This is a genomic window from Pseudomonas sp. Ga0074129 (assembly GCA_001465025.1).
In the GTDB taxonomy this organism is placed as follows: domain Bacteria; phylum Pseudomonadota; class Gammaproteobacteria; order Pseudomonadales; family Pseudomonadaceae; genus Aquipseudomonas.
The window spans coordinates 113,566-168,207 of record LNDO01000057.1; the positions used below are offsets into that span (position 1 = coordinate 113,566).

Genomic DNA, 54,642 nt, shown 5'->3' on the forward strand with positions numbered 1-54,642 from the left:
GCTTTTGGCCAATGGCAGCGTGGCCGTCGGCTATCAGGGTTTGTTTCTGTTGTGCGCCAATGTGATTGGCAGCGTGGGGGCATATCTGCAGGAGCATGGGCAGCGCGGCGCATGGCTTAACCTGCGTTTGCTTGACCTGGCTCGCCAGCGTGCTGAGGCTGATGATGCGCGCAAGTTGCGCCTGCTGGCTGCGGCCAGTCATGACTTGCGTCAGCCACTCAATGCCATGGGGCTTTACGCCCAGCATCTTCTTGAACAAAACCAAGACCCGGGCGTGCACCGCATCAGCAGTCGCCTGGCCATTGCCGTTGAGCAGCTCAGCCGGTTATTGCAGTCACTGTTTGACTACACGCGCCTGACATTGCCGGGCGGCGTACAGGCCAAGCCGGAGGTGTTTGCGCTGCGTCCTTTGTTGCTGCGTTTGAGCAGCGAAGCACGGGCTGAGTCGGTTGCCGAAGGCGTGGAGTTGCAACTGCATTGTCCTGAGCTTTGGGTGCGCAGTGATCCTGTCTTGTTGGAGCGCATGCTGCGCAACCTGCTGAGTAATGCCCTGCGTCACGCCCAGGCGCGCCATGTCTGGCTGCTGGCGCGTCTTGAAGAAGGCGCGGTGTACCTGGAAGTGGGCGACGATGGCAAAGGGTTGGACGAGCACGAGCAGGCACAGGTGTTCGAAGAGTTTCGCCAACTCGACAACCCTGGTCGCAATGCCGAGCGGGGTTTGGGCTTGGGGCTGGCCATCGTTCAGCAATTGGCTGAGTTGCTCACGCATGACTTGCGTCTTTACTCCAGCCCCGGCAGTGGTGCGCGTTTTGTGCTGCAACTACCGCAGGCCGAGGCAGGGCAGGTACCCGTCGTAAAACCTGCGGTAAATGCATTGGCTGGGCGCGTGCTGTTGCTGGAAGACGACGCAGCTGGGCGCGAAGCCCTGTGTGGGCTTCTGCAGCGCTGGGGCTGTGAGGTGTGGGCTTGTGCTGATGCTGCTGAAGCGATGCAGTGTATGGCGCAGGCACAACCGCAGATGATCATCAGTGATTATCGATTGGCGGCAACCGAGGACGGTTTACGGGTGATCGAGCGTTTGCGCGAAGAGGCGGGCTGCATGTTGCCCGCATTGTTGATTACCGCTGACGTCAGTTCTGATTTACAAGAGCGCTGCACACGCTCGCATGTCACGTTGCTTGGCAAACCGCTGTTACCAGCCCGGCTGCGCCAGGCGTTGGCGATTATGCTGCCGGATGACGCGAAACTTGCGCGGACATCCAATGCTGTTTTATAGCCACCCGCGTTGACGCGCGGCGCTGACGCAGGCCGTGCGTGTGTGCACCGCGAACTCCTGAAACAAGGATTTAAGGTGGGTTTTCACCGTGTCTTCAGACACACCCAACTGACGGCTGATGGATTTGTTGGGCAGCCCTTCAGCCAGCAAACGTAGAATTTCCATTTGCCGGGGCGTAAGCGGTGATTTATCACCTTGATGTGGCGCTGGCAGGGTTTCCCCCATTAGCACGCGGGTTACCGACAGGCGCAGTTCGTCGCTGCTGGCGCTCTTCGAGATAAAGCCCAAGGCACCGGCCGCCAGCGCTGCTTGCGCATCCAGGCTGGAATCACTGGCGCTGAGAATGGCCACCGGGGTCAGACGGCCTTGCTGTTGCCAGCGCTGCAGTAACTCCAGGCCGGGCATGTCGGGCAGGCGCAGATCCAGCAAAATCAGGTCAAATACGCCGCTCTGTAAGCAGGTTTCGGCAGCAGCGGCCGATTCCGCCGTACGAATCTGCAGGTCAGCGCAGAGGGGGGCCAAGGCCAGGCTCAAACCGTCAAGAAAAATGCGGTGATCATCCACCAGCAGCAGACTAAGTTGTGCTGGCAACGTGGTGCAGAGTGCAGTCATAAGGGCTGTCTCGAGCTGTTTTATTGTTGTTTTAGTTGCGCGTGAGTCTAACGCAAAGCTCCGGGGTAAACAGTCATGCAGGCTCATAGGTTCACGCTTGGGCTATCGCCCGTAGGCGTTTTAATCGACCATGGCGGCTGTTTTTTAAGGAGTGGTGCATGCGCGCAACGTGGGACATTTTCTGCAGCGTGGTGGATAACTACGGCGATATCGGCGTGACCTGGCGGCTGGCTCGCCAGTTGGTGGCCGAGCATGGGCTGGCCGTGCGGCTCTGGGTGGATGACGTGCAGGCATTCGTTCGCCTATGCCCGCAAGCTGATCCGCAACAACCAACGCAAAAACAGCAAGGCGTCGAGGTGCGACACTGGCCCGTGGATTGGTTGCCGGTAGAGCCTGCTGACGTGGTGATTGAGGCTTTTGCCTGTCAGTTGCCCCAGTCATACATCACGGCCATGGCCGCGCGTGAACAGAAGGTGCTGTGGCTCAACTTGGAATACCTCAGTGCTGAGGCGTGGGTGGCGGGCTGCCACGCGCTGCCTTCCTTGCAAGCAGGCGGGTTGTCGAAGTTTTTCTTCTTTCCAGGCTTTACCGCAGGCACCGGCGGTTTGTTGCGTGAGCGTGACTTGATCGCGCAGCGTCAGGCGTTTCAAGCGGATGCACAGGCCCGTCATGCGTTCTTGCGTAGTGTTGGGGTGAGCCTGCCGGCGGGTGCGCGTCTGATCTCGCTGTTTGCCTACGAGAACACGGCTCTGGCCAGTTGGTTGGACGCATTGGCTTCGTCCGACCAGCCCACTCAATTGCTGGTGCCCGAAGGCCGTATCCTCAGTGATCTGCACGCTTGGCTGGGTGGCCCAGCCTTGCAAGTTGGTGCTGTGCGCCAGCGAGGTCAGTTGCATGTACAGGTGCTGCCGTTTCTCTCGCAGGAGCAGTACGACCAGTTGCTGTGGAGTTGTGATTTCAATGCCGTGCGCGGAGAAGACTCATTCGTTCGCGCCCAGTGGGCCGGGCGGCCTCTGCTTTGGCATATTTATCAGCAAGCCGATGACGCGCATCTGGAGAAGCTCGACGCGTTTCTGGCGATTTACCAAGCCGGGTTGTCCGAGGGGGCGCAAGCAGCGTTGGTCAGCCTTTGGCATGCCTGGAATCAGGGCGGGTCAGTGGTTCAAAGCTGGAATCAGTTGCTGCAACATGGGCCTGAGCTGTCTGCTCATGCAGACGCGTGGGCTCTGCAACAGGCATCTCAGGTTGATCTTGCCGCGGCTCTGGTGCAGTTTTACTTAAATTGGCTATGATACGCGGCCAAGAATTCTGTCACTCCATCCAAATCCGGATATTCGTATGAAAACCGCACAAGAAATGAAGCCTAACAGCGTGGCGCTGATCGACGGGCACCCATGGCTGATCCAAAAGGCCGAATTCACCAAGTCCGGCCGTAACAGCGCCATCGTTAAGATGAAGCTGAAGAACCTGATCAACGGCTCCAAGACTGAAACCGTTTACAAAGCCGACGACAAAATGGAACCGGTTATCCTTGAGCGCAAGGAAGTGAACCTGTCCTACATCAGCGGTGATGACTACGTATTCATGGACCCGGAGTTCAACTCTTATGAGCTGCGCGCCGAAGACCTGGAAAGCGTTCTGCCTTTCATCGAAGAAGGCATGAACGACGTTTGCGAAGCGGTGTTCTTCGAAGGCAAAGTAATCTCCGTTGACCTGCCGACCACCATCGTGCGTCAGCTGGCCTACACCGAAGGTTCTGCCCGTGGCGACACCAGCGGCAAGGTGATGAAGCCTGCCAAGCTGAGCAACGGCACTGAAGTGAAAGTGGCTGATTTCTGCGAAATCGGTGACTGGATCGAAATCGACACCCGTACCGGCGAGTACAAATCCCGCGCTAAAGCACCGGCCTAAGGCTGGCGTTAACCGCGAGTTAAAAAAGCCCGACCTTCGCGTCGGGCTTTTTTTCGCCTGGTATTTGGCTTCAGCCCCGTTGTAGGCCGTTGTGCAAGGCCAAGTCCCAGGGGGCAATGGGGCCGAAGCGCGCTTTGAGAAACTCCAGCAACAAACGGCTGCGTGAGTCGGTTTCTCGCTCCAGGCGCAGGGCGTAAATACCGCTCGGCTCGGGGGCAGGCAGTCCGTTTTCACAGAACAGCGGCAACAGTTCACCGCGCACCAGGTATTCGCTGATCAGCCAAGTGGGTAAATGAGCTATGCCCAGCCCGGTCAGGGCGCTGAACAGTAGGGCTTCAGCGTTATTGGCGGTCATACGCAGGCGTTTGGGGCGGCACAGTTGCAGTTTGCCCTGTTGCTCAAAGCGCCAGGCATAAGGCGGTGCCAAGCTGTCCCAGTCCAGGCCGTCATGTTCTAGCAACTCGTCAGGGCTGCGTGGCACGCCGCGACGAGCCAGGTACTCGGGGCTGGCGCAGACGACTCGAACCATGGGTGATAACGCCGTGGCAACCAAGCGCGTGTCGGCCAGCGGGCCAATGCGCAGCACCACATCAACCTCACCTAAATGACTGCCTTGCAGGTCAACGAAACTGTCGATCAAGCGCAGTTGCACGTCCAAACCCGGATAAGCGACTAAAAACGCCGCGATCGCTGGTGCCAGATGGCGGCGACCGAAAGGCGCGGGTGCATCGACGCGGATAAGCCCTTCAGGTGCGCTGCTCAGGGACACGGCCTCGGCGCGGGCCAGGTGCAGTTCGGTCAAAATGCGTTTGGCCCGCTCAGCAAACGCCAACCCGGCAGAGGTGGCGCGAACGGCGTGGGTGCTGCGGCTAAACAGGGTGCTGCCGAGCGAGCGTTCCAGTGCATCAATGCGCCGGGCGACTGCTGAGGGCGTCAGCGGATGACGACGGGCCGCTGCTGAGAAGCTGCCGGTTTCCAGTACATCGAGAAACAGGCTGAGCTGATCGGTCAGGTTGTCAGGGTTCATGCAGGTCCTCTGTTGTGCAGATAATGCAAAGCCATTGTGCGCGGCTGTGCGTTTCACTACCAGTGAGAACCCATTAGGCTGCGTGGCTTATCTAGGGAGTGCGCAGATGCTGTTGCTTGATCTTGTTGTGAATCTGCTGCTTGGCCTTGTTTTAGGCACGCTGGGTGGTCTGTTCGGTATAGGTGGTGGGCTGATTGCCATTCCGGCGCTGGGCGTGCTGTTTGGGCTTGATCAGCAGTTGGCCCAAGGCACGGCGCTGGTGATGGTGGTGCCCAATGTGCTGTTGGCGTTGTGGCGTTATCACCAGCGCAACCGCATCCAGTGGCAGCACGCCCTGGCGCTGGCCGTGCCCAGTTTGGTGTTTGCGCTGCTGGGTGCCGCCTGGGCCGTGACGTTGGACGCTGAGCGCATGCGCCTGGCATTTGTGGTTTTTCTGCTGCTGTTGGCGGCTTACAACTTTTCTCGGCTGTTCAGTATGCCGCTGCAGCCAGCCACTGGTATGCGTCATACCTGGCCTTGGTTGAGCGTGCTGGGCAGCGCTGCTGGTTTGTTGGGTGGCCTGTTTGGTGTGGGCGGTGCGGTGCTGGCAACGCCGTTGCTCACCACGGTGTTTGGCACCAGTCAGGTGGTGGCGCAGGGCTTGTCCCTGGCGTTGGCTGCGCCGAGTACGGCCGTTACCTTGGGGACCTATGCCGCACACGATCATGTCAACTGGCTGCTAGGCGTGCCCTTGGCGCTGGGTGGTTTACTTAGTATCAGTTGGGGCGTGAAGTGCGCTCACGCCCTGCCAGAGCGTTTGCTACGCGGGCTATTTGTCGGTTTTATGCTGCTTTGCGCCGTTTTGCTTGCGCTTAAGCTCTAAAGCCCCGGGCGGTGACCCGCATAGCAATATCCGTAGACCGTTGGAGCAGCGCGTCCAAGTCTCATCCGCTACAATGCGCGCCGAATTTGTCTTGCCCGAGAGCCTGCCCATGTCCGCCTGCCAGACCCCGATCATCGTTGCCCTGGATTTTCCGACTCGTGATGCCGCGCTGGCATTGGCTGATCAGCTCGATCCCAAGCTGTGCCGGGTAAAAGTGGGCAAGGAGCTATTTACCCGATGCGGTCCGGATATCGTCAACGTGCTGGCTGGCAAGGGTTTTGAGGTATTCCTCGACCTCAAATTCCATGACATCCCCAATACCACGGCCATGGCCGTTAAAGCGGCGGCCGAGATGGGGGTGTGGATGGTTAATGTGCATTGCTCCGGCGGCCTGCGCATGATGGCGGCGTGCCGCGAAACACTGGAGAAGCTCGCCGGGGCCAAGCCGCTGCTGATCGGGGTAACGGTGTTGACCAGCATGGAGCGTGAGGATTTGGCTGGGATTGGTCTGGATGTGGAGCCGCAAACGCAGGTTTTGCGCTTAGCCGGTTTGGCCGCGCAAGCGGGGTTGGACGGGTTGGTGTGTTCGGCGCAGGAGGCGCAGGTGCTGAAAGGCACTTACCCTGCTTTGCAATTAGTCACTCCGGGGATTCGTCCAGCGGGCAGCGCTCAGGATGATCAGCGGCGCATCCTGACACCGCGCCAGGCTCTGGATGTAGGCTCGGACTATCTGGTGATCGGTCGTCCCATTAGCCAAGCCGCTGATCCAGCTCAGGCACTGGCAGCTATCGTGTCCGAGTTAAGCGCGTGAGCCCTGTTCATTCTGATCCGGAGACTGTCATGCAGCCTGCCGCCGAAGATTCTCCCCTGGGCAAGGCCAGCGAATACATCGCGACCTACACGCCGTCTTTGTTGTTCCCCATTCCGCGCGCTGCAAAGTGGGCCGAGTTGGGGCTGAGCGCCGAGACGCTGCCGTATCAAGGCGTGGATTTTTGGAACTGTTTCGAGCTGTCCTGGTTGTTGCCGTCGGGTAAGCCGGTGGTGGCCATGGGCGAGTTTGCCATTCCTGCCGACTCGCCAAATATCATTGAGTCGAAATCGTTCAAGCTGTATCTCAACTCGCTGAATCAGTCGGTGTTTGCCACGCCGGATGAGTTGGTCAGTGTGTTGACGGCTGATCTGTCGGCCGCAGCGGGCAAACCGGTTGCGGTGCGCGTGCGCAGCTTGGCGGAGGTGACGGCTGAGGGTGTATCGGCCGCGCCAGGTGTGTGCATTGATGATTTGGACGTGACCATCAGTAACTACGCACATCCGCAGCCTGAACTGCTGCGTTGTGATCGGCAGCGAGTGGTTGAGGAGAGCTTGCACAGTCATCTGCTCAAGTCGAACTGCCCGGTTACTGGCCAGCCCGACTGGGGCACGTTGGTGGTGCAATACCAAGGCCCAGCTTTAGATCACGCCAGTTTGCTGGCTTATTTGGTCAGCTTTCGCCAGCACGCGGACTTTCATGAACAATGCGTTGAGCGGATTTTTCTCGACCTGTTGCGACTGCTCAAACCAGTGCATCTGACGGTGTATGCGCGTTATGTGCGGCGTGGTGGTTTAGACATCAACCCTTATCGCAGCACAGAATCAGTGGCCGCCGATAATCGACGTTTAGTGCGTCAGTAACGCAAAACCCCAGCGCAATGCTGGGGTTTTTATGAGTGCTGTCGCAGGGCGTTAATCTGTTACGCGTGCGCCCGGCTAGATCTTCATTCCAGCCTAGTGACTGATTAAAAGGCCTGCGCGCAGCCCTCTAAGGGCGCGGCATGAACAGTTCAAATACCCATGTTCGCGAGGCTCTGCACGATATTGCGCAGGGTTCCGGCGAGCGTCGGGTGGCTGGCTTCAAAGCGCTCTACAGCCAGGTTGACGCCATCGATCAAGGTGGCGTCGGGTGCGGCCGCTGCTTGGCTGGCCAGTTGCAGTTCTATCTCCTGAGTCAGCACAAACAGTTCCGCGCGTTCTTCCTCGGTCATTGGCGGCTGTTCGGCCAGTTGGTCGCGTAGTTCTTGCAGTTGTTGCTGCAGACGGCTTGCAGGCATGGAACTCTCCCTTTGGTAATCGACTGAATGACTGACCTTGCGCTAAGGCGAAAGGTTCTGCATGCCTTCAGGTTAATCCAAGCCCATGGCCTTTGCTTGCTTTGGATCAAATCCGCGCTCGCGGACTCGGATGTTATCGATCATTCAGGGCCTTTCGCCTTTTTGTTGACGGAGGCTGATGTCTTGCAGGCAAGTCGGTAAGTCACTGAGCTGATCAATTACAGAATGTACGCCAAGCCGATAAAGGCTGAGGGTGGCTTGGCTGCGCAGTTGGTCGCGCTCGCGGGTTGTTTGGCTTTGCCAATCGGCTATGGCCATGCCGCAAAGCGGCCCGCTGATGGCCAGACCAATGGTCCAGATGCCGGCATTCAATCCCGCTTGCAGCAGGCGCGGCTCACCACTGACTAATACGCAGCCATTCAACCGCTCGGCCTTGAGCGCCATCAAACTTTCCCAGATTGCATCGGGCGCAGGCCAGGGCCGCTGGTGCTGCAGAGTCGTGCCTGTCAGCCATGTTGGCAGTGCACTGGCCAGATGTTGGCAGGCGTCTGAGGGTAACTCGTCTAGCCAAGCACAGGGGATGTTCTGTTGATGCAGTGAATCCAGCAACTGAGCAGTCGAGGGCGTCAGCTCGGCTTGGTCACGAGCGAACTCGCACAGCACGCGTTGATAATGCTCCAGTTCATTGGGTGTGGGTGTGTGGCCCAATGCTTGTTCAAGGCCTCGGGGATGTTTGGTATTCGGGCAAAGGTGCTGAAGGGTAAGGGCAACCGTGCGGGCACCAAAGTCAACCAGGCAGCCTGAGAGGCCAAACAATATAGCGGTGAAGGCGGGCGAGGGCGGGCTCATGATCCATCCTTGAAAACATCCTCTGGCAGCTTATTCGTCAATCATTACAGCGAGGTGACGAATAGCCAACTTGATTTCTTGCTTGTGCGTTGGGGGTTATTTCTTTGGCGTTAAGTCCATCCGCTATGCTGCCTTATCAAAGGCTGCGCCTTATACTTGCAGCCTTAATTGGTGCCTGTGGCAGCCTGAGTGATTTCAAGGAGTGACTGCGATGCGTAAGAGCTGGACTAAACGTTTGAGTCAACTGGCGGCCTGCGCCGGTTTGCTGATGTTGCCCGTGGTAGCCAATGCCGACGAGCAAGACCCTTGGGTGGGCTACAACCAATTTATGTTCAACATCAATGAAACCGTTGATGCCTATACCCTCAAGCCTTTGGCTCAGGGCTATCAAGCCGTGACTCCGCAACCTGTGGAAGACGGCATCAGTAATGTTTTCCGCAATATCGGTGATGTTCGCAACCTGGCCAACAACCTGTTGCAAGGTAAGTTGCATGACGCAGGTGTGGACACCAGCCGCCTGATCGTCAACACCACTTTTGGCGCATTGGGGTTGTTTGATGTGGCAACCCGCATGGGGCTGCAGCGCAACGATGAAGACTTTGGTCAGACGCTCGGTGCTTGGGGTCTAGGCAGTGGCCCGTACGTCGTATTGCCACTGCTGGGTCCGAGCACGGTGCGTGATGCGTTTGGTCGCGTTCCAGACAGCATGCTGGCGGCTACGGCGCACATTGATCATGTCCCGACACGTAACGTTGTGATTGGCGTAGACGCTGTAAACCTGCGTGCCAGCTTGTTCAAAGCCGAGCGCATGGTCAGCGGTGACAAGTACACTTTCATCCGCAACGCCTACCTGCAGAATCGCGAATTCAAAGTGCGTGATGGTCAGGTGGAAGACGATTTTTAAGCGACAGGTCTGAATGCACAAGGCGGCCCCAGAGGCCGCCCTTTTTGTTTATCAGCCCATTGAAATAATGGCTAGACCAATAGCTTGGCGGCCATCATCCATGGTGTTGACACGAACCACTTCAGCTTGTGCATCAAGCCCGCGCAATTCGTTGTGATCTGACGCGATGTGAATGCGAACCTTGTCACCCATTGCAACTGAGCTTTGCGCTTCCAGTTGCATGCCGGTGCTGGAGAGGTCGAGGCACAATGCAGGTATCTCAAGCCCGTTGTGATGCAGGGTAACGGGTGCCTCTAGCCGCATGCGGATGTAATCGCGTTTTTCGCTGTAAGCACGATCATTTTGGCTCATGGGCACTTTCCTCTTGTTATGGGGGTTGTCCTAACGCTCTTATAACCCTGGCCGATTTGAGGTGTAAAGGCATGTTGCGACGACCGGCGCACGCTTGAATCACGTAACGGATGGGAGTACCGTCTTGGCCATAATTAAGTCGCGTTCGCGCGTACAGCATGCCCACACGCTGACGCACTAAGCCAACCCACACCCGGCGTAGTTTGCCTGGAAATCTCATGCACAATACCAGTGCCACGCTTCTGATAATCGATGACGATGATGTAGTGCGCGCAAGCCTTGCTGCCTACCTAGAAGACAGCGGCTTTCAGGTGCTGCAAGCGAGTAACGGCCTGCAAGGGCTTGAGGTGTTTGAGGCTCAATCGCCAGATCTTGTCATCTGCGATCTACGCATGCCTCAGGTCGATGGGCTTGAGCTTATTCGCCGAATCAACGCCTTGCAGGTTGAGACGCCCGTTATCGTGGTTTCCGGTGCAGGGGTGATGAGTGACGCGGTCGAGGCGCTTCGTTTGGGGGCCGCCGATTACTTAATCAAGCCTTTGGTAGACCTTGCCGTATTAGAGCATTCGGTTCGCCGTGCCTTGGATCGATTCAGGTTGCGTCTGGAAAATCAGCGTTATCGCGACGAGTTGGAGTCAACCAACCGCGAACTCCAAGCCAGCTTGCATCTGCTTCAGGAAGACCAGAACGCAGGTCGTCAGGTGCAGATGAATATGCTGCCTGTGACGCCCTGGCAGGCGGATGATTTACATTTTTCGCACAAAATTATTCCCTCGTTGTATCTCTCTGGCGATTTTGTCGACTATTTCCGTGTTGATGAGACGCGCATAGCGTTCTACTTGGCCGATGTATCGGGTCATGGTGCGTCGTCAGCCTTCATCACGGTTTTACTGAAGTTTATGACCACCCGGCTGCTCTATGAGTCGCGGCGTTTAGACAGCTTGCCAGAATTCAGACCCTCTCAGGTCCTTGCCCACATCAACCGCGGCTTGATCAATTGCAAGTTGGGTAAACACGTCACCATGCTGGGTGGGGTGATTGATCAGGCTAACAACCGGCTGACCTACAGTGTTGGCGGCCATCTGCCGCTGCCGATTTTGTATAGCGAAGGGCAGGCACACTACCTTGAAGGGCGTGGCCTTCCAGTCGGTTTGTTTGTTGAGGCCGAGTACAAAGACCATCAACTCGAACTACCTAGTGCCTTTAGTCTGACCTTGCTATCCGATGGCATTCTCGATCTGCTGTCAGGCGATACCCTCAAGGAAAAAGAAGCGCTTCTGCCGCAATTGGTGGTTGAGGCGGGGGGAACGTTAGACGGTTTACGCAAGGCGTTTGGGCTGGCCAATCTGGGCGATATGCCGGATGATATCGCCTTGCTGGTGTTGAGCAGGAACCTTGCATGAACCCTGGGATAAGCCCCGGTAGAATTCAGTTTGCCGAACATGACGGCACCTTCATCCTCAAATTTGTGGGGGAGGTGCGTTTAACCTTATGTTCTGCGTTGGATGCGACCATTGAAAAGATCTTCACGGCGCTGAATTTCTCGGCCATCGTGATTGACCTTACAGAAACGCGCAGTATTGATAGCACCACCCTTGGTTTGCTGGCCAAATTGTCGATTCTTTCTCGACAGAAAATTGGTCTCCTGCCAACAGTCGTGACCACCCACGCTGACATCACGCGTTTATTGCATTCGATGGGTTTCGATCAGGTCTTTAATATCGTCGACACACCGCTGCCATGCCCCGATTGCTTAAATGATCTGCCATCGCAGGATCAGTCTGAAGAAACGGTGCGTGCCAAAGTGCTTGAAGCTCATCGCATTTTGATGGGTTTGAATGAATCCAATCGCGAAGCCTTCCACGATCTGGTCAGTGCACTAGAGCATCATTAAACAGCTGCGATTAAATAAACGGGGCGCTCAATGAGCGCCCCGTTTGCATTTGGCTGAGTCAAGCAAGCAATCTTTCCAATTTTTCCTGATCGCGAGCAAACAAGCGAATGCCCTCCGCGAGCTTTTCGGTGGCCATGGCATCTTCATTCATCGCCCAGCGGAACTGGCTTTCCCCCAAGCTTTGCCGAGGCTCTCCGGCATGCCCAGGGCTCAGTTGACGCGATAACGGTTGCTCGTCCTCTGCTAGATGGTGAAGCAGGTCAGGGCTGATAGTCAGGCGATCACAGCCCGCCAGTTGTTCGATCTGGCCGATGTTACGGAAGCTCGCGCCCATGACTACGGTCTGGTAGCCATTGGCCTTGTAATAATTGTAGATCCGCGCCACGGACTGCACGCCGGGGTCTTCTGCGCCGACAAAGTCTCGACCTTCAGCCTTCTTGTACCAGTCATAAATACGACCGACGAAGGGCGATATTAAGAAAACACCTGCATCAGCACAGGCTTGTGCCTGAGCAAAGGCAAACAACAGGGTCAGGTTGCATTGAATGCCAGCCTTTTCCAGTTGCTCTGCAGCGCAAATACCTTCCCAGGTCGATGCGATCTTGATCAGCACACGCTCACGACCGATGCCAGCGTCTTCATACAGACCGATCAAGCGTTCGGCGCGGCGCAGGGTTGCCTGGGTGTCGAAAGACAGGCGCGCATCGACTTCGGTGGAGATGCGCCCAGGAATTATCTGGAGAATTTCACGGCCTACCGCAACACCAAAATGATCGGTCGCTAAGCCAAGATCACCCTGACCGGCTTTAACGGCATGCTTCAGCAACTCGCTGTAGCCGGGCAGGGCAGCCGCCTTGAGCAGTAGGGACGGATTGGTGGTGGCATCAACCGGTTTAACGCGGGCGATGGCGTCGATATCACCGGTATCGGCGACTACGGTGGTGAACTGCTTGAGTTGATCCAGCTTGGAAGTCATGACACAGCCTTGTCGTTGCAGGTATCACGACATTACCCGAGTCAACGACCTTGCAGCAATTGGGCGGCTTGATCAAACAGGGTCAGCGGTGCATCTGTTTTGTGAATGTCCACCGAGAGCAGCTGGCGAAAGCGTCGCGCGCCATTAAAGCCTTGGCCAAGGCCCAGCATGTGGCGAGTGATGTGATGCATGCTGCCGCCTTCGGCAAGGTGTGCGGCGATGTAATCGCGCATGCTCTGCATGGCCTCGAAACGGCTGATTACCGCACGCGAAGAGCCAAACAACTGCTGGTCAACCTGCGCGAGTAAATAGGGGTTGTGATACGCCTCGCGGCCCAGCATCACACCATCGAAGGTCTGAAGGTGGTGCTGGCAATCATCCAGCGTTTTGATACCGCCATTGAGGATGATCTCAAGTTCGGTAAAGTCGCGTTTAAGTTGCGCCGCCACGTCGTAGCGCAGTGGGGGTACTTCACGGTTCTCCTTGGGTGAGAGTCCTTCGAGAATGGCGATGCGTGCATGCACGGTAAAACTGCGACAGCCTGCATCGCGCACGGTGCCAACGAAGTCACACAACTCGGCATAACTGTCGCGACCATTGATGCCGATGCGGTGCTTAACCGTAACGGGAATATCCACGGCATCCTGCATGGCTTTTACGCAGTCAGCGACCAACTGCGGATGGCCCATCAGGCAAGCGCCGATCATGTTGTTCTGCACCCGATCGCTCGGGCAGCCGACATTCAGGTTGACCTCGTTATAGCCTGCTTCTTGTGCCAGTTTGGCGCAGGCGGCTAAGTCACCTGGAACGCTACCGCCCAACTGCAAGGCCAGCGGATATTCCGCCGCGCTATGTCGCAAAAAGCGCTTAGCATCTCCGTGCAAAATGGCCCCAGTGGTGACCATTTCGGTGAAGAGGAGTGCGTGTTGAGAAAGCTGACGCAGGAAAAAACGGCAGTGGCGATCTGTCCAATCCATCATCGGCGCAACTGAGAAGCGGCGGGATATGCTATTCGTTTCTAAGACTGGATTTTCCGGGCTTTGTGCTGACATCGGCTGGGTTCTCATGCATTTCAGGTTGTCACGGTTTGCTTATTTTACAGAACAGCCGCTGCAGCGTAGCGGCACAGAACATCTGTGCAGCACAATCCGTGGTCACAATAACTGTCGCAAGAGCAAGGCTTAATCTGCGGTGTGCACAGAGAAATCCTCATCATGCAAAAAAAGGCCACTTTATCAGAAAAGCAAAATCTTCTGCTGCGAGTTGAAAGCCTAATCCCGGATCAAAAAAGCAAGTCAACTCTCGCATTGCCGGAGATAGTTAAGCAAAAAAGGCTTGGTGTTATTGTTATGAAGAGGGTGTGAATCGTTGGATATTACTCACTTGGCTGCTTGGAAATCCAAGTGAGTAATGGTGAAACTAATAAGTGAGGATTGGGTGAGGAAAGTTGTGTGCAAAGATCTTGACTGGGAAATGGTTTGCAGAAGTATTTTTCTAAATGGACTGGCGAAGGCTGTGCGTTTTCCAAATTTCAAATGAGCTCTTAAGTAAGGGGTCGTCAGCAGCGGGCTGTAAAGCTATATGGAATGCTACAGAACCTAAAAGGCTGTTGGTTTCTGTGGTTATGCCTGATGTCAGTTACGTTAAGCTGTTTTGCCGCAAACTGTCCGGTTGCGTCCACTGGCCTTGGCTTCGTAAAGCGCTGCATCAGCACTTTTAAGTAGCTTTTCCAAGAACTTCTCGGGTTCTTTTTCCTTCGCGGCGAAGCTAGATATACCGATGCTAACTGTGATTTTTTTATCAGCCACAAGTTTTTCCGAGATGTTCTCGTGCACTCGCTTTGCTGTTAGCTTGGCCCCGTCTTGATCGGTATAAGGCAACCATAGGACAAACTCCTCACCGCCAAAACGTATGGCGCTATCATGGGTGCGAACACTTTCTAACAATCGCTTTGCCAGTTCGCACAGTACGCGATCGCCTTCACTGTGTCCGAAAGTATCGTTTATCTTCTTAAAGTAGTCGATGTCAATCAGTAGCAAACTGCCTAATGAGTCTTCGCTGGCGGTGTTAAGCCACTGCTCAATACTCAGAGAAAGCGCACGCCGATTGCCCAGCGCTGTTAGAGGGTCGGTAAGGCTGAGGTGGGCAAACTGATCTGCATCAGCTCTTGCTTTTGTAGCGAACTGAGACAGTTGAGCATTGGCTTGCTCTAGTTCGGCATTGACTTTGGCAAGTTGCATTGCGGTCGCTTCGGCATGTTGCCGGGACTTAAGTAGCTCTGCTTCAAATCGCTGGCGCTCCTTGGCTACAAAAAATAGCCAGATTACGATTCTTTTTCCTTCGAGTTCACTCACGCGGGCGTTTGTCATGACGGGTATTAATTGTCCGTCGGTTGCCAGTAACTGCATATATATTTCAGTAAATTCTCCATTTTTAAGCAGCATTGGCCAGGCATAAGTCTGAAGAAAAATGCGGCTGGCAGGCGGGAAGTAGTGATCCATGCTTTCGTGGGCTTCTGATGCTATCAATGCTATAAAGTCTTTATTGGTGTGCAGTATCTGTCCATCACAGTCTGTTACTAACAAGGGGCAGGGCAAACGCTCAAGATTGAACAATGCCTTCACTCCTCGATAGATACTGCCGCACTGCTGTTGCGACCCGTTGCGGGTGACTCATGTGTGCACAATGTCCTGCAACATCCATGATGTCTAGAACGCTGCCTTGCAAATGTTCTCTTAGGTATTCCCCGACGTGTAAGGGTGCAAGGGAATCTCTGCGGTGCTGCAAAATCAAACAGGGCGTAGTGCAGTGCGGTAAATCTTCTCGAATGTCAGAGAAAAAAGTTGTTTTGGCAAAGAGCCTCGCCATAACAGGATCGGTCGAACAGAAACTATCGGACAGCTGCATGGTTGACGCGTTGTCGGAGTCTGAGCCAGTCACTACGGGCGCAAAGTATTGGGCCCAGCCAATGTAGTTTTGATCCATGAGTTCCAGCAAAGCATGAAGATCGGCGGGCTCAAATCCGCCCAAGTAATTTGGTGCGTCATTTAAAAAGCAAGGTGAGGGGCCCACAAGAATCATTTGTGAAAAAATATCAGGGCGCTTTATTGAAGCCAGAATACCGATGCTGCAACTTACCGAGTGGCCGACGAACGTGACATTGCTCGTAAGGCCCGAAGCATCACAGACCTCTATCAGATCTTGAGCATAGCCAAGAAGTGAGCTGTAGCGGGTCGGATCAAAGGCACGAGCATCCGATTTACCGCTGCCGACGTAGTCAAATAAAATTTGTCTGTGGCTAGAGGAGAATTCTGGCGTGAGGTGCCTCCACATATCTTGGTTGCAGCCAAAGCCATGGGCGTAAAGCAATACGGGCGCATCTGGATTTATGTGTGGCAGCTGATGAACGTTGTTGCGTTGGATTACATCCACTCTGCACTCCTTCGATGAAGCACTTCTGTTTTGAAAAGCAAACAATCAGCGTTGAAAGCTCTTGGAGTATAGCGCTGTTACGAGCCTGTGGTTTAGGCGAGCGCTAGGCTTATGATGCCTAAGGCCGCGTTCGCTGAGGGGATATAGAGCTGATTCGTCATGTCAGTTGAAGCTTGGCGGTTGAATGCTCATTCGTTGGTAGTTACAGCGGGATAGTCTTTGATGCGATAGCCTTTAGTAAGGCTGAGCAGTAGCTCAGGTCTGTCGAGCGCCGTCTGCAGGCAGGTGGCTTTGCGGAGTTGTAAAAAGGGCGGCTGTCTGCGTCGCATACGATGCTTCGGGCCTATATGTTGGCCAAATCTTAGTCAGCTTTAGCAGGTTCTCATAAGTGCAGTTGCCGGCAATCCGCCCGAAAGACAATTGCTGACGAAGCAAGCAGCTGGCAGTAACTTGCGCTAGGGCTGACAGCGCTTCGCCGTTATGCTCTGCGTCACAAACAAGTCAGTGGGTGAGTGATGTTTCAGTATGCGCGCGTAGTCAAGCTTGTGCCGGTTGTGCTGTTTTTCTTGCTCGTTGGGTGCGTCGGTGGCCCGCAGTTGTTGCCTGAGACCAAGCGTTTACCTGAGCGTGTCGAGTTGGCTGATGTGCCGTTTTTTCAACTCAGCGATGCTCAGGGTGGTGCTTCGGCTTTGGCGGCGTTACTCAATCATCATGGCGTGATCAGTAGCCCGGGATTGGTCGATGAGCGTATTGAAAAATTGGCCAAGGGGCAGGGCGCGCCAGCGGCCCTTGAAACCGTAGCGCGCTCTTATGATCTGCTTGTGTACCCGTTGCCAGGGCGTTTGGATGCGTTGCTGCAGCAGGTGGCTGCGGGGAACCCCGTGCTAGTCATGCAGGATCGTCTGTTTGCAGGGCCTGGGTCGCAGTTTGCGATTTTGGTGGGTTACGACCAGCGGGAGCGAACCTTGTTGTTGCGTTCAGGCAACAGTCGGCGCTGGAGTACCCGTTTTGCAAGTTTTGATGATGCGTGGGCTGGGGCGGGACGCTGGGCTGTATTGATCCAGCCGGCCAGTCAACTGCCTGCGCAACCCGTTGAGTCGACCTGGGTCCAGGCGGCGCGTGATTTGCAGCAGCAGGGACGCAGTGAGGCAGCGCAGCGAGCGTTAAGGGCAGCGCATCGGGTATGGCCTACTGCTGCGCTTTAATAATCATGTGTTGATGAGCCTGTACGCAAAACGGCACCCAAGGGTGCCGTTTTAGTTCTGCCGGATTAGTTAGACGCCCAGTTTGTCGCGCAGGGTGTAGTACCACGCACCTATTGCACTGAATGGCACTTGGAACAAGCGACCGCCTGGGAATGGGTAGTGCGGCAAGTCGGCAAAGGCGTCAAAGCGCTCTGCTTGACCGCGAAGGGCTTCGGCCAGCACGCGGCCTGCCAGGTGCGTGTAGGTCACGCCGTGACCGCTGCAGCCTTGTGAGTAGTAAATGTTGTCGCCCAGACGGCCGACTTGTGGCAGGCGCGACAGGGTCAGAAGGAAGTTGCCGGTCCACGCGTAGTCGATCTTCACATCTTTAAGTTGCGGGAAGGCTTTGAGCATTTTCGGGCGAATAATCGCTTCAATGTTGGCCGGGTCACGTGCGCCGTAGACGACACCGCCACCGAAGATCAGACGTTTGTCGCCGGTAAGACGGTAGTAGTCCAGCAGGTAATTGCAGTCTTCAACACAATAATCTTGTGGTAGCAGGCTTTTGGCCAGCTCATCAGAAAGAGGCTCTGTGGTGATGACCTGGGTACCGCATGGCATCGATTTAGCTGACAGTTCCGGAATCAGGTTGCCTAGGTAGGCGTTGCCAGCGACGACCACGAATTTAGCTTTAACGCGGCCATTGGGCGTATGCACCACAGGATTCGCGCCGCGCTCAATGTGAATGGCCGGCGATTGCTCGTAAATCACCCCGCCTAGGGTTTCGACCGCTGCAGCTTCGCCCAGCGCCAGATTAAGCGGATGGATATGCCCGCCGCTCATGTCCAGCATGCCGCCAACATAAGCGTCGCTGTCTACCACTTCGCGGATACGTTTGGCGTCCATCAGTTCGAGCTGGGTGTGGCCATAGCGTTCCCACAGTTTTTTCTGCGATTCCAGATGCTTCATGTGCTTGTGGGTGTTGGCTGCGAACACGCCGCCGTCTTTCAAGTCGCACTGGATGTTGTACTTGGCGATGCGTTCACGAATGATACGTCCGCCCTCGAAGGCCATGTCGCCGAGCAGTTTGGCCTGCTTGGGGCCGACACTGCGCTCGATGACATCAATATCGCGGCTGTAGCTGTTGACGATTTGTCCGCCGTTGCGACCTGATGCGCCGAAGCCGACTTTAGCGGCTTCAACAATGCTGACTTTAAAGCCGTGTTCCAACAGCGAGATTGCCGTCGACAGCCCGGTATAACCCGCGCCCACAATGCACACGTCGGTTTCGACGTCGCCGTTAAGTTCGGGGCGCGGCGGTACCGGGTTGGCAGAGGCCGCATAGTAAGATTGGGGGTAAGCTGTGTGCGCCATTTTGCAACCTCTGTTCTTTATTTTTTACGAATGAGCGGATGCTACCTGAGTTAAAAAAGCTCGGCTAGTGGCCTGTGCGAAATATTAAACGCCGCCTAGAACAGTAAAAATTTCAGTTATTCAGGCAGTTAGCGAAAAAATAGGTTGACACTTTTTTGCGCCGCCGTAGAATGCGCACCCATCGTAGGCACGTAGCTCAGTTGGTTAGAGCACCACCTTGACATGGTGGGGGTCGTTGGTTCGAGTCCAATCGTGCCTACCAGATTTGGTAGAAAAAGGGTCGCTTAGGCGGCCCTTTTTTATTGGGTTCTTGTAAGTAAGCCCGGCTTTCTGCAAGCATCTATGCGGTTCGTAGCTGTTTAAACCTCCAGTGACTGTGGTTCGGTTTTGGTTTGGCTCACATGCCTCTGCTTCTGTATGGCAGATTTACCGCTGAATCGCTTACTGGCTCATCCCAACCCATGTGGCCTTTGGTAGAGGTCACCACTAGGAGAGGAGGCGCCATGCCCATCATTACTCTTCCCGACGGCAGTCAGCGTTCGTTCGATCATCCGGTATCCGTACTTGAGGTGGCGCAATCTATTGGTGCGGGCCTTGCTAAGGCTACGGTAGCAGGCAAGGTCAATGGCAAGTTGGTAGATGCCTGTGACCTGATAGACAGTGACGCGACCCTGCAAATCATTACGCCAAAAGATCAGGAAGGGCTCGAAATTATTCGTCACTCCTGTGCGCATTTGATTGGGCATGCCGTTAAACAGCTGTTCCCGACCGCAAAAATGGTAATCGGTCCTGTCATTGATGATGGGTTCTATTACGACATTGCCTCTGAGCGTCCATTTACTCTAGATGATGTGGCAGCCATCGAGCAGCGCATGCAGCAGCTGATCGAAAAGGACTATGACGTCATCAAGAAGGTGACGCCGCGCGCTGAGGTGATTGATGTGTTCCGTGCGCGTGGTGAGGACTACAAGCTGCGCTTGGTTGAAGACATGCCGGACGAGCAGGCCATGGGTCTGTACTTCCATGAAGAATATGTCGACATGTGCCGTGGCCCGCATGTGCCGAATACACGCTTCCTGAAGGCGTTCAAGCTGACCAAGTTGTCTGGCGCTTACTGGCGCGGTGATGCGAAGAACGAGCAGTTGCAGCGCGTTTACGGCACGGCCTGGGCGGATAAGAAGCAGTTGGCGGCTTTTATCCAGCGTATTGAAGAGGCTGAAAAGCGCGACCATCGCAAGCTGGGTAAGCGCCTTGACTTGTTCCATATGCAGGAAGAAGCGCCGGGTATGGTGTTCTGGCATCCGAATGGCTGGACCATTTATCAGGTGCTTGAGCAGTACATGCGTGGTGTGCAGCGCGAGCATGGCTACCAGGAAGTGCGTACGCCTCAGGTGGTCGATCGCGTGCTGTGGGAGAAATCCGGGCATTGGGGTAACTACTCCGACAGTATGTTCACCACCGAGTCGGAAAGTCGCGACTACGCCATCAAGCCGATGAACTGCCCTTGTCACGTGCAGATTTTCAATCAGGGGCTGAAAAGCTACCGAGAGCTGCCGCTGCGCTTGGCTGAGTTTGGTTCCTGTCACCGCAATGAGGCTTCGGGTGCGTTGCACGGCATCATGCGTGTGCGCGGGTTCACGCAGGACGATGCGCATATCTTCTGTACTGAAGAGCAGGTCAAGAAAGAAGCAGCAGACTTCATCAAGCTGACGCTGCAGGTGTATTCCGACTTCGGCTTTAGCGATATCAAGATGAAGTTGTCGACGCGTCCTGCCAAGCGGGTTGGTGATGATGCGTTCTGGGATCGTGCGGAAACCGCTCTGGCGGATGCGTTGAATGACGCTGGTTTGCCTTGGGAATATTTGCCGGGCGAGGGCGCCTTCTATGGGCCCAAGATCGAATTCACGCTGCTCGATTGCCTGGGTCGCGCCTGGCAGTGCGGTACGCTGCAGTACGATCCGAACATGCCGCAGCGCCTTGATGCGAGCTATGTGTCTGAGGACAACAGTCGCAAGGTTCCGGTTATGTTGCACCGGGCAATTCTCGGTTCGTTCGAGCGCTTTATCGGTATTTTGATTGAGCACTACGAAGGTGCATTCCCGGCTTGGCTGGCTCCCACTCAGGCTGTGGTGATGAATATCACCGACAAACAGGCCGATTTTGCCCTGAATGTTGAAAAAATCCTCAGCCAAAGCGGCTTTCGTGCCAAGTCTGACTTGAGGAACGAGAAGATAGGCTTTAAAATCCGCGAGCATACTTTGCTCAAGGTTCCTTATCTCTTGGTTATCGGAGATCGGGAAGTTGAGACGCAAACTGTCGCCGTGCGTACCCGTGAAGGTGCTGATCTGGGCTCAATGCCCGTCACTCAATTCGCTGAATTCCTCGCGCAGGCGGTTTCCCGGCGTGGTCGCCAAGATTTGGAGTAATCATTATTAAGCGTGATATGAGACAAGATAAACGAGCTGCACCGAAGGCCCCGATCAACGAGAATATCTCGGCACGCGAGGTTCGGTTAATTGGCGCTGACGGCGAGCAAATTGGCATCGTCTCGATTGATGAAGCGCTTAGAATCGCAGAAGAATCCAAGCTGGACTTGGTTGAAATCTCTGCTGATGCGGTTCCGCCGGTTTGCCGAGTCATGGACTACGGCAAGTCGATCTTCGAAAAGAAGAAGCAGGTTGCTGCTGCGAAAAAGAACCAGAAACAGGTTCAAGTTAAAGAAATCAAGTTTCGTCCAGGGACGGAGGAAGGGGATTACCAGGTAAAACTACGCAACCTGGTACGTTTCCTTAGTGATGGGGACAGGGCTAAGGTATCGCTTCGATTCCGCGGCCGTGAGATGGCGCATCAGGAGCTGGGCATGGAGTTGTTGAAGCGGGTCGAAAACGACCTCGCCGAATACGGCACCGTTGAACAGCATCCAAAGATGGAAGGACGCCAGCTGATAATGGTCATCGCCCCCAAAAAGAAGAAGTAGCCACCAGGGCACGGCAGGCCTTGCGGTTATGTTTATCAACTGAATGCGGAGTATCCGAACATGCCAAAGATGAAAACTAAGAGTGGTGCAGCCAAGCGTTTTCTCAAAACCGCTAACGGCTTCAAGCACAAGCACGCTTTCAAGAGCCACATCCTGACCAAGATGTCCACCAAGCGTAAGCGTCAACTGCGTGGTAGCACCATGGTGCACCCGTCTGACGTAGCAAAAGTGGCGCGCATGCTGCGCGTTCGTTAATCGGTCAAGATAGAGGAAATTACTCATGGCTCGTGTTAAGCGCGGCGTTATCGCTCGCAAGCGTCACAAAAAAATTCTGAAACTCGCTAAAGGCTATTACGGCGCACGCTCACGCGTGTTCCGCGTTGCCAAACAAGCGGTGATCAAGGCAGGCCAGTACGCCTACCGTGACCGTCGTCAGAAAAAACGTCAGTTCCGCGCTCTTTGGATCGCTCGTATCAACGCTGGCGCACGTGTTAACGGTCTGTCTTACAGCCGTTTCATCGCTGGCCTGAAAAAAGCGTCCATTGAGATCGACCGTAAGGTACTGGCTGATCTGGCAGTGAACGAAAAAGCGGCGTTTGCTGCGATTGTCGAGAAAGCGAAAGCCGTACTGGCTTAAGTCCCCGACAATCACCGGGTTCGCCCGGTGCTAAACGTCACCAATAGGGGAAGAGCCTTCAAGCTCTTCCCCTATTTCGTATCTGGAGTCTGTAAATGGAAAATCTGGATGTGCTGGTCTCGCAAGCGCTTGAGGCCGTTAGCCACACCGACGATGTGAATGCCCTTGAACAACTGCGCGTTCACTATCTGGGCAAGAAAGGCGAGTTGACTCAGGTGATGAAGACCCTGGGCAATCTATCGGCTGAAGAACGCCCGCAAGCCGGTGCGTTGATCAATGCCGCCAAAGATAAAGTTCAGGATGCTCTGAACAGCAAAAAAGACATGCTGGACCAGGCTGCGCTGAGCGCCAAGCTCGCTGCCGAAAAAATCGATGTCACGTTGCCGGGACGCGGTCAGGCCTCTGGCGGCCTGCACCCTGTTACGCGCACGCTGGAGCGCGTGGAGCAGTTCTTCACGCGCATTGGTTATGGTATCGCCGAGGGGCCTGAGGTCGAAAACGACTATCATAACTTCGAAGCGCTCAATATTCCGGGCCACCACCCGGCACGAGCGATGCACGACACTTTCTATTTCAACGCCAATATGTTGCTACGCACGCATACCTCGCCAGTTCAAGTGCGCACCATGGAATCCCAGCAGCCGCCGATCCGTATCGTCTGCCCGGGCCGCGTTTACCGTTGCGACTCCGATATCACCCATTCGCCGATGTTTCACCAGGTCGAAGGTCTGTTGATTGATGAAGGGGTGAGTTTTGCCGACCTGAAAGGCACCATCGAAGAATTTCTACGCGTGTTCTTCGAGAAACCGTTGGGTGTGCGTTTCCGTCCTTCTTTCTTCCCGTTCACCGAGCCATCGGCTGAAGTCGATATGCAGTGCGTGATGTGCAGCGGCAAAGGCTGTCGCGTGTGCAAGCAAACTGGCTGGCTGGAAGTCATGGGTTGCGGCATGGTGCACCCGAATGTATTGCGTATGTCCGGCATTGATCCGGAAAAATACTCCGGTTTCGCTTTCGGTATGGGCGTCGAGCGCCTGGCCATGCTGCGTTATGGCGTCAACGATTTACGGCTGTTCTTCGATAACGATCTGCGGTTCTTGGCGCAATTTCGCTAGCGCCTTTCGCATTCCATATCGAATTGGTTTAGGAGAACAGACAGTATGAAATTCAGTGAGCAGTGGTTGCGCGGCTGGGTTAATCCGGCGGTTTCGCGTGAAGAGTTAGTGGCGCGCCTGTCCATGGTTGGCCTGGAAGTGGATGCAGTGACCCCGGTTGCGGGAGCATTCAGTGGCATCGTCGTTGGTGAAATACTCAGTGCTGAACAGCACCCTGATGCTGACAAGCTGCGCGTTTGTCAGGTCAGCAACGGCAGTGCCAGCTTCCAAGTGGTCTGTGGTGCGCCAAACGCTCGCGCTGGCATCAAGATCCCCTTTGCGATGATTGGTGCGCAGCTGCCAGGCGACTTCAAAATCAAGCAAGCCAAGCTGCGCGGTGTAGAGTCCCAGGGCATGCTCTGTTCGGCCTCTGAACTGCAGATTAGTGACGACAATAGCGGTCTGATGGAGTTGGCGGCGGACGCTCCGCTCGGTCAGGATGTTCGTGTTTATTTAGGGCTGGACGATGCCAGCATCGAGATCGGCCTGACGCCTAACCGCGGCGACTGTTTGTCGTTGGCCGGCCTGGCTCGCGAAGTCGGGGCCATCTACGGCGCTCAGGTTTCGCCGGTTTCAGTTGCTCCAGTGAGAGCAACGCATGACGAAGTGCGCTCGGTTGAGGTGTTGGCGAGCAGCGCTTGCCCGCGCTATTTGGGGCGTGTTGTACGCAATGTCGACCTATCCAAACCGACGCCATTGTGGATGGTCGAGCGCCTGCGCCGTTCAGATATCCGCAGCATCGATGCCGCCGTAGACATTACCAACTACGTAATGCTCGAACTCGGTCAACCAATGCACGCCTTCGACCTCGCCGAAATCAACGGTGGTATCCGCGTTCGTATGGCTGAAGAGGGCGAAAAACTGGTTTTGCTCGATGGCCAGGAAGTCAGCCTGCGCGCTGATACTCTTGTCATCGCCGACCACAGCCGTGCTCTGGCCATTGCTGGGGTGATGGGCGGGGAGCACAGCGGTGTGGGTGACAAGACGCGTGACCTATTCCTTGAGAGTGCTTTCTTCGACACCATCGCCGTGGCGGGCAAGGCACGCTCCTATGGTTTGCACACGGATTCCTCGCACCGTTTCGAGCGTGGAGTTGATTCGCAATTGGCTCGCAATGCTATGGAGCGCGCCACTGCACTGCTGTTGGATATCGTCGGTGGCGAAGCCGGTCCGATCATTGATGTCACTAGCAATAATGACTTGCCGAGCGTGGCCCCTATTACCCTACGTGCCGAGCGCATCAGCCAGATGCTGGGGATGGACATGGACGGCGCTGAGGTCGAGCGTTTTCTGCTTGCGCTCGGCCTGGGCGTCATCGCTCAAGGTAATGGCGAATGGCAGGTTAGCGTGCCGAGTCACCGCTTTGACATTAGCCTGGAAGTCGACCTGATTGAAGAACTGGGTCGTCTGTATGGCTATAACCGCTTGCCGGTCCGCTATCCGCAAGCGCGTCTGGCGCCACAAGTTAAAGCCGAGGCTGCTGTTGAGTTGCCGGCACTGCGCCGCCTGCTGGTTGCGCGTGGCTATCAAGAGGCCATCACTTACAGCTTCATCGATCCTAAATTGTTTGAGCTGTTCAATCCGGGCACTCAACCGTTGTTGTTGGCTAATCCGATTTCCGCCGACATGGCCGCCATGCGTTCCTCGCTATGGCCGGGGTTGATCAAAGCGCTGCAGCACAACCTAAATCGTCAGCAGGCGCGTGTGCGTTTGTTTGAAAGCGGTTTGCGTTTCGTCGGTCAGTTGGAAGGCTTGCAGCAAGAGCCTATGTTGGCTGGTGTGGTATGTGGCACACGCTTGCCGGAAGGATGGGCGCATTCGCGTGACAACGTTGATTTCTACGATGTGAAGGCTGACGTTGAGGCCTTGCTGGCCAGTGCTGGCGCGGCGGACAACTTCACATTTGTAGCCGGTGAGCACGCGGCCCTGCATCCCGGTCAAACCGCCCGTATTGAGCGCGAAGGACGTTTGGTTGGCTTCTTCGGTGCCATTCACCCCGAGCTGGCCAAAGCGCTGGATATTGATCAGCCCGTATTCATGTTTGAACTGGTGCTGAGTGAGATTACACACGGGTTGATGCCGAAATTTCAGGAATTGTCTAAGTTCCCTGAAGTGAGACGTGACCTGGCTTTGCTGGTTGATCGGGATGTCCCAGCGCAGGATTTGCTGGGGGCGATTCGTGAAGCGGCAGGCGAGTGGTTAACCGACCTCAAGCTATTTGACGTGTATCACGGTAAAGGCATTGATCCTCATAGAAAAAGCCTGGCTGTTGGCTTGACCTGGCAACATCCATCGCGCACTCTTAATGACGATGAGGTGAGTACTACAACGCAAAATATACTCACCTCCCTGGAAACAAGGTTCAACGCCACGTTAAGGAAGTAGCGTATGGGGGCTCTGACGAAAGCTGAGATGGCGGAACGTCTGTATGAAGAGCTGGGCCTGAATAAACGGGAAGCCAAGGAGTTGGTAGAGTTGTTCTTTGAGGAAATCCGCCAAGCGCTGGAGCTCAACGAACAGGTCAAGCTCTCGGGGTTCGGCAATTTTGATCTGCGCGATAAGCGTCAGCGCCCCGGTCGCAATCCTAAAACAGGGGAGGAAATTCCGATTACGGCTCGCCGTGTCGTGACTTTCCGTCCAGGCCAAAAACTTAAAGCCAGGGTCGAGGCGTATGCTGGAACCAAGTCATAACGACGAACTACCCGCGATACCCGGCAAGCGCTACTTCACCATTGGTGAAGTAAGCGAGCTGTGTGCCGTAAAACCGCACGTATTGCGTTATTGGGAACAGGAGTTCCCACAGCTCAATCCAGTCAAGCGGCGTGGCAACCGGCGCTATTATCAGCGTCAAGATGTGCTGATGATTCGGCAGATCCGTGCATTGTTATACGATCAAGGTTTCACCATTGGGGGGGCGCGTCAGCGACTCTCAGGTGATGAGGCCAAAGATGACAATACGCAGTACAAGCAACTCATCAAGCAGATGATTGCCGAGCTTGAAGATGTGCTGTTGGTGCTTCGTAAATAAACTGGCGGGAGTAAAAAAACTTCCACAATTCAGCGGTTTATTGTAAAGTATTCACCGCTTACAGTAACTTGTAAGCAAAGTCGGGGCGTAGCGCAGCCCGGTAGCGCACTTGCATGGGGTGCAAGGGGTCGAGTGTTCGAATCACTCCGTCCCGACCAAAAATCCCTATAAAATCCAAGCACTTACGGGTGCTTGGATTTTTTTATGCCTGGCGTTTTTGGTTGCCAATTGAAATTTGGCCATTCTGGTTGCCAATTGGTTGCCAATTGAGATTGGCTTAACTGATGGAGGCTTTCTGGCTCAGCAGCCAAGCTGCTGTAGTTACCTATGCAGACTTTCGGGCTCTCGAGAAGCAGAGGAAGAATCATCTAGGGTTAAGACGAAAGTGTAGCTCTGTGATGTAAGCGAACGGGCATCACACCTTGCCGGCGGGTACCCAGTTATGCGGCAGCAGCTCGGCCAGGGCGCTGGCCTTCTGCGTCGGCAGGCGCGTGAGCACATCCTTCAGGTAGGCGTACGGATCGTGCCCGTTCAGGCGGGCTGACTGGATCAGCGTCATTAAGGCCGCGCCACGCTGACCACTGCGCAGCGAGCCGGCAAACAGCCAGTTGGCGCGCCCCAGGGCCCAGGGGCGGATCTGGTTCTCGATCCAGTTGTTGTCGATGGGCAGGTTGCCGTCATCCAGGTAGCGCACCAGTGCTGCCCAGCGCTTGAGGCTGTAGTCGAGTGCCTTGGCGATCGCGCTGCCTTCCGGCACCTTCTGCCGCTGCCCAAGCATCCAGCTATTCAGGCCATCGATGATCGGCCTAGCTTTGTCCTGGCGCAGTTGCCGTCGCTGTTCGGTGAGCAGCTCTCGCCCTTCGCGCTCCACCTCGTACAGCTGACCGATGTACTGGAGGGCCTGCTCGGCCAGTTGGCTCTGGTTGGCAGCATGCAGGTCGAAGAACTTGCGCCGTGCATGGGCCATGCAGCCGATCTCGGTCACACCTTGCTCGAAGCTGGCCTTGTAGCCAGCGAAGTCGTCGCAGACCAGTTTGCCTTGCCAGTCGCCCAGGAAGCTGCGCGCGTGCTCACCGGCCCGGCTCGGCCTGAAGTCGTAGACCACGGCCTTGAGGTCGGCGAAGGGGCTGGGTGCATAGGCCCAGACGTAAGCCCGCTGGGTCTTCTTTGTGCCCGGGGCGAGCATCTGCACCGGGGTTTCGTCGGCGAGTATGACGTCCTGCTGGAGCAGGCAGTCGCGCAGGGCATCGACCAGGGGTTGCAGCTGGACGCCGCAAGCGCCGACCCATTGCGCCAGCGTGGAACGCGCGATGGCCAGCCCGGCGCGGGCGAAGATCTTTTCCTGGCGGTACAGCGGCAGGTGATCGGCGAACTTGGCCACCATGACCTGAGCCAGTAGCCCCGCAGTCGGGATGCCCTTGTCGATCACCTGCGCAGGCACTGGGGCCTGGATCAGCGTTTCACATGTGGCGCAGACCCACTTGCCACGGATATGCCGCTCGACGGTGAAGGTGCCCGGGGTGTAGTCGAGTTTCTCGCTGACGTCTTCGCCGATGCGCTTGAGCTGGCAGCCGCAGGCACACTGGGTGCTGTCCGGCTCGTGAAGTATCAGCGTGCGCGGCAGCTCGGCCGGCAGCGGCGCTCGCTTGGGCTGCTGCCGTAGCTCGCGCTTGGCGGGCTCTGGTCGGGCCGTTTCAAGCTCTGCCTCGATGGCGGCGATGTCGGCCTCAATCATCTCGTCCAGCAGGTTGAGCTGGTCGGCATTGAGCTGCTCGCTGCGTCGGGCGAAGCGGTGGCGCCGCAGCACGGCGAGTTCGTGGTTCAACCGCTGGTTGAGCGTTTCCAGATGATCGACGCGCTGACTCAACTGCGCGGCCAGTTGGCGCAGTTGCTCAGGCGTCAGATGATCGAAAGCGGCAGGATTCATGGCGCCGAGTGTGCGGATTGTCGGCCCCCTCGGCGATAGGCCATTGGCCTAATTGCACCCCGGCTACAGGAGCCTGATCTCGGCATCAGGCCCAAGACGCTGCCAAGGCAGGCCGACCACGAGGGCCTGTAACTGCTCGGGGCTGAGTTCCAACTGCTGTCCCTGCCAGTTGCCCGACCAGACGAAGCGCCCTCGATTGAGCCTGCGAGCGGCCAGCCAGATGCCGAAGCCATCGTGCACCAGCACCTTCATCCGGTTGGCGCGCTTGTTGGTGAACAGGTAGGCGCAGTGCGGCTGCGCCGCACCGAACACCTGAACCACCCGGGCCAACGCTGTTTCGGTACCGGCGCGCATGTCCAGCGGCTCGGTGGCGAGCCAGATGCGCTCGATGCGGATCACTTCAGTAGCTCGCGCAGGAAGCGGGCGCAGCCTTCAGGATCGTTGCCCGGCCACTGTACCGACAGTTTGCCAGCCCGATGGGGAATGGCGATCTGGATGGCCATGTCGGCCGCACTCGGGGTAGCCGGCAGGCTCGGGACGAGAGGAATCGGAATAAAACTGGAGGGTACAGCGGGCAGCTGTGCCTGCTGGCGGCGAATCCACTTGTGCACGAGATTGGCGTTGAGGCCGTGGTTCAAGGCTACACCGGCAACCGAGGCGCCGGGTCGGGTACACTCATCGACGACCTGGGCCTTGAAGGATTTGGGATAGGAGCGGCGTTGGCCTGGCACGGGAGATCCTCCGCAAGGGGCTTGAAATGGTGTCCACCAAAAACAGGTGGACACCATGCCGCTAGCTGGAGGGATCAGGGAGGTGTGTTGGCCAGACGCTTACTCTGTGATCCCCGCCAACTGGGTTGCGCGTGTCTGCTCGGATGACCCAATATTCAGCAGTATCAAGCTTGATGCTTGCATCTGCTTGGCGTGGTCTACGGGATGTAAGGCGGATGTCAATCTTGACTGCCAACCCGCCGATTGACGCAAGGAAGGAAAAAAACATGCCAGCCGAGCAAACTCACCAGCAAGCTGATACAGCCCTTGAGTTGGAGTCCAGCACGCTTGACGAGATCGTCGACGCGCTGTCATCGGGCAGGCCCATCACTCTTCCTCAGAATGCTGGACACTTCCTTCTCAATAGCGAAGATGCGCAGGCGGCCTTCCGATTTTACGCATCCCGCCGAGATCTTTGGCCACAGCAGAAACCGCTCTCGAGCACAGAAGTGGACCAACTGCTGCTGGCTCTGGAGGCGCCTAAGCCAGTTGTCCGTAGCGCACAGGTTGTAGTGTCCGCGCTCAAACGCCCGCGGTGGCGCATCACCCAAGTTAAAGCGCATCGCTTCGCCGGCTTGCACCGGCACTGTGGCACCAACGGTCAAGCGCCGGACTCCTTGTCGCTTGAACTAGACCGCGATGTAACCTGCATCTGGGGATTTAACGGTGCCGGCAAGACGGCACTTCAAAGCGCGATTATGTGGTGTCTGACTGGCCAGGCACACCGCTCCCAGCACAAGCCAGCGGCCGTACATGAGCCGATAGCCGTCGAGTTGCTGTCGGTATCGGATGGTGAGGATCCTAACTCCGCTGATTCTACTCGCTCGTTATCTCTTCCTCCGATTGTTCCGCTGCCCTCTCCAGAAGAGCTAGCCACGCTGCAGGACAAGCCTGCCTGTGACACTTCGGTGGAGTTAACTCTGCGGGAAAGCTCTGGCCAAGAGATCGTGGTAAAGCGAGAGCTCAAACGTAGCCCTAAGGGTGCTCTCTCAATCCAAAGTACCGGCCTCGAACAGCTTGGTCTCCCACAATGGGCCATCGAGGCAGGCACATTGATGCCGGCGATAGCCGCGACTATGCGTTTCGATGAAAAAACGACTTTCGCGGATGCGATAGCCCAGCTAACCGGATTGAGGCCACTGCAGGATCTTGGCAGGCGCTCAGAGCGTCTGGTCCGACGCTTATTAGGGGAAGATAGCGATAAGGCTGAGGCTGATACAGACGTTGCCTTCACGCGCTTTTCCACCAGCAAACGCACGTTTGAAGAAGCCTGGAAGATCCAGGCGGATACGCTTGGTCAATTGCCCGAACTCTTTTCCCCGGCGCAAGAGACCATAGATAAAAGCTGCAAGGCCGCAATTGAATCGTCGGTTTCTCACTTGGAGGAGCTTCGCCAGCAAGGGCAGAGGGATATTGATGCCATCCTTGCTGCTTCCGTACAACTGAAAACCAAAGACCAGGCTGTAGCGTTTGAAACCGTTCTAGGTACCGCGAAGGAGCGTCTTGGTTCAATTGCAATTGGGGCCCTCCCATCTGTCCAGACACTCAAACGCTTGGGGGAAATTGAAGAGGTAGATCGGGTCGCTGTTATTGCGAAGCTCGAGGAGTTGAGGGAAAGAGCTGTTGAACAAGTGGCCCGCCAACAGAAAAAGGAAGAGGCCGCACGGTGGCAGCTATACGCGATGGTCTCCCAATGGCATCGCCGCAATCACCCTGAGGAGCCGCTAGGCGACTGCCCTGTCTGCGGTTCAGATCTTGCCCAGGTACCCCCAGATGCATTGTTGGACAAGGAGGTGGCTGAAGCGCTGAAAGCTAGCGCCCTAGCGCATACCGATGCCACGAAAACATTGCAGGATTGGCAGCGGGATGCCGCAAGCGAGCTTCTGGAAGACCTTCCCTCTAGTCTTAGGCCGTTCGTCGATACAAAACCTCGTGCGTCATTACTGGGTCTCTACCGAGACGCCTACGTGAGCGAACTTTTGCAGGATGCTGCCTTCAGCACGCAGTTGCGCCCAATAAAACAGAATGCAGCGACAGTGTGGGATATGGCGGTTCAGGCGAATCCTCTGCCTACTTTCCCCGAAACCGAGGTTATCGAGCTACCGCACGAGTTTCGAGCCTCTTCGCTCGCCACCAGATTTGCCAACCTGCAGGCGGCTCTAACACTCTCTCTTCATCGACAATTGAGTGAGGATCAGATCAAGCTGATCACACAGCGCTACTTTGGAGTTGGTTTGTTCGACCGTGCCGACGTGATAAGAGAGCAGGCTGAGATATCAGAGGCTCCGCTTAGGCATCAGGTCATTGCGCTGCAGCAAGCCGTTACATCTGCTGAGCCCATAATCGCGCTGCTACGTCAACTGGACGAAATTGAAGTCATTCGACAGAGCTGGGTAAAAGCGCGTAAACGGCACCAGTTGTTGCAGCGAGCGGCGGCGGCAGTCCAAGAATTCACTCGGCTACCTGGTCTCGTCCGTCACCAGGTTGAGGGGTTGATAAAGGTGCTTGATGAAAGGACGACGGCTTGGTTGGGCATCATCTATCGGCCGCATTACGTCGGGGGGCCAACCTACATCGGCCTCGATCCTACGAGGGCTCAAGGCGTAGGGCTTTACGCTGGGCTTGGATCCTTGCGAGTGCACGCTCATGAAGTGATGAATTCCTCACATCTGCGAGCTTGCGTATGGGCGTTTGTTTTCAGCTTGTGGGAGCGTATTCGTGACCGCGCAGGGGCTCTCGAGGTTCTACAGCTAGACGATCCACAGACCTACTTCGATCCGATCAATACAGAGAATCTGGCCGCAGCTATTCCAAAGCTTGTCGAGGCAGGTATGGCTCCCATTATCACCTCGAACGACAACCGATTTATCGCCGCGGTTAAAAGTCGGTTACCGAAACTCTCATCGGGTTCTCCATCGTGGACGATGCTTCAAATCAGCCCCATTTCATCCTCGCGCCACACAGCTGCGCTTACGCCTGCAGTGGAGGAGGTGTTTGAGCGTCGTGCTGTTTGGCTTGAGGACGAATCGGACGTTCGCAAGGCACAGGAGTTCGTGGAACGAGTGCGGCTACACATTGAGAATCGCCTGTGGGACCTGCTGGCTGCTGATCCGATGCTCATCTACAAGCCGACTCTTGCTGATCTGATCGGCCACATCAGTAGCGCCCGCAATGGCGGTGAGCGGCCGTTCAATGAGGTTCCGTTCGAGCGTCTGCTGAACTGTAGGTCGTTACGGCCGGGTTCTGAGTTCTATTTGATAATCAATAAGGCTCACCACAACTTGCGGGACGTCACGCCGTACGATGCAGGAGAGGTTGACAAAGCCTTTGACGAGGTCGATCGACTTTTGCGTAGCGGCAGTGCGTCCTATGCGCGATTCATGGGGCGCCTCACGCGAGAGGACGAAGATCTTTTCTTCGTCGCGCCGCCATCAGCCCCTCCAGCCATTCTTCTCGATAAGAAGCCCATTCGCGTTTTAGGCGATTTTAGCGCTCGTACGCGTGCAGACGCCCTTGCAGTCGAGGCGGAGTCCGCCACTTTCTCATTTGATAGTTTGGGCGAAATCGCTCTCTTCGCTATCCGAGGCTCAAGCCTTGGTTCACTGGCTTTGCCTGGTCAGATAGTGGCTGCTTCGCTTTCTGGCGAAGCGAAAAACGGCGGCCCCGTCATCGCACTGTACGGAAGTAGTGTGTTGGCACGTCGATACCATTCGGATCAGAGCGACTCTTCGAAACTGACCTTGGCCTGTGACCAGTCGGGCACAGAGAGAGTGGCGCCTGCTCTCACGCTGCCGCGAAATAAAGTCCGTGTACTTCCCATCGTTGGGGTTTTCTATGACAACGTGTCCCAGGACGGGGCCAATGAAGCTCGCTCAGTCGACAGTTGCTCCATACTCGACAGGCCGCTGCTCGCCGCACGTATCATCGAGGATAGTGGCTATCCGGTCGTCAGGAATGGTGATCTTGTGCTGTTAGAGCAGACTGAGATACCCAGTGAGACAGTTCTGGACCGAGCGAAGGGGGCCATGGTTGCGTTCGTCGCCTCACGGCGCGGTGAGCAGTTCGCCTATCTAAAGCGCATTGGTTCTTCTATACAGGGCAGTGGCTTGCGGATATTTGAGAATGTGGGAACCTTCGGCGACTCGTTGGCCGTATCTTGTTGTTTCGGGGAAGAAGGCAGTTCAGTTGACTGTTTGGAAATGCAGAGTATGTGGCGTGTTCACGGAGTCATCAGGGTCAGATCTTGAGAGTATCTAACCGCTCGTTATCACCGCACTCTCAGAATATGGCACTATCGGTCTGGATAACTAAAACGGCGCAAGTTGGACCAGCTCTGGAGCCGAGTATGTGCCGATTACGTGAATATGGAGGTTCGTCAGCCTCTGACCAAAATGCGGGGCCGACGGTATGGAAACCAATCCACCTCAGAAACCGAAGCGGAAGAATGGCTTTGCGGTCAAGCGCGGTGTCATTCCGCCGTCATCGCAGGTCTTACTTTTTCACGCCGACCAGTGGGAAAAGCTCATTGAGAACGCTTGTCGCAACCGTCCTTTAGGCGACGGCGCGAAGTACGTGTTCGTCAAGCAGTTGGGCGGTGCAGGAGATGGCGGGCGTGACGTCGAAGCGCGCCTGGTTCCAGCTTTGTCTGAGCATCAGTGGGATCTTTTTCAAGGCAAACATTACGACCATGCCTTGATGCCCACCGATGTTTTCAAAGAGTTGATCAAGTTTTTCAAGCACTTGGAGGCGAAGACATATCCTGCGCCACGGTATTACTACCTCTGCGCGCCACGCGGCGTGGGCAACGACCTTCACAACCTTCTGAGCAAGCCCGACGAGTTCAAGCAGCGATTGCTGGATGACTGGAGAGCGGAAAAGACCGGGCTCAAGGGGCGGGCTAAAGAGCTAACCCCGGCAATCGAACAGCTAGTGATGGCCTTCGATTTCAAGAACATTTTGGAGTGCCAGACGCGAGACATCCTTGAGTGGCATGCGCTGGATCAAAAGGCGCACTTCGAGCTGTTCGGTTTTGAGGGCGAGCGCGGTGATGATCCCTTGGCACCCGACACGCCCACAGCACAGGAGCAGATCTACGTCGAAGAATTGTTGAAGGTCTATTCCGAGCTAACCGGAGATGATCTGACGCTGGACGAGCTGATGGACTCAGACTCCTGCGGCGAGCATTTCCAGAGTCAGCGTGCATTTTTCTACTGCGCTGAAGGCCTGAAGATATTCAGCCGGGACACCTACGGTGAAGCAGAGTTCGACGCGCTGTTGGACATGGTGCTTATTGGCATCAAGTCGAAGGTCAATAGCCCTCGGCATAAGAGCGGTCTGGACCGGCTCGAGGCCGGTACCGAGGGGGCGCAACAGTTGGTCGTCAATGACAGTGATCTGACTCCTAAGCTGCGGCCGGGGGATCTGCCAGGCACCTGCCACCATTTGGTAAACCAGAGGAGGCTCAAGTGGGTCAAGTAAAACGGCACGCTTTGCCTGTGTTCAACTCCCCGTTTGAGCTCGGCATCCGCATGGTCTATCTCCTGCAAGCTCTCATGCCGCATGGCGCGGATCTTCAGAAGCTGGTGCTTTTGGACTATGCCATCGTGTACTCGGCTGATCTGGACGGACCTAGCAGCCTACATACACCCATCCCATTCCGTGGCGCAGAGCTCATGAGTAGGCGCGAGCTGATTGAGCAAGGTCTCTACCTCATGAGCACGCGGGGCTTAGTAACGGCAACATGGGGTGTAGATGGCATCACTTACTATGCGGGAGAGATCGCGAGGACTATGACTGGAGCTCTAACGTCAAAGTACTTACGTGAGTTGGAGCAGCGCTGCGCTTGGGCCGCCGAGTGCTATGGACAAGTTGACTCCACCGAGCTGACTTCCCAATTCGCTGCGAGCGGCCACCTGTGGGGGGCGGAGCTCGAGTTGGCGCGGAATGGAGGTGGCACATGGGCATAGTTCTCACGTCGCTGTCCGTCCATGGACCGGATCGGGAAATCGCCGAGGTCCTATTTCATCCCAGGCGACAGCTGATTCGAGGCCCTAGTGAGACCGGCAAGTCCTATATCTACGACTGTCTTTGGTACATGCTGGGAGGTAACGACCTTCCTGAAACATTTCCGCTTACGCAGGGCTACCAAGAATTTCGCTTGCGGTTTAGGGCTGCCGAAGGTGAGTACGAAGTACGCCGGGGGTTGGCCGGTGGAGGTGCGGCTGTCTACGCGCGCGTGTTCGGCAATATCGAGGATCAACCGTTCGAGCCGCTGGACCAGGAGCTCGGGGAGTTGCTCGTAGAGTTGTGCGGGGCGAGTGGCAAACAAATTCTTCGCAACCACAGCAAGCGTGGTGTCGTAACGGGTGATGATCTTCGCCACTGGTCGTTGTGGTCGCAGTCAGACATTCCTGCCAAGCTGCCCATCGCGGGAAGCGCCTATGCAGCATCGAAGCATGAAGCTGCGTTCCATTTGTTTTTGACAGGCACCGATGATTCAGCCATCCAACTTCGGAAGTCCGCAACCGAAACTGAACGTGCCCGAGGCGAGTTACAGGCTGCCGAGACTGCTCTGAAGCGCATCGAAGCCCTTATGCCTAAAGACTTGAAACGCAACGAGGTGGAAGAGGCGCTGGAGCGGGTAGATACGACTCTGTCGGCGATGACGAGCCAGTACGACGCGCGTGCTTCTGCCCTGAAAGACTTGCGCAGGCAGCTTACGGAAGTGTCCGACGAATTGCGCCAGGTTGAGAATGACCGGAACCACTCGCAGTCCATGATTGGGCGCTTCGAACTGCTTGACGAGAAATATGCAAACGACCAGGCGCGCCTTGGAGGTACCAGTGAGGGAGTCGCATTCTTTCAGGAACTACCGACAGTAGACTGCCCGTTGTGCGGAACCCCGGCAGAAAGCCAGGTGGATCCTAACGATCTGCGCCCTGCGGCGCCTAGCCGCTATCGCGCAGCTATCGCGGCTGAAGCAGAAAAAATTCGTGCGCTCCGCGTGGGCTTGCTCGCAGCCCTACAGCATGAGCGAGACCGCTACGGCGATCTCAAAGCGCGCGCTTCGAAACTTGCTGCTGAACTCAACGTGCTGCAGAACCGCGAAGCTATGGTGCTAAATAACACCCGTGTTGAGTTCACTGCCAATCCGAAGATATTGGCGTTGAGACGTTCAGAGCTGTCTGAACAACTAAGCTATTTCGACGAAATACAACACCTTGTTGCCGAAATTGATCGCCTAAAGAAGGCGACCGTGCGCAAACGTATTACCGTAGCTCGCGAGGGTGGCGCATTTGGTCGTGAGGTGGCCAATCGCGCCAAGGAATTGCTGAACGCTTGGGGGTTCAGTTCTATCCAGAACATCGCTCTTGATGACGGTTCCTGTGACCTGCGGATCGACGATCGTTCGCGCCTGAGCTATGGCGCTGGTGTGAGGGGCTTGTTCCTGTCCTCTTTGGCGGTTGCGCTCATGGAGCACGCGCTCGAGAAAGGACATCCCCATCTCGGCGTCGTCGTCCTCGATTCGCCACTGAAGACGTACGCCGATCCCGACTCTACCGAAGAGCATGAGGTGCCGCCTGAGACGGTCGTTGACCGGTTCTATGGCTGGATGTCGACTTGGCATGGGCGTGGTCAAGTCATCGTTCTCGAGAACGAACCGATCAAGCCAGAAACGGCGGAAGAGCTCAAACCCATCACGTTCACACGTATCCGTGGCAAGGGGCGATACGGCCTTTATCCCCTACGCGATGATGCAGCCGACGAAGGCGATGCGGGTCAGAGGACATCGAGCTGATGCGCTGGTGCGCACCAGCTTTAATCTTCAAGCGCCATCAGATACTTGGTAGGCCTATAGTGCTGACCAAGCATCTGATCCGATTTATCTAATTCAGCACACCCGCGATCACGTCATCCACGTTACTCGCTCGGCCAAATCGCAGGCTGGCCTCATCGGTGGCGAGCAATTTGAAGTGAGCGGTGCCGCAGTCGATCTTCGCTTGCTCAATCGGGCGCAGGTCATCATTGAACAGGCTGCTCTTGGTTTCCACCACGAAGTACAGGCGTTCCGCGCCATCTTGCTCAACCAATATTGCCCAGTCTGGGTTGTAGCTGCCGAGCGGGGTAGGGATGCGGAACCAGCCTGGCAGTTTTGCGTAAACCTTCACGGCATCGTTGTGTTCGAGCGCTTGGGCGAAGTCGCGCTCGATGACTGAGTCGTAGACCACATGCTCGTAAACGGATTTCTCGGTGTTGAGCAGCATGTTTTTCAGGTAGCCGGTCAGCTCTTGCTGCTCGAACAGTTCCTGGGCGTAGAAACTGTCGTCGCCCAGTTTCACGTACTTGATGCCGTCGACCAACGCCAGACGCTTGCAGCGGTTGATGATTTCGCCGGCCAGTTCAATAAACTGCTGGGGGTTGCGCTTGAAGTCGTCCAGGCGCTTGCTTTCCGTGAGGATGCGCACCAGCGTGCGGCGAGTCAGCTGCGTGCGATCCTGCAGGTCGGTCAGAATGTCCGGCAGCTCGATATCGCTCTCGTCGAGGTTGACGGTGTAAGCGCCTTTTTTCTCGTTGGCTTCCACGCCCGATTTACCGATGGCCAGATCCGCTTTGCGCCATTGCAGGCGGGGGCGGAACACGGCCGGTGCTTTCTGCAGGTTGTCGATGCAGTCGGCAATCAGCTGTTCGTTATCGAAGTCAACGCGATAGGTAGTCTGATGCTTGATCCGATTCCAAAGGGCCTTGAACTCTTCGCTCTGAAGCACGGCCTGACGAGTAGGGACGGCACGGCGCTCATCTGCGTTCTTGATCTCCAGGCGACCGGAGACTTTCTTCAACTGCTCGATGATTTGTGAGCGCTGAGCCTCGAACTCGGGGGGGAGTTGCAGCAGGCCATCTTTGAGCGCTTGCTTCAGTGAGTCTTGCACCTTGCCCTTGGCATCGACGTAATGCTGGGCTTTCAGGAAGTCCCATAGCACCTTCGACTGTTCAAAACCAAGCGGCTTGGACTCGCCGTCTGCGTTGGTGATGGCGACTGCAGCAAACTGATGCTGCTCGACGATACCGAAGCGGATGCCAGTGTCTGCTTCAATCTCTTTCTGCAGGTTCTCGGCGAAGGCCTCATAGTTTTCTGTGGCGATGACCGTTAGGGTGTTTGCCTCGAAACCACGTACCCGCTCGCCGTTTTGGTTGACGCACAAGCGTAGACCGCGGCCAATGGTCTGCCGGCGCTCACGCTCGGATTGAATATCGCGCAGCGTGCAGATCTGGAATACGTTGGGGTTGTCCCAGCCTTCCTTGAGTGCCGAGTGGGAAAAGATGAACTTCAGCGGTGTGCTGAAACTGAGCAGCTTTTCCTTGTCCTTCATGATCAGGTTGTAGGCGCGCTCTGCGTTTTCCCGGTTGCCGGCGTTGTTCTCCGCGGTGTCAGACCATCCGCCCTTTTTGTCGATGGAGAAGTAGCCGTTGTGTATTTCTTCAGCGCTGTGGTTGAAGTCGACCTCGCTGAACAAGCTTTGGTAGTCCGGGTGCTTGGCGAGGCGTTTGTATTCCTCTTCGAAGATGGTCGCGTACACGCCCTTCACCGGATTGCCGTCTGCGTCGTACTGGCGATAGCGCTCGACCGTATCGATGAAGAATAGCGACAGCACCTTGATGCCCATAGGGCGGAAGCGCTTTTCCTTGTCCAGGTGCTCTTTGATCGTGCGGCGGATCATTTCTCGTTGAATCGCCAACGGCTCCACGCCGCCATGGACTTCGCCAATGCGCAGGTACTTCTCGCCACCTGGGTAGCGCAGCTCAACAAACTCCTCGCCCTTGGCGGTGTTGATTTCACCGATACGAAGGTCTTTATAGACCGCGCGCTTGGTTGCCTGCTCCAGATCGTCGCCATCGTAGACCGTGACCTCTTGGGTGGCCACGCCACCAGAGGCAGTGCCCACATCCAGCTCGACCTTGGCTGAGATCGTGCCGCGCTTGTTACTTACTGCCATCAGACGCACAAACGGCTTGTTGTGGGCGTCCTCAATCGTTGCCGAGGCCACCTCGATCTGCTTAACCAGGCGACGCTCGTAGGCGTCCACCGCATCCAGCCGGTAAACCATGTGATGCTTGTCCACATGGGTTGCGGAATAGCGCAGGGTGCACAGCGGGTTCATCGCATCCAGCGCGCTTTTGCCGGCTCCTTTTAGGCCGCCATCGACGCTCTGCGGTTCGTCGACAATCAGGATCGGTCGAGTCGCCTTGATCAGGTCGATGGGCTTCTCACCGCCGGTCTTTTCGCTGTCCTTGTAGAGGTTGTTGACGTCCTTCTTATTGATCGCGCCTACGGTCACCACCATGATCTGGATGGTCGAGCTGGTGGCAAAGTTGCGCACCTCGCCGAGCTTGTTCGAGTCGTACAGGAAGTAGTCGTAGGGGACGCCGGCATAAAGGCCTTTGAAGTGCTCCTCGGTGATCTGCAGCGACTTGTAGACGCCTTCCTTGATCGCAACCGAGGGCACTACGATGACGAACTTGCTAAAGCCGTAGCGTTTATTCAGCTCGAAGATGCTGCGTAGGTAAACGTAGGTCTTGCCGGTTCCGGTCTCCATCTCGACGGTAAAGTCGCCGGAGCTCAGCATGCCGGAAGGCGGGAGGCCGCCGCGAAGCTGGATGTTGCTTAGGTTCTTGTGCAGCTCGTCGTCGAGCAGCGTCAGACGATTGCCAACACCCAGGTCGGATTCGGCAATACCCAGGGCAAACTGCTGCGGGGCGCTTCCAGGGAAAAGATCATTCTCTGCCGGGGCAAGGGCCTTCATGGTTACCGTGAATTCGGTACGGCACGCCTCTTGGCCGCGGAACAGATCGCATACCGCTTCGATGGCCTGTAATTGGTAGTCGAGATCCGGCTCGAAGTGCAGTTTCATGTTCAATCCATTTTCAAGCTCGCCTTCAGGCAAGGGCGAGTCATTTAGTCAGTTCGCTCATCGACTCCCCATGCCACCTCGCGGCATGGGGAGTCGAGTCAGATCCAGGAGGTGTTTCAGGCACTCAGCGCTATCGGCTCGATCCAGCCTTTGCTTGCCAGTACGTCTACGGCGATACCAATTTGGCGCGGCGTGAACTGCTTCTTACGCGCGTTCCAGGCGTAGGTGCGGGCGACCACTTCATCGACGCTGGACACGGGCTCTCCTTCTTTGACTATCCAGTGCACAGTCGCCAGCAGCTCCAGGCCGAAGGGGGTTTCGAAGCCTTCCACCAGCTCGCCGACTCGATCGAATCGGGCGCGGGTTTCAGCATTCGTTGCCAGGAAGGCATTGGCGTCCTCGACTGCGCCAGGCACTAGCGTGAGGGGTTTGTTTGGGGCGTCACCGCCATCGGCATAGCCCGCGACCAGATGGCCTTCAATCGTGCGCAATACATGCCGAAGGTTCTCGGCGTAGGGACCATAGGCGGCTTGCACGTATTTGAGGCGCAGTGGCTCACCTGCAACTTGCATGAAGTACATCAGCTTGTGCACTTCCAGCAGGCTAATTGTCGGATCAAGCAGGCCGCGCACATAACGGTTCATTAGCTCCACCAGTGCGGCACGTCCAGCGGTCATGCTTGGCACTTCACGATTGTGGTGCATGGTGTCTGCAGCGGGGGCTCCCTTGGGCTCGTAGACGCGCACACGCACATCCGGCAGGTCTGCCATGGCTGCTTCGATGCGCGGACGCACCTCGGCCCAATCAAGCCCGCCCAAACCGCTGCCCAGCGGAGGAATGGCGATGGAGCGGATGCCGCGACGGTGAATCTCGGCCACCAGGGCACTGAGCCCTGCATCTATGTCCTGCAGGCGGCTCTTGCCGCGCCAGTGACGCTTGGTGGGGAAGTTGATGATGTAACGTGGCGACGTGAGTTGGTTCGTGTCGAACACGAACATCCGGCCAGGCTGTACCTCTTCGCGCTTGCAGGCCGCCTCGTAAGCCTTGAAGTTCTCCGGCCACATGTTCTTGAACTGCAAGGCAATGCCACGGCCCATCACACCGACACAGTTCACGGTGTTGATGATGGCTTCAGAGTCATCCCGCAGGATGTCGCCGCTGGTAAATTCGATCATGACAGGCTCTTCACTCAGTAATACCACTCAGGGCGTAGCTCGACCGTTGGTCTGTGCCCTTGTGCAGGCAACACATTAGCTACCTGCGTATAAATCGGCTTGGATTGCACGCCGATTCGCTCGATTAGGTGCCAGGGGAAGCTGTTTTCGAGCAGAAACTCGGCCTGCTTGCCTTCCTTGCACTGGCGCCAGTCGCGTGCTTGCACGGCATTCCAGTCAATCTCATTGAGCCGTGTCAGATCCGCTCTGTCTTCAAAGTAGCGGGCCCCGGCATTGGATAGCGTGAACGCCCAGCGTCTGGCCTGGGCATTGGCCCACTGCACGGTCGCGTGCAAGTCCGCTTCCAAATGCACGATAGGCCCTTGCCCGCCCTTGTAGGTTAGATCCTGATGCTGCTGACGGATCAGGTACAACATCACCGAACGTGGGCAGAAGTAGAACGGCACGCATTCGCCGACATGCAGGCCCGGATGGCTATCCAGCTCCAGTTGCAGGCGGCGCTGCTTGATGTGGTTCATGCCAATGACAGTGCCTGGCAACGCCTGATTCAACAGTACCGCATCGGACAGCAAGCCAGCGCTGACGATGATCGACGGCAAACGGTCCACATGGCAGATATGGTAAATCTTGGGCTGCGCTGGCACGGCCATTTTACAGGCTCCGCACGTTTTTGATGCCAGCCTGGCTCAGAATGGCGGCCAGGTTGGTTTTTGCGATGTCGTCGGCAAAGGCACTGTCGCGGAATACGCAGGTGCTGTCGCTGGCAGGGGCTTGCGCCTTGTGCCAGGCGATAATGCCCTGCGCCAGGGTTTCCACCTGATCGCGGGTGATCTGTTCAGCCAGGCAAGCCATCAGCACGCCGCCACCGATGCTGTGAACAGTTTTGCCGGCGATCTGCTGCTGCTCGATGGGAACGCACAGGTCCAGACCGAGTTTAAGCAGAAGCTCAGTTAGAATGTCTGCTTCGCTGCGACCGGGGAGAATGTTTTCCTGATGATCTAGCAGGCTGCGCTCTAAATCTTTGGTGGCTAGGTTCCATGCGCGAATGTTGGATATGTCCAGTTTGTAGGACCTAAACCCAGTGTCTAGTTTGCGTGTGCTGTCAGTAGATATGCTCTGTGCTGCTTTCCGAAGTCTGTATTTTGTTAGCTCCGCAATATTAAGCTCGCTGCCGAGCTTGCGACAGAATTCATATGGTATTTTTTGGTCGCTATTGTCGGGGGATAGTGGCTCGGGTAACTGAACAAGAATGAATCTTCTATTACCTTTGTCTTCCGAATTTCTTTTCATGACAGCTTCTGCGGTGCTGCCGGAGCCGGCAAAGAAATCAAGCACAATGTCTTCGTTTCCGCTGCCAAGGCCCACTAATAGCTTTAGTAAGCCTATTGGTTTGGGAGTGTCGAAAACAGATTTCTGACCAAATAGAACTTCAAGTTCTCTCGCCGCGTGCTGATTCAATGGCATGTCAGGAAGAATAGAAGGGGTGCTCATTCCATTCTTGGCTTCGCTCAAAAAGAGCTTTCGCATCGGGGTTGTTGCAGTGCCAGTTACACCCCAGTAAAGGCGTCCATCGGCTTCGAGTTTCTTCATCTCTGTTTCTGAATGGCGCCAGCAAGTACCGTGCCTGGGATATACGGTTTCGTTCGTGTATGGATTGATAATTCCATAGTGCAAAGAGGCAACGTCGCGGCCGCCCTTAGCGTTTGCGGTGGTGTCAATCTTTCTGAATCGGCCGCGTTTATCTGGGCCGCTGGGCTCTTTGAATACTTGATACTCGGCATCTGCTTTTTCAGTGCGCGGCATCAGATTGAGATTTTCCTCTGCCAAAGTTCTGCCAGAGGAGGATGAAAGTATCTTTCCGTATACTAAGATGTGCTCGTGGACTGAGCCAATGTTCCGGTCATTTGGTGCTCCATCTCGTTTCTTCCAAATTAGGTCTATTATGAAGCACTCTCCACCAAAAACTTCGTCGCAGACTATGCGAAGATTGGCGACCTCTGTAGAGTCAATGGATATAAAAATAACCCCGTCCTCCTTTAGGAGGTTGCGCGCAAGCTTTAAGCGGGGATAGATCATGTTTATCCAGTCGGTATGGAACCTTCCGCTGCTTTCGAGGTTGGTGCTAATCTTCTTTCCGTGTTCAGTTTGTCCTGTGAGCTCAAGATAGTTTTTTATGTTGTCCTGAAAATTATCCGGATATACGAAGTCCTTTCCAGTGTTATAAGGCGGGTCGATATATATCATCTTGACCTTGCCCGCATAGCTCTTTTGTAGCAACTTTAGGACTTCGAGGTTATCGCCCTCGATCATCAGGTTTTGCGTATTGTCCCAGCCCACACTTTCATTGGGGCAGGGCAGTAGCGTGCCGGTGCTGGGCGTGAGCGCCAGTTGGCGCGCTGCGCGCTTGCCGTGCCAGTTCAGGCCGTATTTTTCGTCGGCGTCCGTTACGGTGGCGTCGCCGACTAGCTGTTTGAGCACGTCCTGGTTGATGGCCACGCCATTGGGGCCTTCGGTGATCAGCTCAGGGAACAAGGCTTTGAGTTTGTCGATGTTTTCGGCCTTGAGGTCGGCGCTATGCGCTTCCGGCGACTGTGCGTCGATTATTTGCATGGTCATTCGCTATTTCCTTCACGATCTACCTGCACGTATGTGTTTGCAGGCGCGGTGTAATGCTGGCTGGCATGGTATTCCATTTCGACAGCCTTTTAATGCTTGTTGGCCAGGTTTTGGCTCTTGCTGAAACCATTGCCCTACAGTCTTGCTTGGGCTTCACTGAGCGCTTGCTGTAGCTGCTTCAGTTGCAGGTTTAGCTCCACCTGACGGGCAATCTGCTGAGCTTTTTGCGCCTGGGCGCGCAATGTGGCGATCTGTCCTTGCAGCTCGACGCAGGCTTGCAGGGCTTGGCGTCGGGCAGTGGCATCGAGCGGGCTGTTGACCGCGCGAAAACTACCCGTGTGCTGCGCTGTCTGTAGGGCCAGCAAGGTATCCATCCAGCCCTGATAAAAGACGCTCAGGTCACTACGCGGTTGACGCTCCAGGCTTACCGCATCGAGAAAGGCTGTGGTGATCTGAGGGGAGGCCGGCACCGTAGCGGTGGTGATTTCACCATCGAGCACGGTCTTGCCGGCTTCGTTCTGCGCCCAACGTTTGTGGCTGAGGGAGAGCTGTACTGACTCCGGCGTACTGATCATTAGCAGGGTTGGGTGAGGGACGGCGCGGTGCAGCAGTTCAATGAGCCTGGCAGGGCGAGCTGACGGGCGCAGGGTGAGGTGCAACACGGCGACTTCCACGTATTCACGTTGGGCGTCGCGGTAAGCAGGTATGCCGCAAATACCGGGCTTTAGCGCGGCAACCCACTGGACCTCTTCAATGCCTTCATTGATCTGCTGCCGATCCGCAGCTGTCGGGGCCAGGTTTTCGATCAGCAGCTTTTTGGATACGCGTTGATTGACCCGTGCCTGCTCAGGCAGTTGCAGGGCAGCAATGATGTCCTCGGCAACCACGGCTCACTCCTGGGGCAGTACGACCATAAAGGCGATCACTTCAAAGTCGTTGCTGCCGGCGAACTCACCCTTCATCGCATGGCTACCGGCTGGGTTGAATAGGCTGGCGACGGCTCGCTCTTCGCTCTTGCCGGCCACGGATGACACGGCAGCTGCCAGCAGGCTTTGCGCATACCGCATGTCTTCACCTTGCTTGGTGAGCTCGTCGAATCGGTTGCCAGCGGTGGCGTCAGGCAGTTCGCGGCCAAGGGCCAGGCGCTTGAGACGATCCAGAATGCGTTTGGCCTGGGTGAAGGGCAGCAGCACGGTTTCATCTTCTGCCACGTGGACGAGGTAGTAGGGCGCAAGTGGGTAGCCATCGCTGACCTTGTCGGCTGCTTCTCCCTCAGCGCGCAGGCAGAAAATAATGCCGGGCGGGATGTCTTCGTCACGGGTCGTGGTGATGGCACAGGCCCCCAGCGGCATGTTCTCCAGCACGCCGGGATGGGCTTTGAGGTGCTGGGCGAGGTCGATACGGAAGTCGGTGAGGGTGAGGTCGGTGATCGAAACGCCGCTGGACAGGTCTTCCAGGTCGATGACGGCATCCTGCAGCTTGAGCAGCTGCTTGCGGCGGTACTCCAGATCGTTCATGGCGTCGCCAGACTGCGCTTCGATCAGGTTCTCTTCCCCGGTGGCGGATACGTCTAGCAGGACCATGCGGCCGCTGACGCGCTGCTCTAGGTTGATGTACTCCTCCAGCTCCATGTTGGGCCAGAAGTTGACTAACTGGATGTGCTGGTTGGGCGAGCCAATCCGGTCGATACGACCAAAGCGCTGGATGATCCGCACCGGGTTCCAGTGGATGTCATAGTTGATCAGCCAATCGCAGTCCTGCAGGTTTTGGCCTTCGGAAATGCAGTCGGTGGCAATCAGCAGATCCAGCTCGCCTTCCTCTGCCAGGTCGGCAGGACGTTCTTTTGAGCGCGGGGAGAAGGTCGTCAGTATTGATGCCAGATCGGTGCGCAGACCGGGGATCGTGGTTTGGTTGCGGCCAGAGCCGGTCACTAAGGCTGTTTGCACGCCCAAGGTTTCGTTGGCCCATGAGGCGAGCTGGTCGTACAGGTAGCGCGCAGTGTCGGCAAAGGCGGTGAATATGATGACCTTGCGATTGCCTGGGTTGATCGGGGTTTGGCACTTGCTGGCGAGCATTTTGCGCAGCTCCGCCAGTTTGGCGTCGCGCTGGGGTCGTACTTGCTGTGCCGCCGATAGCAGTGTGGCCAGGCGATTGCGATCCTCCAGCAGATCTTGCTTCCAGCGCACCAGGTCGACGTCACTCAGCAGCACCTTGACCTTGCGTCCGACCAGCAGTGCTTCAAACGCAGGGTCGTCGATGTCGACATCGGCGATGTCGATCTCTTCAATTTCGTGGGCGTGCTGCTCAATACGTTCGAGCGTGCGTTCAACATCCTTAAGCTGCCGTTCGAGGGTCAGCGCAAACGAAGACACCGCGCTTTCCATGCGCTTGAGTACGTTGATGCGCAGCAGGTGGATCAGACTCTCCTCGCGGTCAGCCTGGCGGAAGAAGCTCTCGCCACCGCGGATCTCAGTACTGTATTTGGCATCGTAAGCCGCTTGTTTGTGCTGCAGGACGTAGCGCAGCGGCGCGTAGCTGGCGAGGTTGAGGCGGCGAATCTCTTGGTTGATTTCGCGAATGGCGCGAAATTGCCCGGCAGCATCCACGTCAGCCTTGATATTGATAGGAGGCAGGCGGGTGGGGAAACGGCCGGTTTCGGTGGTGCCGTAGTACTTCTCGATATGCCGGCGGGAGCGAGCGATGGTCAGCAGGTCGAGGAGGGTGAAGTAGTCGAAGCCGAGCATTTCCACCAGGCGCTCTGGGGTCTTCTCGCGCTCATCCAAATCCAGCCAGCGATTGAACTGTAGCTGTGCTTTGCGGGTGGTGGCTTCGATGCTGCTGATGCCGTGCTCAAACAGCGCGTTGTCGTCGCCCTCGGTCACGAAAGCGATCTGGTTGCGCAGATCTGCCAGGCGGTTGTTTACCGGGGTGGCTGAGAGCATCAGGACACGGGTTTTGACGCCTTCGCGGATGATTCTGCGCATGAGGCGGTCGTAGCGTGTTTCCTGCCCCTGGCGTGGGGCTTTCTTGTTGCGGAAGTTATGCGATTCATCGATCACGACCAGGTCATAGTTGCCCCAGTTGATGTGGGATAGATCGAGGTCGCCGGAGAGCCCTGCCTCGCGCGATAGATCAGTGTGATTGAGGACGTCGTAGTTGAAACGATCTGACGCCAGCACGTTGCGCCGGTCATTGGCCTTATAGAGCGTCCAGTTATCACGCAGGCGCTTCGGGCACAGCACCAGCACGCGGTCATTGCGCAGCTCGTGGTACTTGATCACGGCGAGTGCTTCGAAGGTTTTCCCCAAGCCAACGCTGTCGGCAATGATGCAGCCGCCAAAACGGTTCAGCTTGTCGATAGCCCCCACTACGCCGTCGCGTTGGAATTTGAAGAGCTTGTTCCAAACCACTGTGTTGCGGATGCCGGTGGCGGATTTCACTACGCGTTCTTCATCCAGCCCGTCGTCCTTCTCCTTGAAGAGCTGATGGAGCACCAGGTTGTACAGGGTGGCCGGTGAACGCTGCTCGGCAATTTCGCGCAGCGCATTCAGCAGCTCGGTTTTATCGGTGGGGCGGGCGTTCAGGGTTTGCCATTGGTTATCAAACCAAGGCGCAAACATGGCCGCCTCCTGGGGCGACTCGCTGGCCTGGATCAGGCTCATGGGGTTGCCCGGCGTGATACCGAGGCCATCGGTGGTCAGGGCGAAGGAGCCCATGACCACCTGATCGGGAGTGCCAGCGGCATCTCTTAGTAAACCGATACCTTGCGGAATGACAGAGCTTGCGCGCTTCAGTTCGACCTTGGCGTTCAGCCACTGGTGGCAGCGCCGGGCCAAGCTGCGGGCAATGAGGCGATTGCGTGTAGCGCGGTCTGCCTCACCGCCAAGCAGCTCCAGGCTTTCGCTGCCGGATGGCAGGATCAGTTGAACCTTTCGCAACTGGGCGAGAGATTTGGCCAGCTCAGAAAAGGCGAACAAGGACAGCGCCGGGGATGCACAGGCCAGCTGGTGATCCGGTTTCATCCGCTCGTTGAGCAAATCGATAACTCGGTCGTGACCAGCGTTCTGAATCAACCTCATGGCGTGCTCCCTTGCGCAGTGATTCACGTTTTGCCAGGCATCATAAACGGGTTTTTATGCGTGACGCAGCGTCTATATGGCAGCACGCCAGCATGTGGCCAACGGCTACTGCAGGGCATCTTCCGGTAAAACGGGTGTGATTGGGACGCCTGCGCTGGCCTTCAAGTCGGGCCTTAGGAGTAGGCGAGGCACTGTTTTCATCGACATGGTGGGCTTCGCTGAGCAGCGCATGCGTTTATGGATGGTCGAGGGGATATCTGGCGAAAGGCTTACGTGGTTAACCTTGCCTGTAGTCGCATCGCAGTAAAGGCAGAACCTTGAATCAGGTGGGCTGAGCAAGTAGCAGGCAGTGCACTCAACGGCTCGTCCTCCCCATGCCTGTATGGCTCTCAGCATGGTTCCTGCGATCAACTCGGCTCGGCCCTGTGTCGTGTTGTCTTGAGCTGAGGCTGATTGTTTGGCCGCCATCTGAAGCTGTTTGGCTCTATGGGCTTCCAGGGCGCGCTGCAGTTCGGCTTTCTCATTGGCGAGCTCAATCTGCCGGGCTTGCTCAGCAGCCTCGCGCGCTGCCTGTTCGAGTTGCGACTGAGCGTTTATTTCGTCCGCCACTGACTGAAGCTTTTGCAGCGCGTTTGCTGCGAGCCGTTCCCCTCGAATTGATCGGATCCAAAGTCGGTTTACCGAGTCATGCAAAACCGCGTGCTCGAATTTGGCCGGATCATTGATCTGCTCCAGTGCTAGGTGATGGAGATCAATCTCCATGCTGGAATGCTCTAGCGCTTCGAGCTGGCGATAGCGTTCATGCTCCATCCGTGTTGAAAGCTTGATCCGGACGATCAGCTGCCTAGTGGATTGGTGCAGGACGGCATGACCTCTCAAGCTACCCCGGTCAACAAACCGCTCAACGTTATCTGCAGTGATCATCACTGGTTGCAGCTCGACCTTTTCCTCCAACAGCCGGCCGTCTTGTGTGGCCACTCGGACTGTTTCTATAAGTGCTGGGAGCATGAGCTGCTTGTGCTTAGCGATCAGCGCGACTGCCGCACGTCTGACCCCTTCGCGGAATCCATCAAAGCAGTCATTCGATTTCGAATGGCGGAAGTGTGGTACGACCTTCTCGCCATTGTTTGCTGCATTCAACGGTTGCTTACAGCCGGGGCAGACGCAGCCACATCGCAGCCCGTTCTCGACCTCATGCGCTCGAAAGAGAATGCCGTCACGTTCACCGAAAGGGATCTTGGTCTCGTGCATGTCCTTTGCTTCACCCTTCCTGGTGGTTTGTGTCTCGGTTGCAGGAACTTAGTCCAACCTGCTCTGAAGGTAATCAATCGGAGTATGGCTTGTCATGAAAGTGTTGCGCTTGAATGCGGTTGTCCTGACTACGGGGCTCGCCAGATCAACGATCTACAAGCTCATTGGCTCTGGCGAGTTTCCACGGCCTGTGCCTCTGACTGGGCGATGTGTTGGCTGGATCGAAACCGAAGTGGTCGCCTGGATTCGGTCAAGAGTTGAGGCGCGCGACTGCCTCTGAATAGCGTCGGGCCGGAAGCCACAATTTGTTTCATGGATGGTTGGCAATGTGTCGCCGTTGAAGACATATGGGGTGCAACGTGTACCTGAAATGGACTTTTGCGACACGTTGGCATTGCGCCCCAAAAAAATGTGAAATGTTAAAGCCTTCTCCAGCGCCCTTGCGGACGATGGAGAAGGCTTTCAATGCCTGGTGCTACTCAGCCGGCAGAGCGTCCGGCGCCTTTGACGGCCAGATCGTTGTGGACGACGAAGGGCACCGGGCGATTTTGTAGGGATGGATTCCTAACTGGGGCAGTGCATGATTGGTGTTTTTGCCGTCTACCCGACGTCGTCCCATCACTTGCCTGCGGCCTTGCATAACCAAGGATCTCGCCAATGAGCATCAGCCGGCTCCTGGATGGAGCACAAGTAGTCGTCTGGCGTAAACAATGTCGTCCTAGCCTGTCATGCATAACAGGGATTCCCATGCCATGAGTGATTGTCTTCCCGTTCAGGTGAGTACAAAGTCCTTTAAGCAGTTGCTCGAGGCAAGTGACTGGCCGTTGGCGCTGGATACCTATCAGCGCGGCTTTGTCTGGGGGCCGGAGAAGCTGACACAACTGGCCAACGATCTGACGGAGTTCGGTAGCCAGCAGGACAAGAAATTGCCCTATTACATGGGCGCGGTATTGCTGCATCACGATGCCAGCCAGTCGCGACGCTTCATCATCGACGGCCAGCAGCGAGTCACTGCCTTGTCGCTGTTGTACCACCGCATCACGGGCAGGTTGCCTGCGGGGCAGGAGCTCAGCTACTCGGGGCAGTCCGCGCGTCGTGTACGGCAAGCGATGCAGGTGCTGACGCAGCAGGAGTCGCTGGCGCTGGAGGTGATTGAGGGCCTGCGATTGACGGTGATTGAGGTGGACAGTGCGGATCTTGCCTTTACATTTTTCGACACCCAGAACAATCGGGGTGTCCGCCTCCAAGCCACTGACTTGCTAAAGGCCTATCACCTGCGCGCCATCGACCACGCGGAAGGTGAGTGGACGCAGAAGGTGGCGTTGGAGCAGCACTGCGCCGAGCGGTGGGAGGCGCTTCAACGTCACCCAGCTGTGCTCTCGTCCGGACAGGACTTCGCCCCCAACCTGTTCAGCCGCTTTCTCTGGCGAGCACGGCGTTGGCGTGGCGCTCAGACACCGGTAGCCAAACACGACGCACTGCTGGCTGAGTTCCAGAGCGGTACCTGGTCCCATGGTGATGACAACTGCAGTAGCATCGCCACCGTGCCGCTTTACGCCACTCGGCACAATCGACTGGCCACTGCGCTGACGCTGGTGGGGGATGGCGAGCGAGTGTTGCAGGGCAATCGATTGCGTATCAGCCAGAACGCAGCCAGCCTGCCGATGGCGCTGCGCCAACCGATCCATCGGGGTGTGGGCCTCTTTCTCTACGCCGACAAATATGCCGCGCTGTTGCAGATGCTGATGAATGATCCTGATCCGTGCGAGCAGGTAAACGCATTCCGCGAGATCTATCGGCAACTGCTGCGTAACAACCAGGAGTATCTGCGGGAGATCTTCTTGCTCTGCAGCCTGGTGTATGTGGATCAGTTCGAATTCGAGCAACTGACGGAGTTTGCTCTGCGCCTGGAGTTTCTGTTGGGTGCCATTCGCCTCGAGAAAAAACAGGTCCGGCAGGAGACCGCCGCCAACTTCTTCAGGTTGGCCGATCTGAACCTGCTGGATGTGATTGCGCAGAGCTATCACCCGAAGCAGGTGCTGGATTTTCTACAACAGCGTCAACGGGCCATGGCTCCGTTGCATGCACGTGAAGAGGTCGATGTGGGGGACGGTGTGCAGGGGCGATACAAGCGGGCGGTGCTGCATTTCTACAGTGCCTATGCAGGAGCTGCCTGTGACAACCTGGCGGATAAGCCCATCTGGATTGAGAAGTTGCTGCAGGAATGGCAGGGAGGTCGCCAAGGTGATTGATTCCAATCTCTATACCCTGGAGCAGTTGGCTGAGCAGATTGACGCTGCCTGGTGCTTCAATGTGCCGATCTACCAGCGCCTCTATGTGTGGGGTGACGACCAGATCAAGACATTGCTGACCGATATGGCCAACGCCTTCGACCGAGGCGATGAGCAGTTCTTTTTGGGCGGCACGCTACTGGTGGAGAAAACCACTAAGGAAGACCGTGACCTAGGGGTACGTCGCTTCGACCTTATCGATGGTCAGCAGCGTTTCACCACTCTCTGGATGCTCAGCACGGTGCCGGTGTGGCGAGAAGTGATGGGGGATTTCAGCCGCGTTCTGCTGAAGAATGGGGCGATTCCGCGCCTGCACTTCTCCATCCGCGAGCAGGTAAACGAATACCTCGCCAGTCTGATGCCGGGCGGCAAGGCGATGGCGGCCGAGGCGATCGATACCCTGAGCATGAGTGAGGCTCAGCAGCTGATGGCCTCCTTCGCGAAGAACCACAAGCGTGCGGACGGCAAGCCGGTAGATGATGACTATCTCCGGGCGCTGGCCAACTTCGTTTATCGCAAGGTTTCCTTAGTACTGACGCAGGTGCCCGAGGGCATGGACCTGAACAAGCTGTTCGAGGTCATCAACAATCGTGGCATCCAGCTGCAGCATCACGAGATTCTCAAGGCTAGGCTACTGCGTGACATTCCACCGGGAAGTCGTCCCCGCTATGGGGCGATGTGGAATGCCTGTGCCGACATGAGCGGTTTCGTCGAGCGGAATCTGTGCCAGGAAACCCGGCTAGAGGCCCACCGACTCGGGGATCTCTATGCTAGGGGGCAGTTGCTGGATGCGAGTGCCGTGCACGAGCTGCTGTCCCGCAGGATGGACGACCCGGACGCTGATGGCGAAGAGCGCCAGACCTTGCAGGCCATTGTCGAAGGCTTGGATACCGATTCGGGCACGGATTCGAGAGCGGCTGGAGAGGATGAGGGCGAGGAGCCCTGGGCGCGGAGCATCGTCGGTTTTCCGCTATTCCTCCAGCATGTGTTGCGCATCTGGCTGAAGGAGGAGGGACGGGACGACCTGCCACGTCTGCTGGATCGCCAACTGCTGGCCTTGTTCGAGGCCGCTTTCCTTGTCCCGGCCGATGAGCTGCAACGCGCGGAGAGGGCGCAGGGGTTCATCGATCTGCTCTGGCGCATGCGAGTACTGTGGGATGAGTACGTGATCAAGTGGGTTGACCAAGGTGATGAAGAGGTTCACCAGGTCTGCCTGACGTCGGTCTCCACCAGTGACAACAAACGCTACATCAATCGCAGTCGCGACAGTGCTGCGCACCAGGGACTGTCATTGCTGCAGAGCATGCTCTACCACTCGCAGGAGATTACCACGCATTACTGGCTGACGCCGTTTCTCTACTTCATCCACCAGAATGCCCAGGCCGTTCGCGGACCCGGTAGCGAGGTGGAGCGTTACTACGGTTTCCTGTGCCACCTGGATAACCAGTTGTTAGGCGAGGTCACTGCAGATCCGTTGGTCAAACGCACTCGAGGCTTTATGGACGACCCTTGGTGCAAAGCTTCGGCGCTGATGTTCGAACATGTGCTGCCTGGGGACCATGGAGTCGGTTTTGCGCATTACTGGTTCTACAAGCTGGATTTTGTCCTCTGGTACGAGCAGAACCGTGACCACGCTTTGTGGAGCAATTTCCGTTTCACTGCGAAGAACTCGGTGGAGCACATTTCACCGCAGAATCCACAGGACAGCGATGCCAACAAGGTGTCGAGTAACTGGCTGAACCGCTTCGGCAACCTGGCGCTGGTCTCGCGCAGCATCAACTCGGAGTACGGCAATCTGCCATTCAATGAGAAGCGCCTGCGATTCCTGAACAAGCGGGAGCTGGAGAAGCGGCCAGACTCATTGAAGATGGACCTGATCTATTCGAGCGGGACCTGGGGAGATGATCTGGCCAGGGCTCACCAGGGGGAAATGCTGGCAGCCTTGCGTCGCCATTATGGCAGGTGCTTCAACCTGTAATCGCATGTTCACTCATATGCTGAAGCGAGAGAAACGTCGCTTCGAAAAGGGAAAAGCTCTCGCTTCGAGCTGGCGACTGCTGCGTCGCTCAAGAAGCTGACGGCGAGTTGGAAAAAACATCACTACGAGTTTGAAGATACAGCCACGGTTATCGCGAGCAGCTATTCAAGGCAAGAGTTGCGCCTGTTGGCTGGGGTTGAAACTTATCCGTTGGAAACCCAATCGATGAATATGCAGGTCGTTGGCTGTGCAGGATCTGTCATGCCTGTCAGGGTAATTGGCACGATAAGTCGCTGGGTGCCTTCGCGTGAATTTCATTGAATCGAGTATTGTCACTATCTAATTAAGGCTAAGCTGTGATGGTTTTTTGTCAGAGTGATTAACTGCCTGTTTTTATTTTAGGTTGCGCGTGTTTGCTGGGTTTGATTGATGTCGAGCGTTTCGGTGTGGGTAATATGTTTATATGCATGCCTCTTGCATGGAGGTGAGTAAGTATAGGGGTGATGAGGCAGATCCTCTAAAGATCTACCTCGTGTGCTAAGGATTGGGGGGTATTCGGAAAGAATTACTTACGCTGTGGATGCTGTGTTTCAACAGAGCGAGTAACCATCATGAGTCGCCATCCGTACAACACAAACCTCCATCTTTATCACGAATCCACCTATGCAGGAATGCCTACCATGTTCGACAAAGGTCCATTCATTCAGGAGTACTTGGAAGCTCTTGATGTGACAATCAAGAGCGTTCTCAATGAGTATCCTCGGGTATTGGCATATCGAGTGGATTTAAGATTTCCAGCCTATGGTTATTTGCCATGCGATGCATATACCAATGCCGTGATTGGTCGCTTCCTAGATTCGTTTAAGGCCAAGATTAAACACAACCGTGACATGGCCAGAAGATCGAGTGGATATGCGCACGACTGCCGGGTGCGCTATGTCTGGGCCAGAGAGATCGCTGGTGGTGGTCGCCCCCACTACCACTTGGTCATTCTTCTGAACCAAGACGCGTTTTATACGTATGCGTCCGGGCATCACGCCTTGCGTGATTAAAGTGGCTGCCACTTATGCGGTAGCAATTGATCGATGTCACTCGCCCGCTGCGTCGGCAGGCGCG

The 54,642-nt window shown here is 56.2% G+C and carries 46 protein-coding genes and 2 tRNA genes (1 of these 48 only partly in view); 28 read left to right on the forward strand and 20 right to left on the reverse strand.

The genetic code is table 11. From position 1 onward, the window contains the following. Positions 1 to 1,276, forward strand: the 3' portion of a protein-coding gene (locus AUK77_RS05805) for a hybrid sensor histidine kinase/response regulator (RefSeq protein ID WP_296127118.1). 506 nt of this gene lie to the left of the window's left edge; 1,276 of the gene's 1,782 nt are visible here — the last part of the coding sequence; its start codon lies beyond the left edge, outside the window; the stop codon is at positions 1,274 to 1,276. On the opposite strand, the gene AUK77_RS05810 is transcribed toward AUK77_RS05805, so the two are convergent. Beyond that, positions 1,271 to 1,888: a response regulator transcription factor gene (locus tag AUK77_RS05810; RefSeq protein WP_296127119.1), complete on the reverse strand. Its 618-nt coding sequence runs from the start codon at positions 1,886 to 1,888 to the stop codon at positions 1,271 to 1,273. The two genes, AUK77_RS05805 and AUK77_RS05810, sit on opposite strands and share 6 nt — an antisense overlap. Before the next feature lie 158 nt (positions 1,889 to 2,046). Between AUK77_RS05810 and earP the strand changes: the two genes are divergently transcribed. Both earP and AUK77_RS05820 read left to right on the forward strand, forming a co-directional pair. Continuing rightward, positions 2,047 to 3,180, forward strand: coding sequence for an elongation factor P maturation arginine rhamnosyltransferase EarP (gene earP / locus AUK77_RS05815; RefSeq protein WP_296127121.1), 1,134 nt, complete (start codon positions 2,047 to 2,049; stop codon positions 3,178 to 3,180). A 46-nt stretch (positions 3,181 to 3,226) separates the two neighbouring features. Further along, on the forward strand, positions 3,227 to 3,799 hold the full coding sequence (locus AUK77_RS05820) for an elongation factor P (RefSeq protein ID WP_296127123.1): 573 nt from the start codon (positions 3,227 to 3,229) through the stop codon (positions 3,797 to 3,799). 70 nt (positions 3,800 to 3,869) lie between these two features. On the opposite strand, the gene AUK77_RS05825 is transcribed toward AUK77_RS05820, so the two are convergent. After that, entirely contained in the window at positions 3,870 to 4,826 is a 957-nt protein-coding gene (locus AUK77_RS05825; RefSeq protein ID WP_296127125.1) for a LysR family transcriptional regulator, read from the reverse strand. A gap of 106 nt (positions 4,827 to 4,932) precedes the next feature. Between AUK77_RS05825 and AUK77_RS05830 the strand changes: the two genes are divergently transcribed. From AUK77_RS05830 to queF, 3 genes are all read left to right on the forward strand, one after another. Continuing rightward, entirely contained in the window at positions 4,933 to 5,688 is a 756-nt protein-coding gene (locus tag AUK77_RS05830; protein ID WP_296127127.1) for a sulfite exporter TauE/SafE family protein, read from the forward strand. A gap of 109 nt (positions 5,689 to 5,797) precedes the next feature. After that, the gene (gene pyrF / locus AUK77_RS05835) at positions 5,798 to 6,499 is read left to right on the forward strand and encodes an orotidine-5'-phosphate decarboxylase (RefSeq protein ID WP_296127129.1); all 702 of its coding nucleotides are present in this window, start codon (positions 5,798 to 5,800) and stop codon (positions 6,497 to 6,499) included. A 29-nt stretch (positions 6,500 to 6,528) separates the two neighbouring features. After that, positions 6,529 to 7,359, forward strand: coding sequence for an NADPH-dependent 7-cyano-7-deazaguanine reductase QueF (gene queF, locus AUK77_RS05840; RefSeq protein ID WP_296127131.1), 831 nt, complete (start codon positions 6,529 to 6,531; stop codon positions 7,357 to 7,359). 149 nt (positions 7,360 to 7,508) lie between these two features. Here the strand turns inward: queF and AUK77_RS05845 are convergent, their stop codons facing one another. Together AUK77_RS05845 and AUK77_RS05850 are read right to left on the reverse strand one after the other, a co-directional pair. Continuing rightward, complete coding sequence (locus AUK77_RS05845) at positions 7,509 to 7,775, reverse strand: DUF4404 family protein (protein WP_296127133.1); 267 nt, start codon at positions 7,773 to 7,775, stop codon at positions 7,509 to 7,511. A 144-nt stretch (positions 7,776 to 7,919) separates the two neighbouring features. Beyond that, a complete protein-coding gene (locus AUK77_RS05850) occupies positions 7,920 to 8,624 on the reverse strand; it encodes an HAD family phosphatase (protein ID WP_296127136.1) in 705 nt (234 codons plus the stop codon). A gap of 211 nt (positions 8,625 to 8,835) precedes the next feature. Here AUK77_RS05850 and AUK77_RS05855 point away from each other — a divergent pair, with 211 nt between their 5' ends. Then, positions 8,836 to 9,528, forward strand: coding sequence for a VacJ family lipoprotein (locus AUK77_RS05855; RefSeq protein ID WP_296127138.1), 693 nt, complete (start codon positions 8,836 to 8,838; stop codon positions 9,526 to 9,528). Between the two features lie 51 nt (positions 9,529 to 9,579). Here AUK77_RS05855 and AUK77_RS05860 read toward each other — a convergent pair whose 3' ends face one another. After that, positions 9,580 to 9,879, reverse strand: coding sequence for a PilZ domain-containing protein (locus AUK77_RS05860; RefSeq protein WP_296127140.1), 300 nt, complete (start codon positions 9,877 to 9,879; stop codon positions 9,580 to 9,582). 218 nt (positions 9,880 to 10,097) lie between these two features. Between AUK77_RS05860 and rssB the strand changes: the two genes are divergently transcribed. Next, the gene (gene rssB, locus AUK77_RS05865) at positions 10,098 to 11,282 is read left to right on the forward strand and encodes a two-component system response regulator RssB (protein ID WP_296127142.1); all 1,185 of its coding nucleotides are present in this window, start codon (positions 10,098 to 10,100) and stop codon (positions 11,280 to 11,282) included. Positions 11,283 to 11,290: 8 nt separating this feature from the next. Further along, positions 11,291 to 11,773, forward strand: coding sequence for an anti-sigma factor antagonist RssC (gene rssC / locus AUK77_RS05870; RefSeq protein WP_296127198.1), 483 nt, complete (start codon positions 11,291 to 11,293; stop codon positions 11,771 to 11,773). Positions 11,774 to 11,831: 58 nt separating this feature from the next. Here rssC and tal read toward each other — a convergent pair whose 3' ends face one another. The 4 genes from tal to AUK77_RS05890 all read right to left on the reverse strand — a co-directional run bounded on the left by tal (position 11,832) and on the right by AUK77_RS05890 (position 16,181). Further along, the gene (gene tal / locus AUK77_RS05875) at positions 11,832 to 12,749 is read right to left on the reverse strand and encodes a transaldolase (protein WP_296127144.1); all 918 of its coding nucleotides are present in this window, start codon (positions 12,747 to 12,749) and stop codon (positions 11,832 to 11,834) included. Between the two features lie 41 nt (positions 12,750 to 12,790). Next, positions 12,791 to 13,801, reverse strand: a complete 1,011-nt coding sequence (gene dusA / locus AUK77_RS05880; RefSeq protein WP_296127146.1) for a tRNA dihydrouridine(20/20a) synthase DusA — start codon at positions 13,799 to 13,801, stop codon at positions 12,791 to 12,793. A 591-nt stretch (positions 13,802 to 14,392) separates the two neighbouring features. Further along, a complete protein-coding gene (locus tag AUK77_RS05885) occupies positions 14,393 to 15,364 on the reverse strand; it encodes a GGDEF domain-containing protein (protein WP_296127148.1) in 972 nt (323 codons plus the stop codon). Continuing rightward, positions 15,351 to 16,181, reverse strand: a complete 831-nt coding sequence (locus AUK77_RS05890; protein WP_296127150.1) for an alpha/beta hydrolase — start codon at positions 16,179 to 16,181, stop codon at positions 15,351 to 15,353. Before AUK77_RS05890 ends, AUK77_RS05885 begins: the two co-directional genes overlap by 14 nt. A 515-nt stretch (positions 16,182 to 16,696) precedes the next feature. Between AUK77_RS05890 and AUK77_RS05895 the strand changes: the two genes are divergently transcribed. Continuing rightward, positions 16,697 to 17,386 carry a peptidase C39 family protein gene (locus AUK77_RS05895; protein WP_296127152.1) on the forward strand — a complete coding sequence of 230 codons (690 nt, stop codon included), beginning with the start codon at positions 16,697 to 16,699 and terminating at the stop codon, positions 17,384 to 17,386. A gap of 69 nt (positions 17,387 to 17,455) precedes the next feature. On the opposite strand, the gene AUK77_RS05900 is transcribed toward AUK77_RS05895, so the two are convergent. Further along, positions 17,456 to 18,739: an FAD-binding oxidoreductase gene (locus tag AUK77_RS05900; RefSeq protein WP_296127154.1), complete on the reverse strand. Its 1,284-nt coding sequence runs from the start codon at positions 18,737 to 18,739 to the stop codon at positions 17,456 to 17,458. Between the two features lie 185 nt (positions 18,740 to 18,924). Between AUK77_RS05900 and AUK77_RS05905 the strand changes: the two genes are divergently transcribed. The 10 genes from AUK77_RS05905 (at position 18,925) to AUK77_RS05950 (ending at position 26,690) form a co-directional block, all read left to right on the forward strand. Further along, positions 18,925 to 19,001: transfer RNA gene (locus tag AUK77_RS05905), tRNA-Val, on the forward strand. A gap of 241 nt (positions 19,002 to 19,242) precedes the next feature. After that, positions 19,243 to 21,165: a threonine--tRNA ligase gene (thrS, locus tag AUK77_RS05910; RefSeq protein WP_296127156.1), complete on the forward strand. Its 1,923-nt coding sequence runs from the start codon at positions 19,243 to 19,245 to the stop codon at positions 21,163 to 21,165. After that, entirely contained in the window at positions 21,165 to 21,716 is a 552-nt protein-coding gene (gene infC, locus AUK77_RS05915) for a translation initiation factor IF-3 (RefSeq protein WP_296127199.1), read from the forward strand. Before thrS ends, infC begins: the two co-directional genes overlap by 1 nt. A gap of 60 nt (positions 21,717 to 21,776) precedes the next feature. Beyond that, positions 21,777 to 21,971: a 50S ribosomal protein L35 gene (gene rpmI, locus AUK77_RS05920; protein WP_079202156.1), complete on the forward strand. Its 195-nt coding sequence runs from the start codon at positions 21,777 to 21,779 to the stop codon at positions 21,969 to 21,971. A 25-nt stretch (positions 21,972 to 21,996) separates the two neighbouring features. Next, on the forward strand, positions 21,997 to 22,353 hold the full coding sequence (gene rplT / locus AUK77_RS05925) for a 50S ribosomal protein L20 (protein WP_040069108.1): 357 nt from the start codon (positions 21,997 to 21,999) through the stop codon (positions 22,351 to 22,353). A 95-nt stretch (positions 22,354 to 22,448) separates the two neighbouring features. After that, on the forward strand, positions 22,449 to 23,465 hold the full coding sequence (gene pheS, locus AUK77_RS05930) for a phenylalanine--tRNA ligase subunit alpha (protein WP_296127158.1): 1,017 nt from the start codon (positions 22,449 to 22,451) through the stop codon (positions 23,463 to 23,465). 45 nt (positions 23,466 to 23,510) lie between these two features. Further along, entirely contained in the window at positions 23,511 to 25,889 is a 2,379-nt protein-coding gene (gene pheT / locus AUK77_RS05935; protein ID WP_296127160.1) for a phenylalanine--tRNA ligase subunit beta, read from the forward strand. Positions 25,890 to 25,892: 3 nt separating this feature from the next. Next, positions 25,893 to 26,195: an integration host factor subunit alpha gene (ihfA, locus tag AUK77_RS05940; protein WP_003243414.1), complete on the forward strand. Its 303-nt coding sequence runs from the start codon at positions 25,893 to 25,895 to the stop codon at positions 26,193 to 26,195. Then, complete coding sequence (locus AUK77_RS05945) at positions 26,176 to 26,532, forward strand: MerR family transcriptional regulator (RefSeq protein ID WP_108489042.1); 357 nt, start codon at positions 26,176 to 26,178, stop codon at positions 26,530 to 26,532. The genes ihfA and AUK77_RS05945 overlap by 20 nt, the downstream gene beginning before the upstream one ends. An 81-nt stretch (positions 26,533 to 26,613) precedes the next feature. Continuing rightward, positions 26,614 to 26,690, forward strand: a tRNA-Pro gene (locus AUK77_RS05950). A 257-nt stretch (positions 26,691 to 26,947) separates the two neighbouring features. Here AUK77_RS05950 and AUK77_RS05955 read toward each other — a convergent pair. The 3 genes from AUK77_RS05955 to AUK77_RS05965 all read right to left on the reverse strand — a co-directional run bounded on the left by AUK77_RS05955 (position 26,948) and on the right by AUK77_RS05965 (position 29,190). After that, complete coding sequence (locus AUK77_RS05955) at positions 26,948 to 28,459, reverse strand: IS66 family transposase (RefSeq protein WP_296127162.1); 1,512 nt, start codon at positions 28,457 to 28,459, stop codon at positions 26,948 to 26,950. 63 nt (positions 28,460 to 28,522) lie between these two features. Beyond that, positions 28,523 to 28,858 carry an IS66 family insertion sequence element accessory protein TnpB gene (gene tnpB, locus AUK77_RS05960; protein WP_003241496.1) on the reverse strand — a complete coding sequence of 112 codons (336 nt, stop codon included), beginning with the start codon at positions 28,856 to 28,858 and terminating at the stop codon, positions 28,523 to 28,525. Further along, entirely contained in the window at positions 28,855 to 29,190 is a 336-nt protein-coding gene (locus AUK77_RS05965) for a transposase (protein ID WP_296127164.1), read from the reverse strand. The genes tnpB and AUK77_RS05965 overlap by 4 nt, the downstream gene beginning before the upstream one ends. Before the next feature lie 266 nt (positions 29,191 to 29,456). Between AUK77_RS05965 and AUK77_RS05970 the strand changes: the two genes are divergently transcribed. The 4 genes from AUK77_RS05970 (at position 29,457) to AUK77_RS05980 (ending at position 37,027) form a co-directional block, all read left to right on the forward strand. Continuing rightward, entirely contained in the window at positions 29,457 to 33,476 is a 4,020-nt protein-coding gene (locus tag AUK77_RS05970; protein WP_296127166.1) for an ATP-binding protein, read from the forward strand. A gap of 160 nt (positions 33,477 to 33,636) precedes the next feature. Further along, on the forward strand, positions 33,637 to 34,707 hold the full coding sequence (locus AUK77_RS05975) for an ABC-three component system protein (RefSeq protein ID WP_296127167.1): 1,071 nt from the start codon (positions 33,637 to 33,639) through the stop codon (positions 34,705 to 34,707). Positions 34,708 to 34,724: 17 nt separating this feature from the next. Then, the gene (locus AUK77_RS18935; protein ID WP_363079370.1) at positions 34,725 to 35,195 is read left to right on the forward strand and encodes an ABC-three component system middle component 2; all 471 of its coding nucleotides are present in this window, start codon (positions 34,725 to 34,727) and stop codon (positions 35,193 to 35,195) included. Then, complete coding sequence (locus AUK77_RS05980; RefSeq protein WP_296127169.1) at positions 35,186 to 37,027, forward strand: hypothetical protein; 1,842 nt, start codon at positions 35,186 to 35,188, stop codon at positions 37,025 to 37,027. Before AUK77_RS18935 ends, AUK77_RS05980 begins: the two co-directional genes overlap by 10 nt. A gap of 88 nt (positions 37,028 to 37,115) precedes the next feature. On the opposite strand, the gene AUK77_RS05985 is transcribed toward AUK77_RS05980, so the two are convergent. The 7 genes from AUK77_RS05985 to AUK77_RS06015 form a co-directional block, all read right to left on the reverse strand. After that, complete coding sequence (locus AUK77_RS05985) at positions 37,116 to 40,136, reverse strand: DEAD/DEAH box helicase family protein (protein ID WP_296127171.1); 3,021 nt, start codon at positions 40,134 to 40,136, stop codon at positions 37,116 to 37,118. Between the two features lie 116 nt (positions 40,137 to 40,252). Further along, a complete protein-coding gene (locus tag AUK77_RS05990; protein WP_296127173.1) occupies positions 40,253 to 41,311 on the reverse strand; it encodes a macro domain-containing protein in 1,059 nt (352 codons plus the stop codon). Between the two features lie 14 nt (positions 41,312 to 41,325). After that, on the reverse strand, positions 41,326 to 41,961 hold the full coding sequence (locus tag AUK77_RS05995) for a DUF4433 domain-containing protein (RefSeq protein ID WP_296127175.1): 636 nt from the start codon (positions 41,959 to 41,961) through the stop codon (positions 41,326 to 41,328). A 1-nt stretch (position 41,962) separates the two neighbouring features. After that, positions 41,963 to 43,927: a site-specific DNA-methyltransferase gene (locus tag AUK77_RS06000; protein WP_296127177.1), complete on the reverse strand. Its 1,965-nt coding sequence runs from the start codon at positions 43,925 to 43,927 to the stop codon at positions 41,963 to 41,965. A 134-nt stretch (positions 43,928 to 44,061) separates the two neighbouring features. Then, entirely contained in the window at positions 44,062 to 44,814 is a 753-nt protein-coding gene (locus AUK77_RS06005) for a DUF4391 domain-containing protein (protein WP_296127179.1), read from the reverse strand. Positions 44,815 to 44,817: 3 nt separating this feature from the next. Beyond that, positions 44,818 to 48,006, reverse strand: a complete 3,189-nt coding sequence (locus tag AUK77_RS06010; RefSeq protein ID WP_296127181.1) for a helicase-related protein — start codon at positions 48,004 to 48,006, stop codon at positions 44,818 to 44,820. 105 nt (positions 48,007 to 48,111) lie between these two features. Next, entirely contained in the window at positions 48,112 to 49,257 is a 1,146-nt protein-coding gene (locus AUK77_RS06015; RefSeq protein WP_296127183.1) for a hypothetical protein, read from the reverse strand. Positions 49,258 to 49,351: 94 nt separating this feature from the next. On the opposite strand from AUK77_RS06015, the gene AUK77_RS06020 reads away from it, so the two are divergent. The 4 genes from AUK77_RS06020 (at position 49,352) to AUK77_RS06035 (ending at position 54,578) form a co-directional block, all read left to right on the forward strand. Next, positions 49,352 to 49,537, forward strand: coding sequence for an AlpA family transcriptional regulator (locus AUK77_RS06020; protein ID WP_296127186.1), 186 nt, complete (start codon positions 49,352 to 49,354; stop codon positions 49,535 to 49,537). Between the two features lie 472 nt (positions 49,538 to 50,009). After that, entirely contained in the window at positions 50,010 to 51,509 is a 1,500-nt protein-coding gene (locus AUK77_RS06025) for a DUF262 domain-containing protein (RefSeq protein ID WP_296127187.1), read from the forward strand. Further along, complete coding sequence (locus AUK77_RS06030) at positions 51,502 to 53,526, forward strand: DUF262 domain-containing HNH endonuclease family protein (RefSeq protein ID WP_296127189.1); 2,025 nt, start codon at positions 51,502 to 51,504, stop codon at positions 53,524 to 53,526. Before AUK77_RS06025 ends, AUK77_RS06030 begins: the two co-directional genes overlap by 8 nt. A 611-nt stretch (positions 53,527 to 54,137) precedes the next feature. Then, positions 54,138 to 54,578 (forward strand): inovirus-type Gp2 protein, encoded by a 441-nt coding sequence (locus tag AUK77_RS06035; protein WP_363079368.1) that lies wholly within the window; start codon positions 54,138 to 54,140, stop codon positions 54,576 to 54,578. The last annotated feature ends 64 nt before the right edge of the window (positions 54,579 to 54,642 follow it).

Excerpts from the sequence above, each read along its gene's own strand:
- AUK77_RS05810 (WP_296127119.1), bottom strand. The coding sequence starts at position 1,888 with ATGACTGCACTCTGCACCACGTTGCCAGCACAACTTAGTCTGCTGCTG.
- earP (WP_296127121.1), top strand. The coding sequence starts at position 2,047 with ATGCGCGCAACGTGGGACATTTTCTGCAGCGTGGTGGATAACTACGGC.
- AUK77_RS05820 (WP_296127123.1), top strand. The coding sequence starts at position 3,227 with ATGAAAACCGCACAAGAAATGAAGCCTAACAGCGTGGCGCTGATCGAC.
- AUK77_RS05825 (WP_296127125.1), bottom strand. The coding sequence starts at position 4,826 with ATGAACCCTGACAACCTGACCGATCAGCTCAGCCTGTTTCTCGATGTA.
- AUK77_RS05830 (WP_296127127.1), top strand. The coding sequence starts at position 4,933 with ATGCTGTTGCTTGATCTTGTTGTGAATCTGCTGCTTGGCCTTGTTTTA.
- pyrF (WP_296127129.1), top strand. The coding sequence starts at position 5,798 with ATGTCCGCCTGCCAGACCCCGATCATCGTTGCCCTGGATTTTCCGACT.
- queF (WP_296127131.1), top strand. The coding sequence starts at position 6,529 with ATGCAGCCTGCCGCCGAAGATTCTCCCCTGGGCAAGGCCAGCGAATAC.
- AUK77_RS05845 (WP_296127133.1), bottom strand. The coding sequence starts at position 7,775 with ATGCCTGCAAGCCGTCTGCAGCAACAACTGCAAGAACTACGCGACCAA.
- AUK77_RS05850 (WP_296127136.1), bottom strand. The coding sequence starts at position 8,624 with ATGAGCCCGCCCTCGCCCGCCTTCACCGCTATATTGTTTGGCCTCTCA.
- AUK77_RS05855 (WP_296127138.1), top strand. The coding sequence starts at position 8,836 with ATGCGTAAGAGCTGGACTAAACGTTTGAGTCAACTGGCGGCCTGCGCC.
- AUK77_RS05860 (WP_296127140.1), bottom strand. The coding sequence starts at position 9,879 with ATGAGCCAAAATGATCGTGCTTACAGCGAAAAACGCGATTACATCCGC.
- rssB (WP_296127142.1), top strand. The coding sequence starts at position 10,098 with ATGCACAATACCAGTGCCACGCTTCTGATAATCGATGACGATGATGTA.
- tal (WP_296127144.1), bottom strand. The coding sequence starts at position 12,749 with ATGACTTCCAAGCTGGATCAACTCAAGCAGTTCACCACCGTAGTCGCC.
- dusA (WP_296127146.1), bottom strand. The coding sequence starts at position 13,801 with ATGTCAGCACAAAGCCCGGAAAATCCAGTCTTAGAAACGAATAGCATA.
- AUK77_RS05895 (WP_296127152.1), top strand. The coding sequence starts at position 16,697 with ATGTTTCAGTATGCGCGCGTAGTCAAGCTTGTGCCGGTTGTGCTGTTT.
- AUK77_RS05900 (WP_296127154.1), bottom strand. The coding sequence starts at position 18,739 with ATGGCGCACACAGCTTACCCCCAATCTTACTATGCGGCCTCTGCCAAC.
- thrS (WP_296127156.1), top strand. The coding sequence starts at position 19,243 with ATGCCCATCATTACTCTTCCCGACGGCAGTCAGCGTTCGTTCGATCAT.
- rpmI (WP_079202156.1), top strand. The coding sequence starts at position 21,777 with ATGCCAAAGATGAAAACTAAGAGTGGTGCAGCCAAGCGTTTTCTCAAA.
- rplT (WP_040069108.1), top strand. The coding sequence starts at position 21,997 with ATGGCTCGTGTTAAGCGCGGCGTTATCGCTCGCAAGCGTCACAAAAAA.
- pheS (WP_296127158.1), top strand. The coding sequence starts at position 22,449 with ATGGAAAATCTGGATGTGCTGGTCTCGCAAGCGCTTGAGGCCGTTAGC.
- pheT (WP_296127160.1), top strand. The coding sequence starts at position 23,511 with ATGAAATTCAGTGAGCAGTGGTTGCGCGGCTGGGTTAATCCGGCGGTT.
- ihfA (WP_003243414.1), top strand. The coding sequence starts at position 25,893 with ATGGGGGCTCTGACGAAAGCTGAGATGGCGGAACGTCTGTATGAAGAG.
- AUK77_RS05945 (WP_108489042.1), top strand. The coding sequence starts at position 26,176 with ATGCTGGAACCAAGTCATAACGACGAACTACCCGCGATACCCGGCAAG.
- AUK77_RS05955 (WP_296127162.1), bottom strand. The coding sequence starts at position 28,459 with ATGAATCCTGCCGCTTTCGATCATCTGACGCCTGAGCAACTGCGCCAA.
- AUK77_RS05970 (WP_296127166.1), top strand. The coding sequence starts at position 29,457 with ATGCCAGCCGAGCAAACTCACCAGCAAGCTGATACAGCCCTTGAGTTG.
- AUK77_RS05975 (WP_296127167.1), top strand. The coding sequence starts at position 33,637 with ATGGAAACCAATCCACCTCAGAAACCGAAGCGGAAGAATGGCTTTGCG.
- AUK77_RS05980 (WP_296127169.1), top strand. The coding sequence starts at position 35,186 with ATGGGCATAGTTCTCACGTCGCTGTCCGTCCATGGACCGGATCGGGAA.
- AUK77_RS05985 (WP_296127171.1), bottom strand. The coding sequence starts at position 40,136 with ATGAAACTGCACTTCGAGCCGGATCTCGACTACCAATTACAGGCCATC.
- AUK77_RS05990 (WP_296127173.1), bottom strand. The coding sequence starts at position 41,311 with ATGATCGAATTTACCAGCGGCGACATCCTGCGGGATGACTCTGAAGCC.
- AUK77_RS05995 (WP_296127175.1), bottom strand. The coding sequence starts at position 41,961 with ATGGCCGTGCCAGCGCAGCCCAAGATTTACCATATCTGCCATGTGGAC.
- AUK77_RS06000 (WP_296127177.1), bottom strand. The coding sequence starts at position 43,927 with ATGACCATGCAAATAATCGACGCACAGTCGCCGGAAGCGCATAGCGCC.
- AUK77_RS06010 (WP_296127181.1), bottom strand. The coding sequence starts at position 48,006 with ATGAGGTTGATTCAGAACGCTGGTCACGACCGAGTTATCGATTTGCTC.
- AUK77_RS06015 (WP_296127183.1), bottom strand. The coding sequence starts at position 49,257 with ATGCACGAGACCAAGATCCCTTTCGGTGAACGTGACGGCATTCTCTTT.
- AUK77_RS06020 (WP_296127186.1), top strand. The coding sequence starts at position 49,352 with ATGAAAGTGTTGCGCTTGAATGCGGTTGTCCTGACTACGGGGCTCGCC.
- AUK77_RS06025 (WP_296127187.1), top strand. The coding sequence starts at position 50,010 with ATGAGTGATTGTCTTCCCGTTCAGGTGAGTACAAAGTCCTTTAAGCAG.
- AUK77_RS06035 (WP_363079368.1), top strand. The coding sequence starts at position 54,138 with ATGAGTCGCCATCCGTACAACACAAACCTCCATCTTTATCACGAATCC.